We start from the raw sequence: 57,671 nt of genomic DNA, 5'->3' as shown, positions 1-57,671 counted from the left end.
GTTAGATTCTATCAATTTCTCAATACGTTCAATATCGCTCATATTTTTCTGAAACTCATATAATAATTATGTCTATATATGACATTATAGACAATCACTATCAAAAATCATCAGACTAAATTAAGCGTATTCTCGGCTCATAATAAGCAGATAATTTTGCGGTAGATTTTTATTTTTTCTGGCTTAAACTCCATTGCATAATGCTCACCAATATTCAAGGATTGCATTGATTAATTGGCAATGTATCAATCCTAAATCATTCGTCAAATAAATATATTGCTTATTACTAGTCGCCAAGAGAAGGTTCACCAGGTTTATAGCAAGGCTTTGCCGGACTGACTCAACAGTTTAGGAGTAGCCGCATCTTTTAGCTGAGACCTGCCTTCCGCCATCTGCTTTGCGCTGTCTGCCTTTCTATAAGAATTATTAGTAAAAAACGACCAAGCTCAGAGAACAAATGAATTTAAGCTATATTTTAATTGTTAATAAAATGACAGCGACAATTATATGATCTGCTGCCTAAATCCCGATTGTCCAAATCCCTTAAATCCTGACGGTTCAAATTTTTGCCTCAGTTGTGGAACAGGGTTAGTATCGCTACTAAGAAATCGTTATCGCATTATCCAACCGCTGGGTAGAGGGGGATTTGCGCGTACTTATCTGGCAGATGATGTAGACAAGCTAAATGAACAATGCGTTGTTAAACAGCTAGTTCGCGGTCAATTTTATGGTGGTGGCGGTAGTGAAGCCCAGAAAAAAGCCACTGAGTTGTTTGAACGAGAAGCAAAACGTCTGCAAGAACTCGGAAAGCATGACCAAATTCCTACACTATTTGCTTATTTTAAAGAATACGACTACTTATATTTAGTACAAGAATTAATAGAAGGGCAAAATTTATTGCAGGAGCTAAAACAGCAGGGTTTATTTGATGAAATTAAAATTCGACAATTATTAAGTGATTTGTTACCTGTGCTGGAATTAATACATCAGCAACAAGTAATTCACCGAGATATTAAGCCAGAAAATATTATTCGTCGTCAACGTGATTGTAAGTTAGTGCTGATTGATTTTGGTGTATCTAAACAAAAGACAGAAACAATCAACACTGCACCAGGGACAATTATTGGTTCTTTAGGATATGCAGCAATTGAACAAATTCAGTTTGGCGAAGCTTATCCTGCTAGCGATCTCTACAGTTTGGGAATAGCTTGTTTTCATCTACTGACTAATATTTCGCCATCTCAACTGTGGATGAAACAAGGTTTTAGCTGGACTAATAATTGGCGCAGCCAAATACCGCAGCCGATCAGTCAAGAATTAGAGCTAGTTCTTGATAAGTTATTAAAAGAAAACCATGAACAGCGTTATCAGTCAGCTAGAGAAGTTTTACAAGACTTGAATTCTCAGATGGCTCCACATTGGACTGTGCCTCATACTATCATCTCACCGCAGCAAGTAATATCACCACAGCTGCCAATCCCACAACCTACTCCCTCTCCCTCTGCTTCCCCCTCACAATTCTCTATCAGCAAATTATTACCAGGCGGTGTGATTGTAGGTTCAGGTAGTTCGTTTTTAGCTATTACTCTCCTAAGTTTTTTAGGAACTACTTTAATTAGTTCTGGAATATGGGTGATAATTTTAGCAGCTTTAATCTTTACTCAATCTCGCTCTTTATTTGAAAAGACGTATTTATTTATTATTGCTGTGATTACAAATTTATTCATTTTCTATATATTCCAGAGTTGGCAAATCAATAATCCTTTACAATCTGGAACTAATGGATTGATAGTTGTAGTCTTATTAATCATACTTGGTGGTTTATTGGCATTTATTCTCATGGGAATATCCCAGATTATGGACAGATTAATTACTAAACATTTTTGATTTTGTAATTAATTTTACCTTTTGTTAGACCGTATTTAGATAAATTTATCTAATTAATAGGGGTAGTTATTTATGACAGTTAAGGACGAGAATATACGGTTACTGGTCTCTCTGGGAATTGCGGGTGTGATGGTAGCAGGTATTTTATGGTTAGTCAGCAAAGTTGCTTCTAAACCAATCGCAACACCCTCAACACCCTCAATGGTAAATTCGCCTACATTACCGATCGCCTCTTCTCCAGAGTGGATGAGTATAGGTGATAAAATTTTGGTAACAGCAGATAATACAGATGAGAAAGCGGCTGGCGTAAATGCTTTTAAAGCAGGAGATTTTGGCACTGCTATTATCAAATTTCAAGCATCCCTGCAAAGCAAGCGCAATGACCCAGAGACATTAATTTATTTGAATAATGCTAAAATTGGTAGATCAAAAGCCTTAAAGGTAGCCGTAATTGCCCCAATTGGTAGTAGCTTGAATGAGGCAAAAGAGACTTTACGTGGAGTAGCACAAGCTCAAGAAGAAGTTAATAGCAGTGGAGGTATTAATGGAGTGCCATTGCAGCTGCAAATTGCCAATTTAAATAGCTTTGGTCAGCTTGAAACGATAGATAATGAGTTGGCGAGAGACTCTAATCTTCTGGCAGTAGTAGGCTTTGGGCGCAACGAAAAGCTTTATAAACAGAGTGGTTTGGTGAGAGTCTCTCCAGGTAGTGGTAGAAATCAGCCTGGACAAAATCAGGCACAGTTTTTTGGGGATACCAGATATGTCTTCAATGTCAGCCCCAATCGTAATATTTTCAATCAAGCTCTTGCTGAATATATTGTTAAAAAAGAACGCCGTACTAATATATCTATTTGCCGAGATTCATCATTTAGAACAACTCAAGACACATCTAGTCAAGAAAAAGCAAATCAAGAACTTGTCAAAGAATATAGTGATTTAATCAGTAAAGCAGGGGGAAAAGTTACTGGTACAGATTGCGATTTAGGGGCAGCAAATTTTAGAGCTAGCGATTTTATTGCTAAGGCCACCAGCGATGGGGCAGAAGCTATACTTCTTATCCCCAGACCAGATAATATCAATCCTGCTCTTGATGTCGCAAAAGAGAATAAAGGCAGATTAGCACTTTTTGGTTCTCAACAGCTTTATGGTGAAAAGGTTTTAAAGTTTGGGCAAGGGGATATTAAAGGGATGGTGGTATCTGTACCTTGGCATCGGGATGCTAACCGTAATATGAGTAAAGGTAATTCCTTTGCTGATAAAGCTGCTAAACTTTGGGGTGGAGATGTAAGTCCGCGAACGGCGACAGCTTACGATGCACTTCAGGTAATTATCGCTGGTTTAAAAGAAGATAGTACTCGCCAAGGCTTGCAAAAGGTGCTAGCAAATTCTAATTTTTCAGCGATGGGAGCAACTGGTAAAATTCAGTTTTCATCATCAGGCGATCGCCAAGGTGGAGTCTTTTTAGTCAAAATTGAGCCTTGTCAGTCAGGTAAGCCTTGCGCTTCTAGTACTGGCTACGATTTTGTACTATTGCAATAAAATATTGTTTCTATTTATACTAAAAATTCTTGAATTTTTCGCAGGTGTTCAATTCGATTGGCACCTATTTTTTTTATACATTAATAGTTGCTAAGTATATATCTTTTAGGGGATGAAAAATCTTTGATTTTCTAATATACACATCTAGCTAGTTGCTGTATATATAATAATTCAAAAACTTAAGGAATATACTTCTGCTCAATTAAGCACTAATATACTAAATACACAAAAGTATAAATTCGGTGCATCAGATCTCTAAAAACAGGCAAAAAGTCTCAAGAGTGAAAATAACGCGATCTAAGGTTTTGAGAGCAATTTGTAACAGTCTGACAAAACTCTAGTAGACCTCAATTTGTAGTAAATACTCTCCTAAGCCGAAGTCTCATATATAACCCTAGCAAATTTGGGCTTTCTGGCTCGACTTTAGACAAAGCCGCGATCGCAACAAGTGCACTACCCTAGCAGCTAAGTTGATGAAATGAATCTGGCGATTTTCTTGAATAATTTCTGTAGAATTATCTGACTTTATTTATGACTAAGTCTTCTCCTCAAAAGCAAGCTGGGCAAAAAAAAATTGATCGGTTAAAGGGTAGTCAGCAAGACATAGGAAACGTTAGTTCAAAACGGCCAACAATAATTCAGTTTGCTTCTGGTCAACGACTGGAACGGCGAGATTGGAGTTTAAAGGTCAAGGCAACAGTTTGGTCTTGTATCATCAGTATGCTTCCCGTACTGACAGTCGGAGCTACAACCTATTGCATTGGGAACCAGCTAATTAGCGAGCAGATTCCTAATGCGAAACAACTAAGTACTAAAGATTTAACAGAAACTAAACTGGCACTCCAAAAACAGCTATCACTTTTGTTAATTGGGACAGGGGGAACGACTTTGTTGGTAGGTGCGATCGCGGCAAGTTTGGCGAATCGCGCTATTCGTCCACTCGTGAATGCAGCTGCACTCTCTAATAATATTGTACATAGGCTACTTCCAGAAAATGTGAGTACTCGTGCTGCGATCGCTAGCAAAGATGAACTGGTTGTTTTAGAAAAAAACATTAGCTTAATCAAAAAACAGCTTCCAGATTTGCTTTGGAAACAAGAATTTGAAGCTGAACATGTCCAAGTTTTGATGAACATTACTCGCCGCATTCACGAATTCCTCAATGAAGAAGATGTTCTCAAAACCACCGTTGAAGAAGTCCGTACAGCCTTAAGTACTGATCGCGTCACCATCTTTCGCTTCAACCCCAATGGAGAAGGAACCTTTGTCGCCGAATCAGTGGCATTCGGTTTACCAAAAACTTTGTGGGCTACAGTCTCAGACCCCTGTTTTGAGGAAGGATATGTTGAAAAATACCAGAACGGTCGCATCGTTGCTATTGATGATATCTATCAAACCGATCTCACTGATTGTCATATTGCCTTATTAGAAAGATTTGCTGTCAAAGCAAATTTAGTTGCACCCATTCTCAAAAAAGATCAACTATTTGGCTTATTAATTGCCCATGAGTGCTCTAAACCTCGCTTTTGGCAGCAGTCTGAGATTGATTTGTTCGCTCAGATAGCTACACAAGTGGGCTTTGTTCTCAACTACACTAGCCTAATTGACCAGATAGATACGAAAAACGATCAAACTCAGACATTTGTAGATATTATCCGCCGCATTCGAGAGTCACTCAATGAAGAGGATGTGCTCAAAACTACTGTTGAAGAAGTCCGTAAAGCAATTAGCGCTGACCGAGTGCTAGTTTATGACTTTGATGCCGACTGGTATGGCACTGTGATTGCAGAATCAGTGCTTCCAGGTTTTCCCAAAGCGTTGCGAGCCAAAATCAAAGACCCCTGTTTTGTAGAAGGCTATGTAGAAAGGTATCAAGCTGGTAGAGTCCAAGCTACTAACAATATTTATGAAGCGGGTTTGACCGAGTGTCACATTAACCAACTCGAACCTTTTGCAGTCAAAGCAAATTTGGTCGCACCAATTCTCAAAGACGACCAACTATTTGGCTTATTAATTGCGCATCAATGTTCCGCTCCTCGTAATTGGCGACAATCCGAGATTGATTTGTTCGCTCAGATCGCCATGCAAGCCGGATTTGCTCTTGACCATGCAAGGTTGCTTCAGCGAATTGATGCTGAAAGTGTGCGAACTCATTTGCAGGCAGACTTGACGCGCCGTATTCGAGAATCCCTCAATGAAGAGGATGTGCTCAAAACTACTGTTGAAGAAGTCCGCAAAGCGATTAGTACTGACCGAGTGCTAGTTTATGGTTTTGATGCCGACTGGTATGGCACTGTGATTGCAGAATCAGTGCTTCCAGGTTTTCCCAAAGCGTTGTGGGCCAAAATCAAAGATCCCTGTTTTGTAGAAGGCTATGTAGAAAAGTACCAAGCTGGCAGAGTCGAAGCTACTAACAATATTTATGAAGCAGGTTTGACCAGGTGTCATATTAACCAACTCGAACCTTTTGCAGTCAAAGCAAATTTGGTCGCACCAATTCTTAAAGACGACCAACTATTTGGCTTATTAATTGCACATCAATGTTCTGCTCCCCGTGATTGGCAGCAGTCTGAGATTGATTTGTTCGCTCAGATCGCCATGCAAGTCGGATTTGCTCTCGACCATGCGAGACTCCTCAACCAAGTAGATCAAGCATACCAAGCTGCGGAAGCATCATCTGTTCAACAGTCTCAAAAACAAGAACAGATCCGGATTCAAGTCTCAGAACTGCTCAAAAGTAGCAATACAGTTGTGCAAACCTTTTCTACAGGAGTTGCTCTTGAGCAGATGCAATGCATTAATTCCATCTACAATCAAATTCAACTGTTGGGTGATTCAGCTCAGGAAATGATTATCTCTGCCCAACGAATAGAACTCCAAGAACAGCAGCTTAGTCAAAGAGTACAAGATGAAAATGTGTCGATAAATCGGATTTTAAATAGCATCTGTACTATCCAACAAACAGTTGTAGAAGCTGCCGCCAAAGTTAACTGTATAGAAAAACCTTCTCAAAAGCTCTCTGAAATAGTAAGTCTCATGAGTAATGTTGTCTCGCAGATGAAGCTGCAAGCCATGCACACGGCACTTGAAGCATCTCGTGCTGGAGAAGCGAGTCAACCATTTGCTGAGATCGCACAAAAAATGCTTTCTTTAGTACAACAGTTAGATTCTGATATTGCAGAAGTTCAACCACTCGTTGCACAAATTCAGACAGAAAGCCACGAAATCATTGCTGCTATTGAGTCCAAAGCCGAATATGCAAAAAGCAGTACTGAATTGATAGAAGAAACTCAGCAGCAATTAAATGAGATGATTGCTATTAGTAACCAAATGAAAACGCTAGTGGCAGAGATTGCCCAAGCTGCGGCTGTTCAAGCCCAAACTTCTACCTCTGCAAATGAATCTATTTTGGGAGTTGCTACTATTGCCAATCAGACTTCAGAGCAAGCCCTAGCAATGGCAGAGTCATTAGCCCAGTTAGCAATATTTGCACAAGACTTTTAGGAAAAGTGTGAATTATACAATTTTAGATTGCATTTAAATTTCCAATTGTTGCAATCATTTTTCAAATTGGTATAAGCTCAACACCCCAATGTTAGAGAATTTTGTCTTACTTATTTCAACATTTGTTTCCTCTTACATAAATATAGGAACATAGCTATGGTCCTTGACTTTGGTATCCAAGAAAATATTGACCAGTACTTTGTTCAAGAAGCCTCAGGACTTCTACAGCAAATTCACAATGGACTACTAGAGCTTCCATATAACTATACTTCTTCCAAGATTCGTAACCTGGTGCGAGCTGCTCATACTATTAAAAGTGCAGCAACCCAGGTTAATTTAACTGACACCCAAATCCTAGCTCATCGTTTGGAGAAGATCTTTCGGTTTGTGTCGCTGGAAAAGACTCAAATTGACTCTGAGCTAGCGGCTTTGCTCCTACAAGCTAATGAGTGTCTACGGTTACTTTTAATAGCTCAAATTCAAGCAAAACCTGATGATACAGCTAGTATCTTAGCTAAAGCAGAACCAGTTTTTGCGCATTTAGAGGCTAGACTACTCAGCCATAAACTACCAGCAGTAGCCACTCCTGCTCACACCTCAAATCTAGAAACAGATGTATCCCAGTTGATTCGGATTACAGAGGTGTCCCAGGCTTTAGAAAAGCTAGAAATGATTCTGGCTGAATCGGCAGCTGATAAGTTAGCAAAGCAACTGATAAGACAGGCAGAGGAGTTTTTAGGCTTTGGTGAATTATTAAAACTCTCTGAGTTTGTCGCGATCGCTCAAATGACGATCGCTACCCTAAAAGTAAGCCCGCACGCTGCTCAAACTATTGGACACATCGCCTTGGTAGGCTGGCGTGCAGCTTACGAGGTCATCTTGAAAAAAGATTTTTCTCAACAGAGAAAGCAAGTCCATAGTTCGGTTGTCGCTGTCACCCAAGACACCCATAATACTGCATTGCCACGGCGAGTAAAAACTTCTCAGTTATTTGTCTGGGTGGCGAATGGTAATATTTTTACCATCAATTCCAACAGCGTTGAAGAAATTTTAGTTGCCAAAGCCGACCAAATTATCTATTCCCAACAACAATGGTTTTTGCATTGGCAAGGAAAAATCATCCCAACTTATCAACTGTCACAACTACTAAGCTACGGCAATCTACTGCCAGAGAAAACTGCTGAACAAACTTTAATCGCAGTTCAGTATCGGAATCATCAGCCTGAGCCAATATTAGTACTTAGCCTAGGTCAGCAAATTTTTGCCTTACAGCCAGAGATTGAGTCTCTAATTGCAGAGCCAGAGCTAGTTATCCAACCTTTGGAAGCACAAAGTAAACTGCCTAGTTATGTTTATGGTTGTACCAGTTGGAAAGATAGCTTGCTGCCAGTAATTGATGTTGCGGCGCTGTTGCAGCAGAAGATTGACCAAAGTCAAGAGGTTAGCGTCACTGCTAAATTGCTTGATTCTCCAAACGCAGCAATCGTGAGCCAAGAACCTACTGTTCTGGTCGTAGATGATTCTAATAGTGTGCGACATATTGTATCTCTGGCTTTGCAAAAAGTAGGTTACAAAGTTTTACAGGCAGAAGATGGACAGAAGGCAATCGCACAGTTGCAGCAAAATTCTCACATCCAACTGATAATCTGTGATGTTGAAATGCCTAATATGAATGGCTTTGAGTTTCTCAGCTATCGTCTTAAAAATCCACAATTAACAAAAATACCAGTGGTAATGCTCAGTTCTTGCAGTACTAATAAGCACCGCCTGTTAGCAATGCAATTAGGAGCCACTACCTATTTCACAAAACCTTACGTTGAGCAAGAATTTTTGGCGGCGCTGAAGTTAATCGTTGAACAGAAAAGCTATTGCTAAAGGGATAGAAATAAAAGGAACCACAGATGCACACAGCGAAAAGTCGGAGCGCCGGCTTCCGGCGCTCAGAACTTTTCAAGACAGATAAACATCGGTGTGCATCGGTGTTTATTTGTGGTTCGATATCCAAAACATCAACTTCCACAGGTGCATCTGCAATTTAGGTCAAAACTAAATTATCTCGGTGGACTACAGTTTCCGCACCCCCATAGCCCAAAATTGCGGGAATTTCTCGTGAATGACACCCGCGAATTTTTTGCAAATCTTCGCTGTTATAGTTCACCAGTCCTCTAGCAATTTCGTTACCAGTGCTATCACACAATTGCACGGCTTCTTGAGTATCAAACTCTCCTTCTACTGCTTTAATACCAGCTGCCAATAACGATTTTCCCGCTTGGGAAATTGCCGCGATCGCACCAGCATCTAAATACAATTTCCCAGCAGGTATAAGGCCATAAGCTATCCAGCGTTTGCGCGCTGAGGTTGGTTCTGGTTGCGGCTCAAAGTGTGTACCAATGGGTTCGCCTGCGATGATTTTTTCGATATTGCGGGGAAATCGCCCTTGGGTAATAACAGTACGCACGCCAGCCGCGATCGCGATTCTCGCCGCCGAAATTTTAGTCACCATCCCACCAGTACCCCATTGAGAACCTTGCGAGCCTGTTTGTACCTGTAATTCAGCTAATTCTTTAATGCTACTCACCAAAGCGATCGGTTGCGCATCCGGAACGGAACGGGGATCGGCTGAGTACAATCTATCAACATCAGTCAGCAAAAATAGCCAATCTGCTTCTATGAGACTGGCAACTAATGCGGAAAGGGTGTCATTATCGCCAAATTTTAGCTCATCAACCGCTACCGTATCGTTTTCATTAACTACCGGAATCACTCCCAATCCCAGCAGTTCCCGAAAGGTGTTGTAGATGTTGAGATAGCGGCTGCGCTGTACTAAATCGCTACGAGTTAACAAAACTTGCGCGATCGGCTGTTGCAGGGTAGTAAATAAATCGTCGTAAACCCGCATTAACCGCCCTTGCCCAATGGCTGCTACCGCCTGTTTGAGAGCGATCGCTTTGGGACGTTCCGTTAAGCCCAAGCGCGCACAACCTACTCCCACAGCACCAGAGGAAACCAAAATCACTCGATGACCTTGGCGTCTTAAATCAGAAAGTGTTTCAGCTAAGGTAGCAATAGTGGAAAGTGCCAGTTGTCCGGTTTCTGGTTGAGTCAGGCTAGAAGTGCCGATTTTGACGACGATTGTTTTAGTCATTAGTCATTGGTCAAGAGTCATTAGTCAAGAGTCATTGGTCATTAGCTATCAGACAAAGAACAACTCACAAAGGACTAAAAAAATTGTAAAGCGCCAGGTCTTCTATAAGTGAAGGCTGACGCTCTACGGTTTTATATTTATTTGTTATAGGCTAGGGTCTTTTTTGGCTGACCCCATCTTATTAATACCTATGATCCCAGATTTTTTTCATTGCGAAAGATTCCTTAATGATTTTTTTAGATTTATTTTCCTGACTTATTATCAATCTTTGTGAATTTTTGTGTACTTTGGAGCGATCGAAGCTCCCAAGGCTTCTGATATCCAGACTTCAAAGTTTCTGATGGGGTGAGAGCGTAGAGCTACTTCTGGGTGAATTATAGGTTCAACCAAGATGGTAAACATTCCCAAACGATTACCAGCTAAGACATCAGTAAACAAGCGATCGCCTACCATCCCCACTTGGTGAACTGGTAAATTCATCGCTCTCAGCGCTGCTCTAATTTTGCGTCGTGAAGGTTTGGCTGCACCTAGGTAATAAGGTAGGTTAAGAGAGCGGGCAATTCCACCAATCCGCATTTCACTCAAGTTATTGCTCACCAAGCAAAGTACAGTACAGGCGCGGATTTGCTCTACCCACTGTTGTAATTCTAATGAAGCCGCCCCTACTTTCATCGGTACCAATGTTTCATCCACATCTAATACCAATCCCTTTAATCCATATTGCTGGATAATTTCTGGTGTCAGGTTTAGAATTGAACCTTCTAAAATCAAGTCAGGCTGCAAGAGGTTGTTCCAGGTCATATTTAAAAGTCAATGGATGAGGCAATTTACTGAGAATTAGTGAATATTGTTTTGCTTTGTGAATTTTGACAACAAATTTTTAGTATTTTGTTAAATTTAAAAAAGCACATATATGCTATGATTTACGTCCACAAAATACAAATACTTTAGTTTTTTTAGGATAAAGCTTGGCTTGTGAACTTGCCAACCTAGTAGGTTACTGAGAAAAGCCGTTTTGAGTTTATAAAACAAATTTTTTTGACTTCCGAAGTAGCGGTACTAAGAGCAACAAACAGTTTAGATATATAAAATAAAGTTTGTGAATAAAGGTTAAATTATTGGGTAAGCAGTTGTTCGACAGCTACCCTATCAAGCAAATAACTCAGACCCGATATTAATTCCTTATGCAAAGCAAAGCTAGCTGAACGTTAGATATTGCTAACCAGCTAAAACGTCTTCCTTTCCTTTTGCAAAAAATTGAGCTTTTTTGCAATTATAGTTAAAGAATCCGAATTAAAAGTCTAAAAGCGTACATTTTAACTAACTTTTGATGTTATTCAACTTCGTTAAAAAGATGCTCTTCTAACAATGGTTGGACTTTGCGAAACTCTTCTGGAGACAATAGTTCTGGCTGACCTGTTTTTGATATCCGAGCAAAAAACAGCAGTGGATCAAGAGGTGTATAAATTGCATATTCCTGCTCTTCATCGTAGAAGCTAGCAAGTAGCTGTAATTGCTCTGGCTCTAAATCTGTTTCATCATCTTCGATTTCTAAGGTGAAGAGTTCAGATTCTTCTACAGGAGGTAATTCACCCGCAACTGTGAGAGCATAGGCAGTATTCTTTAATATCAGATTCTGCTCAGATAAGACAGCTTGGGCAGTGCCAAAAATTTTTTCAATAGTCGAATCATCTTCTACTAGAACAGCTTCTTCTTCCTCGTCTTCACCTTGCCAAGCAAAAATTTCTACAGGTGAATCAACAGGTAGAAGTAAAACATATTCCTGCCCATCTACTGAGAGAGAATGCTCAATATAACAGTCGAGGGTGCGCCCTTTGTCATCAGTCAAACTGATGGAGCCAGCGTGAGCGTTATCATTTTCGTCGGGAAATTGAGAAGAAAACATAGCCGAGGTGTGGAACTTTATAAATACCAGCAAATTTGAAATTTGAAAATCTTACAACTATTTAATGACAAGATGTCTCCTAAATAGCTTGAGTCATATATACAAATGCCGGGTAACAGTTTTCAGAATATCATGTTAAAAGGTATCAATACTCAATAGCTAATGCCGAACTATGAGATTTAGCTCGCCGCGCATCTAGCCATTGTTGCAAAATTAAGGCTGCTGCTTTCCGGTCAATCAAAGCTTTGTGGCGTGATGGAGAGCGATTCTCCGCTTTTAGCAGTTGTTCTGCTTGAAATGAAGTTAGCCGCTCATCCACATATTCCATTGGCAGTTTTAGAGCTTTAGATAGCCTTGTAGCCAACTTTTGCACGTGACGTGCCTGAAATCCTAAGGAGCCATCCATTGAATAAGGTAAGCCAATGACTAGCAATTGTACCTGGCGCTCCTGAACTATTTGTCTTAATAGCTCAACATCTTGCGCAAAAGATGTGCGCTCAATCGTAGTGATACCTGTAGCTATTAAGCCCGTACCATCACAACCTGCTACCCCAATACGCTTGCTTCCTAAATCTAATCCTAATGCTGAAATCAATGGCTGTGGTTGCTCCTAGAGTGTCACACTACTTCTCTGGCTGTGCATCTGCTGACTCAGACTGGCAAGATACATCTAAACTAGAGGGTTTACTGCCGAAAGCCGCAGGTTCTGATTTCGTGGGTATCGATCTATCTTGCGATCGCTTTTGAACTTGTTGGGTCCATGACATACCCCCTGGTATTGGTTTACGAGCAGGTTGCAGCCCTTGTAAAACTTCAGGCCACTGAATTCCTTCTAAAGAGACAAATTTAGACTCCCGTAACTTATGCCAAACTGAGCGAGACATAATCAGGGTATGTTCTGTCCGTTTGGCTCCAATTCTTTCTAAATACTCTTCTCGCTCTGGCTGATAATCTGAGGAAGCTAGTCGCAACCCTTGCTGGGGAAAATCTTGGACAATGCGAGCTAGTTGGGACAGCAACTCTGGATAAAGCCAAGTATAGGCGGGGTGAACTGTCAGCGTTGCTACGTGAGGGGTCATACCCTTGCGATCTAGTTGTACCTGAAAATGTCCAATGGCTGCTTTGCGTTGGGGTTCAAACACGTAGCCACTCACTACTTCTGTTTTAGTGACCCATTGTTTGACAGCATCGCTTAAGGCCCCAAATAAACTAGTTTTGAAGTCACGGGTGTTGCGATCGAAGACCTGACGCACCAAAGGCGGCATTGATGCCGTATCTAATTGATATAACAATTGGGCATCAGCATTACTTATAGGCAAAAGGTTAGGCAAGTCTGGCTCTGCTTGTGCCAACTCAGTCAACAATTCGGGTTCGATTTCCCAGTAGGTCATCTCAGCCAAACGTTGGAATCCATTTTGCCGATATAGTGCTAGGGCCTCTAAATCGTTGACATTTACTTCCAGTATCCAAGTACGCGCTTCTACTACCGACTCAAAGCAATGGCGTAAAAGTTGAGAACCAGTTACTTGCTTATCGGTAGCACGGTCTAGCATAACCCGATCAACTCGCCAAGTACTGCGCGTGCGGTTGAACGGAGACACTTGAATCATTCCTAGAAGCATCCGCCCCTGCTCTGCTACATAGGAACAGAAGAGGTACTGTAACGGGTTAGGAAACCAACTCAAAAATTTCAAAAAGCCATACCAGCTTCGCAGCCATTGCATCTGGCGTGTGGCAAAACCAACTCCTTTTGGGGTTTGGGCTGCGAATGACTCTTGAGTTAGGCGTTCAATTCCGTCCAGATCCCGGTATTGGACTGGTCGGATAACAACGCTGAGATTTCGAGGAAGTAATGAAGTCATTTTAATTCGAGCCGCCATTAAGCCTTAATTAACTGCTCTTGCTGAGTAAGTGCTGCAATAATAATATTAGCGGCTTTGTGCCACTTGCTATTGATCCAAAAGAGTGATCTTGATAATTAAAATACGCTAATAAATAAAAAAAGCAGATTTGATGATAACACCGTTAGCATTAATCAACCATATCTGCTTCTATTTTATGTGAATTTAGATAAAAATATTGTGTAATTTACAACCCTTGACGAGATGCAAGTTTTTCAAAGTGAGCTTGGGTTTGATGAAGTAATTGCTCTCGACTATCTTCCAAGTTTGGCTTCAGGGGTGGAACCAGGTTGCGAGCTTGTAAAGTCATGTGTAGCTGTAGGTGGGCAACATACTCGCTAAAATCTTCATTTACTACACTTGTGCCCGTTAAGAGATTTGATTCCATTGCCACTGGTATTCTCCTTTAATTAGTCTTGTGCAGTTTTTTCACATGACCAAAACCTATCATGTTGTTTTGCTTAACTTTTTATTTTGCAATGAAGTTTAACGGTTCTTAGTTTGGGCATTGGTCATTTGTTATTTGTGATTCACTCCTCCTCATCTCCTTCATCCCCGCGTCTTGTCATTTCCCTGCTTCCACCGCTCCCAAACTTAACAAATTAGACTTTTGGGGTGCTGTCAAACCTGTAATTCCGTAAATATTCATTTCGTGATAAATTTGTTCTGCCTTAAGGATGTTGACACACTGTTTAGTCTGGAAATCCCAGAATTTAATGGCCGCATCAGCGTCTCCAGCAATCAGGGTGTTACCTGCTGGATTAAAGGCAAGACACATTACCCAGGTATGATGATCTTCCAAAGTAGCAAGACAAGCGCCACTGCTTACATCCCAAAGTTTGATTGTGCCGTCACTGCTGCAACTAGCCAACATCCTACCATCGGGACTAAAAGCGATCGCCCAGAGTAAATCTTGATGTCCTGGGAGAACATGAAGACATTCGCCTGTTTCTATATCCCACAGCCGCGTTATGCCTTCAAAACTGCTACCTGTGGCGAAAGTTCGATTGTCTGGACTAAAGGCGACACTCCAAACCCAATTATGATTACCTGTTAGAGTTTGATAACATTGCCGAGTTTCTAAATCCCAAATTCTCACTGTTTGGTCAAAACTACCTGCTGCTAGCTTTTTGCCATCGGGACTAAAGGCAATTGACATTCCCAGATGTACTGGCAAAGTATCGAGGAGTTGCCCTGTGGCAGCATCCCACAGTCTAATCTGGTTATCGTAGCAGCTACTAGCTAAAAGACGACCATCAGGACTAAAGGCGACTCCTGTTACCATACCTGTATGCCCATGCAAGATTTTAGTACACTGACCAGTTGCGACATCCCACAACCTAATTGTGCGGTCAGCACTGGCACTGGCTATGGTGCGTCCATCAGGAGTAAAGTCAACAGAGAAGATTAAATCTGTGTGTCCATACAGAATCCGACATTGACCATCACTTGTCCATAAACGCACAGTTCGGTCTTCACTGCCAGTGGCAATCATGTCAGGGAAAATGGGATGATAAGCGATCGCTTTAATCCAGTTGTTTCTACCCTTGATAACTCGGAAGCACTCCCCACTCGCCACACCCCACAAGCGCAAGCAAAAGTCATCTGCACCGCTAGCTATTTGGTTTCCTTGAGGGTTAACCGCGATCGCATTTACAGAGTTATTATGCCCTTGCAAAGTCTTGAGGCATTGTTGGGTACTAATATCCCACAGCCGAATTGTACAATCTATGCTACAGCTAGCCAGGATGTTGCTGTCAGCCACAAAGGCGATCGCTAGTATCCCATTCAAATGTCCTTCTAGAACTCCAATACAAACACTGCGCTCAACATCCCAAAGCCGAATTGTTTTGTCTAAGCTACCACTGGCAAGCAGTCCTGAGGAACTAAACTGTAGGGATTTGATCCAATCAGTATGACCATGTAAGGTTTTGATGCACGAGCCAGTAGCTAGATTCCAAAGCTTGATAGTCTGATCCTCGCTACCGCTAGCAAGAATGCCACTTTTTGGACTCAACGCTACAGACCAAACTCGGTTGCTATGTCCTAGTAATGTTCTGGTACATTCCCCACTGCTGTGCTCCCAAAATTTAATGCTAAAGTCGGCGCTGCTGCTAACTAATGTCTTAGCATCACCAGTAAATCTTATACAAAGTACGCCGCGATCATGACCTTGAATAGTTCTAATACACTGGCCAGTTACAACATCCCAAAGCTTGATATTGGCGTCCTCTCCCGCAGTTGCTAAGATTCTACCATCTGGACTGAAAGCTACACTCCAGATAAAACCAATATGCCCCTGATAAGTAATTAATTGTTGACCGCTGTTAACATCCCACAGACGAAAATAGCCGTCAAAGTGTGCTGTAGCTAAAGTCTTGCCATCTGGACTAAATGTAGTGGATATGATTGTGGAAAGGGTTTTGGCAAATACAGAATTTGATAAATCTGCGTAAGCGAAGTTAACTTTTTTTAGCGGCGTGTCTTGAAGATAAGCCTGCCAAATCGTTAGGTGAGAGAAATCATATCCAGTTAAGTCAGTTTCTAGGTGACAGAGTAAATTCAGGATATTACCACCTGTATATGTTGGTTCGAGTTCTGGCGGGAATCTCCCTGTGTTTTGCTTGAGTGATTGGTGTTGTAGCGATCGCAAAATCTCTTGCAGCCGAGTTTCAATAGCTTGTTTAGTTCGTAGCTTTTGCAGCAAGCGATCAATTACAGGTTGCAGAATTAGTTTAGTTTGCGCAACCCGGATGTAATCTTTGGATGTGGCTTTAATTAAAGCATGGCTGTAAAGCAGGGAGTTTGGCGACGATTCCCCCAGAATTTCTGCACATACCTGCTGAATTAATTGCTCTGTCACATATTCCATCACCACAGGTTGCAAGATGAAGCGAACGGGGTTTTGCGGAACTGATTTTTTTTCAATCAGACTGCGCCTGTTGAGAGATTCTAACGCCTCCAACAACTTCATCGAAGCTACAGGTAAAACTAAATCAGCACGTAACTCTGCCAAATTTACTGGTTCGCGATTGATTGCTAGCCAGAAAATCAATTCTTTTTCGAGGTCAGAAAGGCGGTGAAACTGCTGGTTAATTAAGTCGTAAATACTACCAAAAACTGTAGAGCCGTGAGCGAAAAACTCTGCAATATTACCATCAAATAACTCTTGAATCGTGGTGGCAATAATCTTGAGCGCTAGAGGATTACCTGTATAGTGTTGAATTAGATTTTGCCAATCTGCATCTGAGCCACAAAAGAAACTTTTGGTTCTGACTAATTCTAAAGCAGCGATCGCACTTAAACCTGTGAGTTGCCATGAACGAACTGGTAAATTATCGCCTTCTAAAGCAGCTACTTCCTGGGGTTTTTCCCGACTGGTGAGCAAGATACAACTTTGATGAGCTGTTTCTCCCAGTTGTTTGAAGAGTTGTCCGTAGTTTTCATATCCAGATTGATAGCGTCCCGATTGATCTCCACTAGCGAAAATAGATTCTGCATTATCCAGGATTACTAGGCAACGATGCGATCGCAAATGCGTCATGAATCGTGAGCATAAATCCCCCACATTTTCAGATAAATTAACTGGCTGTCCGCAAGCAAAGAACTGAAGCAAGTTTACTAGCAATTCTTCTAGAGGTGGACTGTTGCGTAGACTCCGCCACACTACAAACTCAAACTGTTCTTGAATCTGCTGTGCCAGTTTTACTCCTAGGGAAGTCTTACCAATTCCACCCATTCCTAGGAGTGCTACTAAGCGACAGCGATCGTTTACAATCCAATACTCTAACTTGCTAATTTCATCGGCGCGTCCAAAAAAAATTGAGACATCAACAGCCTCACCCCAATCAACTTTGAGTGCTGAGTTGTGAGTTTTGAGTCCTGAGTACGCAGATGAGGAAGTAATTTCTTCCCCAACCTCCTCTGCTTCCTCTGCTCCTCTGCTCCTCTGCTCCTCAGTTCTCCCTACCCGCTGATAATCGCTTGGTGTTAAATCTAATCCAAAAGCTCTAAAGAAGCATTCTAGGGTTTGCTTATCAACACCTTCGGCTCGCGCCAAGACTTTGGAAACTGTAAAGGGCGCTAATTGGGTGCGGTAACTCAATTCTTCTAGAGTAAATCTAGCGCCATCATTTTCTAGAATTTCTGCCTGATATCTAGCCTCCTGAAGCTTTTGAAATCCTGGGAGACTGAGAATAATTCCACGCCTGCGTCTTTGCTTATGCGATTCCATTGGATTACACCGCTAACGCCAAGTCGAGATTAACTTTATAAGTTTTCAGGCAATATTATGAGTTTTATCAAATTTAATCGAAAGTTAGCGATCGCTTTTTCTGAGTCTAATTTTTCACAATACTAAGTAAGGAAAAGAGACAGAGTATCAACCTTCTGTCTCCTGCCTTTGCGTTATAAATTTCTTAAGGCACAATCAACACCGGACATGGTGAAAGATTTATCACGCGGGTGGTGACGCTATCAGTTGCGCCTTCTTCAGTCAAGCCTAAACCGCGACAACCCATAATGATTAAATCTGCCCCAATTTCATCAGCCACATCACAAATAGTAAAAGCTGGCTTACCTTGCCTTTCCAAGATTTCGGCTTTAATTCCTTGTTGAGAAAATAAAGTTTGGGCACTTTCGAGTAGTTTAGCAACTACCTCTGGTGACACCATTGGATCGGCAACAGGTGCGTCTGCGGGCGGTTCTTCAACTACGGATAGCAGTACCAAACGACTACCATACTTTTGTACAACGTTGCTAACCACGTCAGCGGCTTCTCGCGCTTCCCGACTTTGATCGATGGGAAATAGAACTGTCTTAAACATCTCTCTCACCTCCGTACCCCTGACTCCGGTAAAATCTGGATGGTTCTACTTTCAAAACAATAACAAAAAGGCGATCAGGAGGGTCTGGCTGTGTCCAAAAAAACTTTAGCAAATTTATCTGCAACAGATGTATCTGGTAAACGTGCCTTAGTGCGGGTGGATTTTAATGTGCCTGTAGATGACCAAGGCAACATCACAGACGATACCCGTATTCGTGCAGCTTTGCCAACTATCCAAGATTTAACGCAGAAGGGAGCTAAGGTAATTCTAGCAAGCCATTTTGGTCGTCCCAAGGGCGTGGATGACAAATTGCGTTTGACTCCGGTTGCTAAGAGGCTGTCAGAATTACTGGGGCAAGAAGTCATTAAAACTGATGACTCTATCGGTGATGAAGTTACTGCCAAAGTTGGGGCTTTACAAAACGGCCAAGTGCTTTTGCTCGAAAATGTCCGCTTCTATAAAGAAGAAGAGAAAAATGACCCAGAATTTGCCAAAAAATTGGCAGCCAATGCTGATTTTTATGTAAATGATGCTTTTGGTACTGCACACCGCGCCCATGCTTCTACTGAAGGTGTAACTAAATTCCTCAGTCCTTCTGTGGCTGGATATTTGGTTGAGAAGGAATTGCAGTATCTGCAAAACGCAATTGAAAATCCCCAACGTCCTTTGGCAGCAATTATTGGCGGTTCCAAAGTTTCTAGCAAGATTGGTGTAATTGAAACACTGCTAGAGAAGTGCGACAAGCTAATCATCGGCGGTGGGATGATTTTCACCTTCTACAAAGCCCGTGGTTTGAATGTTGGTAAGTCTCTAGTTGAAGAAGACAAGCTAGAACTAGCGAAATCTTTAGAAGCCAAGGCTAAAGAACGCGGTGTAACCTTACTGTTCCCCACAGATGTGGTAGTGGCAGATAAGTTTGCCCCTGATGCCAATGCTACAACTGTCAGCATTGACAACATTCCCGATGATGGCATGGGTTTGGATATTGGCCCAGACTCAGTAAAAGTATTCCAAGAAGCTCTTGCAGATTGCAAATCAGTAATTTGGAACGGGCCAATGGGTGTGTTCGAGTTTGATAAATTTGCAGTAGGTACAGAAGCGATCGCTCATACCCTCGCTGAAATTGGCAAAACTGGCGCTACCACCATCATTGGCGGTGGCGACTCTGTAGCGGCTGTGGAAAAAGTCGGTTTAGCCGATCAAATGAGCCACATCTCCACCGGCGGCGGCGCTAGCTTGGAGTTACTCGAAGGTAAGGTATTACCTGGTATTGCTGCTTTAGATGATGCTTAAATAATTAGCGTGTCAGCTAATTTTTGACAAATTTTGTAAGGGTGCGATCGTGCCCTTACTCTCTTATTAAGAATAAACTTTAAATCTAAAATCCAAATTAGTATTACCTCTGCCGTAAATTTTCTAATTTTGTTCTTTCTAACGGTACAAGACAAGCAATTCAAACTGGTGCAATCTAAATGTAGTATAAATATCGTAAATTATGGACGCTGCCAAACGCCTTGCTACGCTTAACCGCATCCGCAAACTCAGCCGCCTTATGGATACATCTATACGCATTCCTGGCATCGGTTTTCGTATTGGAATAGACCCAATTATTGGCCTAGTTCCAGGTGCTGGTGATTTAATTAGTACAGCGTTTTCAGCTTACATCATATATTTAGCTACTCGCTTCGGTATACCACGCCAAGACTTAACCAAAATGATATTTAATGTTGGTTTAGAAGCAGTCGTTGGTACTGTGCCTTTAATAGGTGATTTGTTTGATGCTTTCTATAAATCTAATATTCGCAATTTAGAAATTTTAGAGCAACATCTAACGGTAATTGAACCGGAAATAGAGGAAGTTTCTGTTGAATTTTACGCAAGTAAAAAACGGTAATTTTGGAGCAGATGAGCAGAAACAGTCTTTATAAATAAGCTATTTATTTCAAGGCTTTCAAACTCCAGGAGTCTCTACTAATAATGTGGAGGCGAATCAATGGAAACCCTGATATTGGAATGCAGATATCTAAGAATAGGGCGCACCTCAAACGAGACGAGCTTTTTTCACAAATTTTTGATGATGAGTATGAACTTGCGCTTGCTGTGATTCATGCTATTCAAAATAGTGCACACAAAAGTAATTACTCTGTAAAGCGTTTTATATTTAATCATGTCTAGCTACTTAGCTCAGTTGGGATAATTTTAAGATCGGCTGATACAGAGATCGATATCAAAATTTCGTCCGAAGTAAAGCCAAAATGCAAAAACCCAAGGCTGATTAAATTTCATTGTGAGCACTGGAAAACGTAATATTTATAGCTTAAAAAACAACAAAGAGCATTCCATAATTGGGAACGCTCTATTTTAAGATAAATTATTAAGATAATGAGAAGTTTAGTTGAAGATTTGACATGAGCAAGATACCTAATTTATCACAAAATTAGGCATGAAGATTCACTTGTTCTAGTAACCAGGGGTCTACAGGCTGTCCATCTTTACGACGTAATTCAATTTCTACTACCATGACTTCTTTAGAGCCAGGAGGAGCAGGTTTTTTATGGAAAATAATGTTATAGTCCAGTGGCTCGTGATTGCGTTCTTTCAACCAATCCTGCACTTTGGTTGTGGCGAAGAATGATTGCCCTTGCTCAAACATACGAGTAATCTGCATCTGTAGCGTGTAGGGATTTATACGACCCATTTTCTACCACCTTTCTAAAATAATTCGTAGGTTTAGCGTTGCCTACCCTACTGGATACATTTATGTTAGTTGTATCACAAGCAAGATTCCTACTCTACAAGATATTAACTCAAACTTCATAATTTAAAGGCAAGCTACTGTGCATCATACAGTATGGGGAAAAGAAACTTCTTTCCCATCAAATGCCCCAACTACCCTAGAAGAACGACTTTGGCAAATGAGTTCTCCTTTGGAAGGAAAGCTGCACGAACATAAAACTTGCTACTCAGTACATAATCGACCACGAAGCGATCGCTTTCAACTTTACTTTAGTATGGGGTACGGTAAACCTCATAATCTATAGTTGATGCGTACGAGTCAAAGTCAACTTATCTTAAGGGTAAGCGGTACAATACCTTGAGTACGGTAAACTCCAATACTATATCTATTAAGCAACCGTTACAATTAAAGCTATAAAGCAAGTGGAGGAACCAGCAGGATGCAAGTTACATACGATTCTGATAAGCGTAAATTGCTATCCTCTCTATCTCATGGGGCGATTTTCTTTAGTACAACATTGTTATCGATTGGGGTTCCAATTGTAATTAACTTAATTTCTGATGACCCAGTTGTGAAAAGCAATGCCAAAGAATCGATTAATTTTCACTTCAATGTTTGGTTCTGGGCAACTGTAATTGGAGTACCAATTGCGATTTTATCTTGGCTGACCTTTGGTCTTGGTGGAATTTTGTTTTTCCCTGTTGTTGCTTTGGGCTTTGCCCTGCATTGGGGGTTGACAATTTGGGCGCTGTTTCACTGTCTTACTAACCCAGATGAACCATTCCGTTATCCATTTATTTTTAGAGTTTTTTAATCACATTGACTAGAGATATAATTTATGTTTGCAAAAGGGATTGAGAGTATCATCCCTTTTTTTATGAATTATGCGATCGCTCTGTGCACAAAACTCATACAACCATATCATTAAATTTTGATGCTAAATGTGGTAAGGGCAATTGCAAATAATTGATCTCAATTCAATTCGGTTCAATCAACCGGACGTATAATAAGGTACAAATTATCAATAGACAGCCCCATCGTCAGCATCAAGGCAAAATCTCCATCGACACGACTGCCAGATTTTTGGTCTTAGTATGTTCAAATTTGGCTGACAGTTATCTTGGCGGTATATAAATTAAAGAAAGACTTAAAGTAGCTAAAATGTAGAGACATGATCATGATATATTACGTCTCTACGTTACCCTGAGTTTATGGGACTGCCAATTGTTGCTATTATCGGACGCCCAAATGTGGGCAAATCCACCCTGGTTAATCGTCTCGCCGGGGCACAAACGGCGATTGTGCACGATGAACCGGGAGTGACACGCGATCGCACTTATCTGCCATCTTACTGGAGCGATCGTGAGTTTTTGGTTGTGGATACAGGTGGCTTAGTCTTTAATGATGACACCGAATTTTTACCTCTGATTCGTCAACAGGCGATGACAGCACTTACTGAAGCTAGTGCTGCTATTTTTGTTGTGGATGGTCAAACTGGTCCTACACATGCTGATGAAGAAATTGCGGAGTGGTTACGTCAACAACCTGTACCTGTCCTGTTGGCTGTAAATAAATGTGAATCCCCCGACCAAGGCTTGATCCAAGCGGCGGAATTTTGGCAATTAGGATTGGGTGAACCTTACCCTATTTCTGCGATTCATGGCGGCGGTACGGGAGAACTACTTGATGAGTTAATTAAGCACATTCCCCATGTAACTGAAGTACCGGAAACTAACGAAATTAAAGTAGCAATAATCGGACGCCCCAATGTTGGTAAGTCTAGTTTATTAAATGCTTTTGTTGGGGAAGAAAGGGCGATCGTTAGTCCGATCTCAGGCACAACACGCGATGCGATTGATACAGTGGTCGAACGAGATGGACAAACCTATCGCTTGATTGATACCGCTGGCATTCGTAAAAAGAAAAGCATAGATTACGGCACAGAATTCTTTAGTATTAACCGTGCTTTTAAAGCTATTCGCCGCGCCGATGTAGTGTTAATGGTAATAGACGCCTTAGATGGAGTCACCGAACAAGACCAAAAATTAGCAGGGCGGATTCTTGAGGAAGGTCGCGCTTGTATAGTTGTAGTCAATAAGTGGGATGCAGTCGAAAAAGACTCTTACACAATCTACGACTACGAAAAAAATATGCAAGCACGGCTGCATTTTACCGAATGGGCAGACACTATTTTTGTTAGTGCTTTAACAGGACAGCGGGTAGAGAAAATTTTAGAATTGGTAAATCAAGCTGCTGAGTCACACAAACGTCGTGTCAGCACAGCAGTAATTAACGAAGTTCTAGAAGATGCGGTGAGTTGGCATTCCCCACCAACATCACGTGGCGGGCGTCAAGGTAAAATTTATTATGGTACACAAGTCAGTACCCAACCGCCAACGATCGCTCTGTTTGTCAACGATGCCAAACGCTTTAATGAAAACTACCGCCGCTATGTTGAACGGCAATTTCGGCAACAATTAGGATTTAAAGGCTCCCCAATTCGTTTGTTGTGGCGCAGTAAGAAAGTCCGTGATGTCGAAAGTGGTAATCTCAATCGTGCCACTCGTGTTTAATAGTTCTGAGTCCTGAGTAAGAAAAAGTAGAGTGTGCTAAGTCTCTTATGTCAAGGCACAATAGTCAAGAATCAGTAGGTAGAACAAAATCTTGATTTTAGGCTTGCTCTACCCAAACTTTCCATCACTTAGCACTCGAACCTCAGAACTTAGCACTTAGAAATGGATTTACTGCGATCTCTACCACTGGGACTTTACCTAGAAGAACCTCAAACTTGGCTACATAAAATTGATCCCAGGGTCAAGTTTGCTTGGTTGATGAGCTTTCTCACAAGCTACACTTTTGCTAGGAACGAATGGCGTTTACTATTGGTAACGCTATTAATTATTGTGACGTTAATTGCGAGAATTCCCAGGAGAGTATGGCAGCAGCAAATGGGTTGGTTGTTGATCTTAGCCTTTTTTGTCTTTGCAATTGCAGCCATTAGTCCGGATGGATTGGGGATCAATTATCAGCCGCGCTTACCAGCTAACGAACAGGTTTTCAGTCCCCAAGCAACTAAGAATACTGCCAATGTTGATGAACAAGCAGTATTTGGTAATAAAGAATATAGATACGTACTATTTCACAAAGGGCCTGTTAAAGTCAGTCGTCGTTCTTTAGATTTGGCAGTGCGGCTGAGTACGATTTTGTTTACTGTCATTTACAGCACTAACCTTTATCTGCTGACCACAGCACCAGAAGAAATTACAGCCGGGATGGAAAGCTTGATGCAACCATTGCGGCGGCTGAAGTTACCTGTTACAGAAATTGCTCTAACTTTAACTTTATCTTTGCGGTTTATACCTCTAGTCTTAGAAGAAGTACAGAATTTAGTACGATCTGTAATGACTAGGGCAATTAATTGGAAAAAGCTGGGACTTAAAGGAGCAGTTAAAGTTTGGATGATTGTAGCAGAACGACTGTTAGAAAATCTGCTACTAAGAGCAGAACAGATGGCGAGTGCAATGATGGTGCGGGGTTTTACCAGTCCAAATGAGCATCGAGTACCTTGGCATGACTTACGGTTAAAAAGGTGGGACTGGCTGGCTATTGCCACATTAACTCTATTTTGGGGCGTGCGGCTAGCGATCGGCACTGATGTGTGAAGATTTTGGAATTAAGATTTTGAATGAATTATGACCCAAGGTTGGTACTGGCGATCGCTTCCTTTAGAACATCGTACTGGTTCTGAAATTTTCGCTGCTCTATTTCGCCCCACTACCGCATCTGGAATCGCTAGCTTACTGGAAAGCACCTACCCAACGCCAAAAGAACATCCACAACTCAATCGTTATTCTATCTGTGCCGGCGCTCCCCGCATAGTTGATGGTGTTCCTCAGATGTGGACACCAGCATTAGGAACAGTTTTTCCGTTTTTGGAGGAGTTGCTGCGAAGTCGAGGACAGGGGGGAGACACAGACACGGAGACGCGGGGACGCAAAGAGATAGTTGTCCCTGCGTCCCCGTGTCACTCACTCTCCGTGTCATATCCTTCCCACCTTCCTTTCACTGGCGGTTGGTTGGGATGGTTGGGTTATGACGTAGCTTGGGAAATTGAACAACTACCCCAAAATAAATGCGATCGCTTACCGTTTCCTGTAGCTTTTTGGTATGAGCCAGATTGTTTTGCCATTTTAGATCACGTCGAACAAACTCTTTGGCTAGCTGCTGGCGATGAAAGTGGAATTGATGAGTTACAGAAAAAGTTAGAGCCAGGAAAAACAAACAACTCTCTCCCCTTACCCCCCCCTCTCCTTGTCCCCCCCTCCCGCCTCTCTCCTCATTTCTGTACATCCCAAGCAGATTATGAAACAGCCGTTAACCAAGCGAAAAAATACATTCAGGCGGGAGACATTTTTCAGGCGAATCTTTCATTACGATTTGAAGCAACAACAGCAGCTTCCGGCTGGTCAATTTACCAAGCATTGCAAAGTATCAATCCTTCACCTTTTGCTAGCTATTGGCAAACACCTTGGGGAGAAGTGATGAGTTGTTCTCCAGAACGGTTGGTGCTGTTGCAAAATGGTGAAGCTGAAACTAGACCAATCGCTGGGACGCGATCGCGTGGGATCACGCCAGAACAAGACATTCAGCTAGCACAAGATTTACTCAGCAATAGCAAAGAACGCGCCGAACACATCATGCTGGTGGATCTAGAACGCAATGATTTAGGGCGAGTTTGTGAATGGGGTACGGTTCGTGTTGATGAATTATTGACAATTGAGCGATATAGTCACGTTATGCACCTTGTCAGCAACGTTAAAGGTCGCTTAAGATGCGACCGCACTGCCATTGATTTAATTCGTGCTCTCTTCCCTGGTGGCACAATTACAGGGTGTCCCAAAGTTCGCTGCATGGAAATTATTGAAAAGCTAGAACCTGTGCGACGCAGTTTATTCTATGGTTCCTGTGGGTATTTGGATTGGCGAGGTAACTTAGATTTAAATATCTTAATTCGTACCTTGTTACTCGCTCCCCTTGAAGAAAAACAGGAAAAAAAGGGAAACTACTCACTCCTGACTTCTGACTCAGCACTCCGAACCGTTTGGGGACAAGTTGGCGCGGGTATTGTCGCAGACAGCGATCCTGAGAGAGAATGGTATGAATCTCTGCATAAAGCTCAAGCCCAACTTATCGCACTCAACACGCTAAATTATGAATAGTCTACCTTTGACTATTGTGTGCCGACCGACGAAAATTATGGCAGCATAGAGAGAGGTTTATGCCAACAAAAGTCTAAGGGCTGACCTTTACCTTGAGAAACATCGCACGGCGCATCTCCTAGACCTTCTCAACGGCAGATAGATGGCAGAAACTTTTCTGAACTTAGTTCTGCATAGCAGATGAGTGTACCTTCCCTACGACAAATCGCCATTATCGTTCTCTGTCTACTATTAGCTTCATCTGTCCATGAGGAACTAGATCAAGGTCTTCACAACCGCCACTACACAGCAAACATTATTGAATTTCGCATAAGTTTGCACAAATATTCTGACGAAAGGGAGTTATCATCGTCTGAATGTTGGTACTAAAACTGCGAAAAAATATATTACAGACGCCAACCTTGACTCCTAAATGAATCCAGAAAACGCAGAAACTTACATTAATCATCCAACTTGGGGCTTACTTTACAGGATCTGTATGGTTGATGAGACCCAGGATATGTTCACTACACTTTATGCCCAACGCTTATTTTTTTTAGTAACAAATGACATTAAAGGTATAAAATTTCAGCCCATAGGTCGTACTGAAGCAAGAATGATGTTGGAAAATCGCTTGCGTACTCTGCGTCGTACAGGGCAGTCACAGGAGTACGATCAGCTTCAGAGTGTTTTCCAACGCACCTTCCAATGAGTAGTTCGATTAGCGAACGTATTGATCAAATTCGCTCCTCCATACCATCTTCAGTCCGGCTGATTGCAGTCAGCAAAACGGTTCCTGCGGAAATCATCCGTTCTGCGTATGCCGCAGGAATACGTGATTTTGGCGAAAGCCGGATTCAAGAAGCTGCCAGTAAACAAGCAGAGTTAAAAGATTTATCAGATATTACCTGGCACTTTATTGGACATTTACAAAGCAATAAAGCCAAAAAAGCCTTAGAACAATTTCAATGGATTCACTCCGTAGACAATTTACAGTTGGCACAGCGCTTAGATAACTTAGCGTCACAGTTGGGAGTGAGTCCCCACATTTGCCTACAGGTCAAGATTCTCCCCGATCCCAGCAAGTCAGGGTGGACTGTACCCGAACTTTTAGCTGATTTACCTGCAATCAATCAATATAAAAATTTACAAATTCAGGGTTTGATGACAATTCCGCCTTTAGGATTAAATGAAGCGGAAAATTTGGATGTATTTAATGCTACTGCTAAATTAGCAAAAACCATTAGAGATCAAAACTGGTCGCATATCAAAATGGATCACCTATCGATGGGGATGTCAAGTGACTATAAACTAGCAGTACAAGCAGGTACAACTATGGTCAGGTTGGGAACCATCTTGTTCGGGGATCGCCCTTAAAAAATTGGTCAATGCTTTTGTAAGTTCATCCCCTAGGGCTTCATCTGGGGGATTTTTTGTATAGCTTTCATTGGGCATCAGTTTTCTTGCTGATGCCCTATACCCATTTGTAAGCTAGGTATCATAAGCTTTCACGTGCTTTTGAGAAGAATTCTCAAAGTAATTATTGCGATAAGTAACAAAAAATCTGGTGTTTCTAAATGCAATACTTAATAAAATTAGTGTTACAAAACTTTCATTCGCAGAAACATTAGTATATAATCTTGACTCATTATCGCTGCTAGGTAATGTTCAGATAGCTTTAAAAGCGTCTGTTCCTCACTTAAACAAGTAATAGAAGCTACAGCTAGTAATAAAATTGCTGAATAAACCCCTTGTGTAGCGATAAAAGTCGGCTACACTGATTTATCGCCAGGTAAACATAGAAGTAATTTGCACCAGGAGCGAACAAAATGAACAATATATTTTCTAAACTCAGAGACTTTGTAGGACTCAATGAGCAAGTAGAATACGAATACTACGAAGAAGAACCAGAAGCCGAAAGCTACCAAAATCTATATCAAGAAGAGAACATCCAACCAGCGCCACCAGAACCTGCAACTCAGAATCGACGTTGGCGGGAACCCATGCCTACAATGGGTAATGATGTAGCAACAGGGTCAAAGTCAATGGGGAATGTGATAGGTATGCCAGGAGCAATTAACGGAATTTCTGAAGTATTAGTACTTGAACCACGCACCTTTGAAGAAATGCCCCAGGCAATTCAAGCTTTGCGTGAGCGCAAGTCTGTAGTATTAAATTTAACTATTATGGACCCGGATCAAGCTCAACGGGCAGTAGATTTTGTAGCAGGTGGTACTTACGCATTAGATGGACATCAAGAGCGCATTGGAGAAAGCATCTTTTTGTTTACACCAAGCTGTGTGCAAGTTAGCACCCACGGTGGAGTCATTCATGAAGTACCCCAACCACCAGCACGTCCATCACGTACACCAGGTGCAACTCCAACATGGGGCACCGAAGTTAACCGGATGGCAGCACAATAAAGTTAAATTAGTCATTAGTCTATAGTTAATAGTCCTGATTACCTTAACGAATGACTATTGACCATTGACAAATGACCCTTATGGGTTCGCCAGTCACTCATGGGGGAAACCCCGAAGACCGCGCTGGCTCACCTAGACTAATGGCTAATGACTAATTAATGACTAATAAATTTGGCTTAATCGGTGGTGGGGTAATGGGAGAAGCGCTGTTATCCCGCCTTATTGCGCGTGGAATTTATCACCCATCAGAAGTCATAGTCAGCGAACCGCAACCTTCGCGGCAAAATTTTTTAAAGCAGCAATACGACGTGAGCGTGACTACAGATAACCGCCTGATTTTGGCGGAAAGTCAGGAAGTTGTATTGTTAGCAGTAAAACCCCAGGTGTTCAGTGCGATCGCCCAAGAATTGGCAGAGATCATCGAGATTACAGTGAAAGGACATTCACCCGTAGTAATCTCTATTTTGGCAGGTGTGACTTTAAGCCAGCTAGAAGCTGCGTTTCCGCAATTACCAGTAATTAGAGCCATGCCTAATACACCCGCCACAGTAGGAGCAGGAATTACGGCAATTTGCTTGGGTGCTTACACTAATGCCAAACACCACCAAATAGCACAGCAAGTTTTTTCGGCTGTTGGGGAAGTTGTAGAAGTTGCCGAAACCCTGATGGATGCAGTTACAGGACTATCTGGGAGTGGGCCTGCTTACGTGGCACTGATGGTAGAAGCACTCGCCGATGGGGGAGTAGCAGCAGGTTTACCTAGAGTGATCGCCAACCAACTCGCCCTGCAAACTGTCCTAGGAACAGCCACGCTGTTGCATGAAAGCAAAATGCACCCAGCAGAACTTAAAGACCGTGTAACAAGCCCAGGAGGTACGACAATTGCTGGTATTGCCCAGCTAGAAAAAGCAGCATTTCGCTCAGCTTTAATTCAAGCAGTTAAAGCAGCTACAGAGCGATCGCAAGAACTTGGTAAATAGTCCAAAGTCCAAAGTCCAAAGTTCAAAGTCAAATAACCCTTGACTCTTGACCCTTTGACCCTTGACTATTGACTAAATGACGAAGTTGACAATATAGCCGTTAATATAGTAAACAGTCTGGTTGCAAATGTGATTGAGTGAATTATCCCGCATCGTCCCCAGAACTTGACCTAGGGTCAATATTTCCGTTTCATTTGGATCAATTCCAAAAAGACGCGATCGCCTCCCTCAATGCTGGGCGATCTGTAGTCGTCTGTGCGCCCACAGGTTCGGGCAAAACATTAGTAGGCGAATACGCTATTTATCGTGCTCTGGCGCGAGGGAAACGTGTTTTTTACACTACTCCTTTAAAAGCGCTGTCGAATCAAAAATTACGTGACTTTCGCGAGAAATTCGGGTTTGATCTCGTCGGACTGTTAACTGGAGATGCCTCCATTAACAGAGAAGCACCAATTCTTGTGATGACGACAGAAATTTTCCGCAATATGCTTTATGGCACACCCATAGGGCAAATCGGCATTTCTCTGGTAGATGTAGAAGCTGTGGTACTAGATGAGTGCCACTATATGAATGATCGCCAACGGGGAACTGTTTGGGAAGAATCAATCATTTATTGCCCCCGTGAAGTTCAATTAGTAGCGCTTTCGGCAACAGTTGCTAACAGCGATCAACTTACCGATTGGCTAAATCGTGTTCACGGGCCAACTGACCTAATTTACTCCGATTTTCGCCCTGTACCTCTAGAATTTCACTTTTGCAATCCTAAAGGGCTGTTTCCCCTACTCAACGACAACAAAACTAAAATTAATCCTCGCCTTGCTAATCGGGGAAAAAGAAGACCAGGAGACAAAGGCAGAGGTGGTAGACCAGAAGCTCCTGGTATCATTTATACTTTGAGCCAGCTACAGCAAAGGGATATGCTACCAGCGATTTACTTTATCTTTAGCCGCCGCGGATGTGATAAAGCGGTAGCAGAGGTGGGTGATTTGTGGCTGGTAAATAATGATGAATCCCAGGTGTTGCGCCGCCAAATTGATGACTTTTTAACCCGCAATCCAGAGGCCGGACGTTCTGGACAAATTGCCCCCCTTTATCGAGGAATTGCTGCTCACCATGCCGGGATTTTACCTGCATGGAAAGTGTTAGTAGAAGAACTATTTCAGCAGGGGCTAATTAAGGTAGTCTTTGCCACCGAAACACTGGCAGCAGGAATTAATATGCCTGCCCGTACAACTGTCATATCTACCCTTTCCAAGCGCACCGACACCGGACACCGCCTGTTGAACGCTTCCGAATTCCTGCAAATGGCAGGACGGGCTGGCCGTCGAGGCATGGATCTACAAGGTCATGTGGTCACAGTACAAACTCCCTTTGAAGGCTCCAAAGAAGCTGCATATTTAGCAACATCCAAACCAGATCCTTTAGTTAGCCAGTTTACCCCCAGTTACGGAATGGTACTGAACCTGCTGCAAACTCACACCTTGGAGCAAACTAGAGAGCTAATAGAACGTAGTTTTGGGCAGTATATGGCGACCTTGCATTTACGACCAAATTACGATGAGATTGCCGAACTGCAAGCCCAACTAGAGCAACTTCAGGAGCAAATCGCCGCAGTTGATGAAAATGAAATTGCTATTTATGAGAAACTGCGACAACGCCTGAAAGTAGAACGCCAAATATTGAAGACTCTGCAACAACAAGCACAGGAAGACCGAAAAGAGCAATTGGGAATGATGTTGGGCTTTGCTGTATCTGGGACACTGTTGAGTCTCAAGGGCAAAAACATCACAGTTCCTTCACCAGTACCAGCCGTGTTAATCGGAAAAAGTTCTGATTCTGAGCAAACACCTTACTTAGTATGCTTGGGACGGGATAACCGCTGGTATGTAGCAACAATTGAAGATATAGTCGATTTGTATGCAGAACTACCACGTATTGATGTACCGCCTGAGATCGTACCGCCACCCGATTTGATTTTTAAACCAGGACAAATCCGTCGTGGTGACGAACAAACAGCAACCGTTGCCCAACAGATTCCCGAATCAGGGGAGTCTCTATACATGGCTCCGGAAGTAGCAGAACAGCTCAGTCGGATGACTGCTGTCCAAGAGCAATTAGAAGCTCATCCGATTCATAAATCGGGCAATGCCGCAGCTATTTTCAAACGTAAGGCACGTTACGTTGAATTAGAAGCCGAACTCCAACTGTTGCAAGAACACGTAGAGCAACAATCCCAACATCATTGGGAAGAGTTTCTCAATTTAATTGAAATTTTACAGCACTTTGGCTGCTTAGATAATTTAGTACCAACAGCATTAGGACAAGTTGCCGCAGCCATCCGCGGAGAAAATGAATTGTGGTTAGGTTTGGTACTCGCCAGTGGTGAATTGAATAATTTAGATCCGCACCACTTAGCAGCAGCAATTGCAGCTTTAGTGACAGAAACTCCGCGTCCAGATAGCAAGGTGCGCTTCGATTTGAGCAATCAAGTTGTAGATGCTTTGGCAAAATTGCGGGGAATTCGCCGCCAGATGTTCCAAATGCAACGGCGGTATAATGTGGCGCTGCCTATATGGTTAGAATTTGAGTTAATTGCTCTAGTTGAAAAATGGGCGCTAGGAATAGAGTGGACAGAACTATGTGAAAATACCACCCTAGATGAAGGCGATGTAGTGAGAATATTACGTCGGACTTTAGATTTATTATCCCAAATCCCCCACGTGCCTAATTTACCGGACTCACTGCAACGCAATGCTTATCGTGCTATGCAGCTAATTGATAGATTCCCCGTGAATGAGGTAGTTGAATAAACTGGCTAAACTTTCGTTTTTATCTGCTGTTGCGGAATCATAATCGCAAATTCTGTATGGCCGGGAGTGGAGTAACATTCTAGTTGCCCTTGATGTCTTTCAACAATAATTTGGTAACTAATAGACAGGCCTAATCCTGTGCCTTTACCAATACTTTTGGTAGTAAAAAATGGATCAAATAAACGATTGCAGACTGCTTCGGTAATACCAGGGCCATTGTCTATAATCCGAATCACAATAGAAGATGCAGAGTTAGGTGTGTAGGATTCCTCTCCACTCTGAATTTCTTTCTCTCCCTCTCTAAATTCAGTACAGATGGTGATCTGGCTAGGATTTTCTATTATTTCCTGTGGCGATCGCTTTTGATCATGTTCTTCTAAAGCGTCTATAGCATTGACAAGAATGTTCATAAACACTTGGTTAAGTTGTCCTGCATAGCACTCTACTAAGGGTAGCTGTCCGTATTTTTGAATGACTTGAATCTGCGCATACCCAGTTTTAGGTTTGAGGCGGTTTTGCAGAATCATCAAAGTACTGTCTATACCATCGTGAATATTCACCTCTTTGACTTCAGCTTCATCTAGGCGAGAGAAAGTGCGAAGAGATAGAACAATTTCCCGAATGCGGTTAGCTCCAACCTTCATAGAAGATAGCAGCCGAGGTAGATCATCAATGATGAAATCGAGATCTATCTCTTCAATTTCTGCTTGTAGTGTCGAGGTGGGGTTGGGGTAATGTTGCTGATAGCATTGCAACAAATAAAGTAAATCTTCAACATATTCAGTTGCAGGGTTGAGATTGCCATAGATGAAGTTAACCGGATTATTAATTTCATGGGCAACACCAGCCACAAGTTGTCCTAAGCTGGACATTTTTTCGCTCTGAATTAGTTGGCTTTGGGCTTGCTGCAATTGCTGTAAAGTTTTTTCTAGTTTTTCTTTTTCTTTACTTAAAGCAATAGTACGTTGATGTACCCGCGTTTCCAAATCCTGATTTGCTTGTTCTAATTTACTTAAAGCTTCTTGCAAAGAGAGTTCTATTTGTTTGCGTTGCGCAGCTTGCCGATAGGCATCGCTAATATCAATAATAAAACCAAGTAATTGTGTTATCTCTTTTTGAGTACGCACAACATTCACAATATCTTTTACCCAAACCCACTTGCCATCAGCAGTCAATAACCGATACTCGACTATGTAATCATCTTGTTCTGTTGATGTGACTTGGTGATACTTAAGAACTTGAAGCAAATCTTCTGGATGAATGTGTGAATACCAGAATTCAGGTTCATACCATTCTTCTAACTCATAACCAAATAAATCTATTGCCTGTGGTCCTACATAAGTAAACTGGTGAGTAATAGCATCCGCTTCCCAAGGCACTAACTTGACACTCTCTACCAGGCGCTTCAACCGCTGCCGAGTTTGCTCTAAATCTTTTTCTGCAAGCTTACGTAAAGTAATATCATTAGCCATAATAGCGTATTGGCTAGTTATGCCTTCTGCATTATGGATAGGCTGCCCATCTACTAATAAGCAATGCTCTTTCTGCTGCTGTGATAAATAAAAAAGCTCAAATTTAAAGCTTTCTCCTTTCAATAGTTGTTCACGGATATAAGCTTGTTGAATATTGATTTGAGCATTAGAAGTAAGTACATAAAAAAACTTTTTTCCAATTAACAGTTCGGCGGTGATACCTGCACGTTTAGCTAATGCTCCATTTACCCATTGAATACGTCCAGATCTATCCGTCAATGCCATCAATAAATCCGCGCGATTTGCCAAGGCAGTAAACATAGTTAAGGGTAAACTAAGTGAATTAACTACCATGCTCATAACTCCTGTGACAAGAATTAGAGAGCATCACGTCTCCCTGCTACATATGCTAAAAGCAGCTTACTAATATCATCACGAACCTGTCGAAATACTTGCAGCTTTTCTGTTTCAGTTCCTATGGCTTCAGCAGGATCGGGAAAACTAAAGTGATGACGTTTAATCGATGATGGTAATGTCGGGCAACTTTGGTCTGCATGATCGCACACAGTAATTACCGTATCAATTTTCTGGTCAAGAAATTGGTTGATATGCTTACAAGAGTTTGTAGAGATGTCTATTCCTATCTCTTGCATCACCTTAATAGCTAAAGGATGCACTTCTTTGGCTGGGTTCATTCCTGCACTTTGGCTTGTGAATAAATCATCAGCTAATTCCCTCAAAAACCCTTCTGCCATTTGGCTGCGACAGGAATTACCAGTACAAAGAATTAAGAGAATCGGTAGTTCCATTTTATATATTTAATAATAAATATTTACCAAAAGTTTAACTTCGCATTCTTCTTTTGCCGTCAGGGAAAATACACAAACTTATAGGTCAATACGGTTCAGTTAAGGTGATAAGAGTTCTCATCTGTCGGACAAAACCAAGATTTGGGGGAGAATCCCCCAAGCCCCCTCCAAAATAATTGTTCGGTTTTTTGTTTAGTAATTATTTGTGAGCTTTGTTGTCAATGAATTTTCTTAACTGAACTGTATTGACTTATAGGTAGAATCGTCAGCAGCAGAAATTAACCCTATATTAAGTATTTGATAGTTGCGATCGCAATACTTTTACGCCCCTGAATAACGCAAAAAGGAGAGGCTTGTAACCTCCCCTTTGTAAGTTTTAAATGTTACTCAACATTTATTAATAGCGATCGCGATAGTTGCGTCGTTCCTCCAAGCGATTTTGTCGTTGGCGTTGACGCTCAATTTCTAGCCTACGTTGGCGATCGCGTTCCAGTTCCAATCTACGTTGGCGTTGGCGTTCCAGTTCCAAGCGATGTTGGCGATCGCGCTCAAGTTGTAATCTATATTGGCGATCGCGTTCTAATTGTTGTTCACGCCAATCATGTCGCTGATTTCCGCCAAGAATTACTTGGATTTGAGCAGAGGCTGGTTGTGCTAAAGCACTAGAAGCTAGCACAACACCTAATAAACAAGTTGACAGAATTCTTTTCATAAAGACAATCCGTTGATGAAATATATTGTTAGAAATGGAAGAAAAAGAAGCCACTATCAAGTAGCTTCTAAGAGCATAAGGAACGGTAAAAGTAATTGCTGGTTGACTTATCTATAGCTGTAATTTTGTAAGCTATTGTCGCGAAGGAAATTAAGCAGATAGCACCTTTAAAATTGACCTAGCCAATTGACAGTTACTATTGGTTTATGACTCTTATAAGTTAGTAACAGCTTCAATTTCAAATGGTAGATGCAAGTTATATTAAAGCGCTTTTAGCAAAAAATTAATTCAGACAAAAGTCACGAATAAAGCCATGACTTTTGTCACAAAGATAAATCTAACTAAAGAGGCTGGAAGGACAGTAAAGAAGACAAAATGGCAAGAAATTATCTTGGAAAAAACTTCTTCCTCTGTTAAATTCTGCCATCTGCCTGTTTTTTAAAAGAAAAGTTTTAAGCAACTATCAACTCAGAATCGGTTTCTGATGGCGCACCATCTTGGACTAAAGAACGAGTTTCGCTGTTGCGTTGGAGAATACCACCTACCATTGCTAATAAGGCGTTTACTTTGCGGGTGCGCCACTCATCTACTAATTTCTGCACTTGGTTAGCAGACATTCTGCGTGTCATTGCTTCGTAGAGGTAAGCTGCATGACCGGTTTCATCTTGAGCAATGCTCAACATACCAATTTTTAGGTTGCGTGTCTTGGGATCTGTATCAGGTAGGACATTCGCCATGCGTGCAAAGTCTTTGCTGGCATCTAATTCTAGAATGTAAGTGCTAGCCATAAATACATCCCAGTCAATCACAGCAGGTTTTAGCTGTTCTGGAGTGTAGCCTTCAAAGAATGTCGCAAAGAAGGGACTGCGTTGTTGTGGTGATTTGCGTTCGGATGTGCTTGGCGGTTGACTCTTAAAATCTATAACTTGTTTATTTAGCTGTTTTAAAGCCTGGGCAAAAATCTTACCGTGTCTTGTTTCGTCTGCTGCGTGTTTTGCTAATTTTTCTGCTAGCCATGTATCGCCTTCAGCAGCGGCGCGATCGCTTAGTGCAGAGAGAAACGGAACGGAACCAGATTCAGCTAATTGAAATCTGGCAAGAATGTCGGGACGAGTTTTGGAATCGCGGATCTGGACGGCGGAGTAATAAGCACTAGCACCCGAACCAGCTAGGTGCATGAGGTAAGTCAAGAAGTTCATCGGAGATTCCCGCTGATTAATGGGAGATTACATTTCTTATACTAATCTTGCAAAACCAAGGATAGCCCTGGCGTTTTGCTAGTATCATCCTCCAGAGGTAATTTGGTGCATAGGAATGCGGAATTTAAATAAACAAGCACTGATTTGGCTGTGTGCAGGAATCATTATTTTGGGTTTGATGGGATGCGATCGCCTGCCCTTTTTTGCTCCTTCTGGAGATGTGGTTGAGCGAGTCAGTGATGGCGATACCTTAGCAGTGAAAGACTCCAAAGGCGATAAATTCAGCGTCCGCTTTGCCTGCATGGATGCACCAGAAGTCCCACATACCAATAAAGAAAGGCAAAGTAAACGCGCCAGCGATCGCAATCAATTTACTTGGGGTGCGAAAGCGCAAGAACGGGTGCAGGAGTTAGTCAAACAAGCAGGCGATCGCGTAACTTTGAATATTACTGATAGCGATCGCTATGGCAGAAAAGTTGCTGAAGTTCGCTTAAAAGATGGCACATTTGTGCAACAAGTTTTACTTCGAGAAGGACTTGCAAAAGTGTATCGTCCTTATTTAAATAAATGTCCTAGTAAAGACTTAGTACAACAAGCCGAAGCTGAAGCGCAGCAACAAAAGCGCGGAATTTGGGGTGATGCTAAGTTTGTTAATCCTTGGGAGTATCGGACTTTAAGTAAGCTGTAATTCGTAATTCGTAATTCGTGTTCAGTAGGGTGTGTTATGCCGAAGGCTAACGCACCTTTAATAGCGATCGCACAACAGTTAAGCCAAAGGAAACCCTTTCACATCTACGTTTTTTGCTCCCCGGCTACATTTCTAATCACTTCCACGTCTAACTCTAATATCTCAGCCACTTCTTGCACACTCATTCCACGTTGCAGAAGTTTTGCAATCATTTCTGTTTTGACTTCTTCTTTGAGTTCTTGCTTAACTTCTTGTTTGACTTCTTCTCTAAGTTCTTCTTTAACTTCTTGTCTAGCTTCTTCTTTTAACTCTTCATATACTTTTGTACCCTTGATTAATTCCATACTTAACATTGCTTTTACCTCCTCCCTGCTCAAATTAGGAAACTTGTTTACCAGAATCGCCTCTATTAATTCTATTAGCCTACTGAAGAAAGGAAATGTGATTACTTTTAACTTAGATTTCTGCAACTAATCATTTTCAATAATCCTGCCCATATCTGAGTTAGTTTATTCCATCCCAATTTTTGTTGCATACTAGCAATAAGTTGCTTCATCTGAGCCTCAGCAAAGTCAGGGTTAATTTCAACAGCTTTATTGCTACTAGCAATTCCTTCTTTCCAACGACCTAATTTTATTAATGCTCCACCACGGTTGTACCAAGCTAAGTGGTAATCAGGTTGAATTTCTAAGGCTTTATCATAGGATGCGATCGCTTCTTCATAGCGTCCTAATTTCCCTAGCACAATCCCTCGGTTGTACCAAGCTTCTTGGTAATCAGGTTGAATTGCGAGTGCTTTGTCATAGGATGCGATCGCTTCTTCGTAGCGTTCTAAATTATCTAGCGCAATCCCCCGGTTGTACCAAGCTTCGTGTTCATCAGGCTGAATTGCGAGTGCTTTTTCATAGGATGCGATCGCTTCTTCATAGCGTCCGAATTTCCTTAGCGCAATCCCCCGGTTGTTCCAAGTTTCGTGTTTATCAGGTTGAATTGCGACTGCTTTATCATAGGATGCAATCGCTTCTTCGTAGCGTTCTAAATTATCTAGCGCATTCCCCTGGTTGTTCCAAGCATCTTGGTTATCAGGTTGAATTGCGAGTGCTTTGTCATAGGATGCGATCGCTTCTTCATAGCGTTCTAAATTATTTAGCGCATTCCCCCGGTTGTACCAAGCTTCGTGTTTATCAGGCTGAATTGCGAGTACTTTGTCATAGGATGCGATCGCTTCTTCATAGCGTTCTAAATTAAATAGCGCTATCCCCCGGTTGTACCAAGCTTCGTGTTTATCCGGTTTAATGGATAGCGCTTTGTCATAGGATGCGATCGCTTCTTCATTGTGTCCTAAATTAAATAATGTATTTCCCCGATTGTTCCAAGCTTCGTGTTTATCAGGTTTAATGGATAGCGCTTTGTCATAGGATGCGATTGCTTCTTCATAGCATCCTAAATTCCCTAGCGCATTCCCCCGATTGTACCAAGCATCGTGTAAATCAGGTTGAATCGATACTGCTTTGTCATAGGAGGCTATTACTTCTTCATAGCATCCTAAATTCCCTAGCACAATCCCTCGGTTATACCAAGCATCGTATAAATCAAGTTTAATTTTCACTGCTTTGTTATAGGAGGTAATCGCTTCTTCATCACGACCTAAATTAAATAGCGCATTCCCTCGATTGTTCCAAGCTTGGTGTTTATCAGGTTGAATTGACACTGCTTTGTCATAGGAGGTGATCGCAGCTTCGTATTCTTTTGCCGAATACAGCAAATTCGCCAGTTCAAGTAGTAAACTTACCTTACTTTCTTCTGTCTGATATTTTTCTGCTAACAAGTCTTGGAATTCCAATACTTTTTCAATTTTTTGTTCTTGTCCAAGTTTTAAATACTCTTCATAATCTCCTTCCAATATCAGACGAGTTGATTCTTTTTCTACCAATTCAGGTGTAGTAGGTAATTCAAATACTCCCGAACGCCAATCAAAAAAATCTGGGGCGCGGTTGATAAAATAGTTGAGCGAAAATGATCGCAAAAGAAAAACAATGCAAAACGTAAAATCATCTCTAAACCTTTCTCGTTGTTGGTTTAAGTGATTTAGAATATGTGGTACGCTTGTTAAATTGCTGAATTGTCCTTCAGTAATTTGGCCAAAAGTCCTTTTCTCATATTTATATAAAGAATATTCCAGTCCTTTAATCAATAAAATATCAACTTGCTTGTGTTTAACAAACTCAGCCACTCGCTGATATAAATTATCAATCGCTTCAACCAAGCGCAAAACTTCTATATGCTTCTGGGGAATATCCTGTGGAAGTTTGGTAATAAACTTGTCTGCTTCCACAGGTGTACATTGTACAAAAAACAATCCAAATCCTGATTTTCGCTTCAGTGCGCGAACTAAATCTTGATAAACTTCTTCTGGTTCAGGGAGTAAATCATCATCCCAATCAGTTAAATTTGGGTTCATGGAAGTTTCGCTACAGCTTCTTTAAATTCGGCAATTCCTTGAATTAATGGATGAATATCATACCAGCGCTGCATCTCTCCCTCATCATCAAAATATTTGTATTCTAAAAGACACCGATTATACATCAAACTTCGATACAGGTCATCACCAGGAAGCTTTTTAGAGCGGGACACTTCAGCTAACAAACTCCATTGAGAGTTTTCTACAGTGCGGCGATAGGTATCTCTAGCTTGAGTAATTGCACGTCGCACAGCATTTTCTGTAATTGGTAACTCTTCAGTACGTCCAATAGCATCTTGAGTTAACAATAGCAAATTCCTCACATGACCTCCACTCATCAAACAAAGCCTTTCTAAGGTGTTAGAACTATCAAAAATGTCCTTTTCTAGCGATAACTCTGGTGCAATCTGCCGAACTCGCTTGCTAATTACTTCTTTAACTTTCTTCAACCCAGGCTGGTGAATTTCTCCATCGAGAGTTTTCACCATAATCATCGGTAAAATTAGGCATTCACCATAGATATCCCGAATATCTGTGCCTCGTTTAGAATACAGTAAAGAAATAGGTGCAGTGTAAATCAAATGGCAATCCAACGCTTGTAGTTGTCCGCTGCGGTCTACAAAAACCTCCTCATAGTTGGTGCTATCTCCGTCTTTTACTAACACCATCCGGTCTAAGTTATCGACAATTACCGCCAGTTTAGTGTAGCCATTAGGTAAATTCTTTTTGGCATCTATCAGAAATTCATTCAACGCCTGAATTAGAGTTACAGTGTGAGGATCAATTTTTTGGCGAATCTGTTGACGTAACTGCGGAACGGCTCTTAAATTTGCTGTCAGTTTGGCAAACTGAGCAATTTGCGCTTCTACTGTTAGCTTTTCAAACTCAATAGGAGTCTGCGCCAAATCTTTCAACTCTCCCCAAAGGCTTTTTAACCAGTTGAGTATAGGATCGGGTTTAGCAATTTTCTGTAAATCTTTAAGCAAGCGGCGTGTACAGGCGAGGAGAATGTCTGTATATTGAGCATCTTCTGAATCAATATCTTCTTCATCAGCTGCAAAATACACAACATAGAATTGCCGATTTTCTAAGTATTTCTTTAATTTGAGTAATTCTGTAGATTTCCCCGCACCCCGATGTCCAGAATATAATTGGCAGGTATTAGTGTTTGCCAATCGCATCCGATTTCCCAACTCTTGCACAATATCCGCATCTCCGCGCACATCCTGACAATCTACATACCTTGTATCATCGGCGGGTAAGGGTTCAAAGGGGTTAAAGGCGTTGTAGAGTTCAGTAAGTAAGTCAGGATGATTAAGCATAAGTATTAAATATGGCAATTTTGCCCATTATACTGTCGGTAATAGCCTCGAACACTCGTTAATGGAGTTCAGAGCCTCATTTACGGAGCTAATACCAATTCAAAAAATGTTTGCGACAGATAGGGCATTCAAAATGAAATCATAGCCAGTTAGGGAAGCAGCAATCTGTGGGGTAAGTTGTGCAAGAAGCTGACTTTTCCCCTTAAGTCTCTTTTGCAAGCTGCCAACCTTCACAGAGGTCATGTAATTTTAACCAACCTCGCCACAGTACCTGAATACCAATCATTCATGGTGTAATTATCCTCTGCTCTACACCATTTACACCATTTTTATGTCCAAAGGTGTCCAAAAACGCCCAAAATTCATCTCAGAATTAGAATATTTGTTCTTACTAAGCAAATACTTAGAAACTAGAAACCCCTTAAAATTGTTGAATTCCAAGGGGTTTTTGTAAATGCCAGGAACCAGACTTGAACTGGTGACACGAGGATTTTCAGTCCTCTGCTCTACCGACTGAGCTATCCCGGCTGGGACTTTTCTTAGCCACGATTAATAAATGTAGCAAACCTAGAATGATTGTGCAAGTACATGAACGAAAAAATTTTATGCTGCTTTCATGGTCAACTTCATCCAAATGAATACAGCTACGAATACGAGAAACTGAACCAAAACGATACTAGGGCCAGAGGCTAAGTTAAAGATGCCCGAAACCATCATACCTACAACGCTGCTGCTAGAACCGATAATCACTGATAAGATTAGGAAACGCGTAAAATGGTGACTTATTAATTTGGCAGTAGAAGCAGGAATTACTAAAAAGGCGTTGACCAGTAAAACGCCGACAGCCTTAATAGCCACAGCCACAGCTAATGACAGCAATATCACAAACCCATAGCGATACAGCTGGACGGGAATACCTTGTACCTGGGCTACATCTGCGTTGAGGGTCAACAAAATTTGCTGTCTGAGGGTTGAGAGCAAGAATATACTGCTGGCTACCAAGACAAGCAGTGTCAATATTAAATCTGTGGCATCAATAGCAAGAATATCCCCAAACAGCACTCCCATTAAGTTGCCGCGATATCCTTTGATCAGGCTAGTAAGAATCACGCCGATCGCTAATGCTCCTGAAAGAACTATGCTGAGTACGCTATCGCTCGCTAAATCGGTTTTATCGATAAAGTAGAGGACAATCATCCCAAAAATTAAGGTAAATGGCAGCAACATCGCCGTAGGATTTAACTGTAGTATTACACCTAAAGCCACACCTACTAATGCTGCATGACCGACAGCATGGCTAAAAAAAGATAACTGGCGTAAGGTGACAAAACAACCTAACAAACCGCCAAGTATTCCCATCAAAATAGCACCCGCGATCGCACGCTGCATAAAAGGGAATTGCAACAAACTCACCAAATCCTGGCTATTGGTGATACCGAGCCAAGTTATCTGGCAATCAGTGAATAAATTCATTTGTAAGGTTTTTAACTGATTAGCCTTTTATTTATCACAGATTAATCGCTAATTTTCTATAAATTACTAATTAAAGTTTACTGAGTTCTTCTGTAACTACTTTTATTGACTAAAGCTAAACAGCTAAAGGAAAAAGATGAAGTAATTTATTTTGAATTTCTTAGTGGTGATGCTGGTAGCGACTAAACCCAGGACCATAAGTTGCTAATAAATTTTGTGGTGAAAGGGCAATTTCTGGTTTACCAGTACAAACAACTGTTTGGTTAAGGCAAAGTACGCGATCGCAATGGCGGTTAACCATATCAATATCATGGGAAACCTGTAATATTGTCCAACCTTCCTCACGCTTTAACTCGTTGAGCAAGAGATAAAAATCTGCTGCACCTTGTACATCTACTCCTGCAAATGCTTCATCTAATATCAAAAGTTTCCGAGGCGTCACCAAACAGTAAGCCAATAATATCCGCTTGAGTTGACCACCGCTAAGAGTACCAATAGCCTGATGTCGCAGATGGTAAGCATCAGTTCGCTGTAAAGCTTGCGCTATTGCTGCTGATTTTTCCTGATCTTTTCTCCACAAGCTTTTCCAGAATGAACTTTTGGGCTGGTTTTGTCTGGCAATTCTCGCCCATCCCAGCCCTACTAACTCGCTGACAGAAATTGGAAAGTTGCGGTCAAAAATGAAATTTTGCGGCATATAGCCCAATAAATGACGTGAATTCCCTAAATTTTTAATTCGGCGACCAAATATTTCAATTCTCCCGGTATTGTGCGGAATTAATTCTAAAAGTGCTTTTACTAATGTACTTTTACCTGCACCATTAGGGCCAACAATGGCTGTATCTGTCCCTGGCAATAATTCAAAAGAAACATCCCGCAGAGCTAGATAATTGCCTTGATATACAGTTAATCCTTCTACTTTTAAAATAGGTAATGCCATTTGCCGTTGGTCATTGTTCATGAGTAATTAGAATTGGTAAATGCTTAAGAATCAAGGCTAAAAAATGCATTATCGCTCTTAGCACTAAATTAACTTATTTACAAGATGTTTCCAAAGTTTGTAAATTAGCTTTCATTGCTCTAAAATATTGTTGCGGATCTGTCTCGCCATTTTCTAAAGAATCTAGCGTTTGCAAATTTAACTTCAAGTCTTGGGAGAGACTTTTCAGCAATTTATTATCTATCCCTGGTTCGCTAAATAAAGCTTTAACTTTATATTGCTTCACAGCGTTGATTGCATTTTGTACATCTGCTGGTGAGAGTTGATCTTCAGGAATTTCTACCACTGCAACTTGCTTGAGGTTATAGCGTTGGGCTAAATATGGATAGGCGTCATGAAAGGTGACAAAGGTGCAGTTAGGATGTTTCTGCAAAGTCTGCTGAAATTCACTATTTAAACTTTCTAATTCTTGAATATAAGCTGCTGCATTAGCTTCATAAGTCCCTTTATTCCGAGAATCGGCTGCAATCAACCCATCCCGAATATTGGTCACTTGTTGTTTTGCTAAAACAGGATCTAGCCAAATGTGAGGATTACCCTCAGTATGTTCGTGGTCGTGGTCTTTTTCCTCTTTAGCAGTGTTTACGATGGGTGAAATCGCACCTATTGATTTAATACTTTTACTGGTGTCGATTTCAATTAATTTGGAATTTTGGGCATTTTTTACTGTTTGTTCAAGAAAAGTCTCTAATCCCAAACCGTTTTTAACCAGTACATTAGCAGTAGCGATCGCTCTGACATTTTCTGGTTTTGCTTGATACTCATGTACTTCCGTACCTGGTGGTACTAAAATTTCTACCTCTGCTGTGTCCCCAGCTACCGCTTTAGTAAACCAATATATAGGTAAAAATGTTGTTACTATTTTGGTTTTTCCCGTAGATGGTAACTCTTGGGAAACTGCTTTCCGATCTGTAGGCGATTGGTTGCAACCAGCAATTGATAATATCAGCAAAACAATTAGGAGCAGAATAGCGCTTGTTGTTCTGCCTTTTTTGGGTTCTATAAGAGTGCGAACCACAGTTTTTCCCCTCCGAAAACTAGCTGGCGCTGTCTTCGTTAAAATGCCTATTGACAATGAGATTGATTCTAAATCCCATATTATAATAATTCTCATTCTCATGCAATTGGGGTGTAAGCCATCACCTCAAAATTTTTGTTATTTGATTAATGATGATTTCCTGACTGAATTTTATTCAAAAAAAATCTCGGCTCCTGATAAGATATTGAGAATAGTTTTTAATAACTCCGACTTCAAAGCAGGGTAGTGTAGCCATTTACTGTCAATAGGTGTGAGGAAAAAAATGCGGAAAGTATGCAAGTCTCTGCTGGTTAGTTCAGCAGTTGGCGGCGCAATGCTATTTTTGAGTGCAGCGGCAGTCGCGGGGGAAATTAGTGAGCCGCTTGTTGCAGCTGATTTAGAACAAGAGGCTGAGAATTCCCCGCAAGAACAGGTAATGTCTCAAGTAACATCGGTTTCCCAATTTTCTGATGTTCAACCAACTGACTGGGCTTTCCAAGCATTGCAGTCATTGGTTGAGCGCTATGGCTGTATCGCAGGTTATCCCAATGGAACCTATCGCGGTAACCGTGCTTTAACCCGTTACGAATTTGCCGCTGGTTTAAATGCTTGTTTGGACCGAGTTAACGAATTGATTGCTACAGCAACAGCTGATTTGGTAACGAAACAAGATTTGGCAACCTTGCAACGGTTGCAAGAAGAGTTTTCCGCAGAACTGGCAACATTACGGGGTCGTGTGGATGCGTTGGAAGCCAAGACTGCGGAGTTAGAAGCAAATCAATTTTCTACTACTACCAAACTGCAAGGAGAAGTTGTTGCTGTAGTTAGTGATGTTTTATCAGGTAACCAAGTTAACGGTGGAGAAATTACAGACAAGAATACAAGTCTTGGGGCACGGGCACGAGTTGAATTTGTTACCAGCTTCACGGGTAAAGATACACTCTTTACCAGAATTCAAATGAACAATATTCTTAGCCCCAATATCGGTACACCAGAGGGTAACTTGTTTTTTGCTGGGGATGGTACGAATGATGCTTTTATTGATGCGCTATATTACCAATTTCCGATTGGTGAAAAACTACAAGTGATCGCGCTTGCTAATGCCGCCGCCGCAGATGATATTACCGATACCATAAATCTTTTTGATGGAGATGGTGGGTTGGGCGCTTTGTCTAGCTTTGGTACACGCAACCCAATTTATTATCAGATGAATGGTGCAGGGTTGGGAGTAAACTATGATTTTAGCGAGCAATTAGCACTTAGTTTAGGGTATTTGACTGGTGCGGCTAATGACCCTACTCCAGGAAATGGTTTATTTAATGGTGGGTACGGCGCTTTAGCACAGCTCACTTTTAAACCAAGCGATCGCTTGAAAGTTGGCTTCACCTACATTAATGCCTACAATCAAGAATTGGCAACTGGTAGTAATCGGGCAAACGTCGGCTCGTTTCTGGGTGGGGTAGTTCAAAATTTAACAGGAAGTGAAGAAGCTTTTCCCGTACCGACTTCTAGTAATTCTTACGGTTTAGAAGCATCTTTCGCCATTAGTGAAAAATTTGTGCTTGGTGGTTGGGTAGGATATACCAATACTCGTAACTTATCCACAGCCGGAGATACAATTAACCGAGGCAGCGTTGATATTTGGAACTGGGCTGTGACTTTAGGATTACCCGATCTTGGTCAAAAAGGTAACTTAGCTGGTTTCATCTTCGGTATGGAACCACAAGTTACAAGTTCCAACATTAATGGACTGGACAGAGACCAAGATACTTCTTATCACATTGAAGCTTTCTATCAGTACAAAGTGAGCGACAATATCACTATTACTCCTGGGGTAATCTGGCTGACAGCACCAGATCACAATGAGCAAAATGATGATATTGTGATTGGTGCTTTAAGAACTACATTCAGTTTCTAACTAGCTGATTAAAGTGAAAACCCAGCATTTCTGCTGGGTTAGATCTTTTACACCAAATAACCGTTGTTTCTCTTTGGATCTCAGGCAATTATCTTACCTAATGTTTGCCCCAATTTTGTTGCATTTAAAGAATGTAGGGATTGGATTAATTTTGCAAGTTGCCTATCCATACCTTCGCATACAAAAGATTCGACTGTATAGATTAAAGCAATTTTTTTTACAAAAAAAAGATTTATCTTGCCTGAGCCTAAAGATGCAATCAAGCACTTATTTATAAATAGGTATAAAACTATATTTTTGAGAAATTTTTAAGTATTTATCTCCAGGATAAAAAGCTTAAATGTATCATTAATCAAGATTCACGGCTGATTATTAAGTAAATCTACTATTACTAGAGTCTGTAAACAGAATAAGCCAAAAAATCTATAGCAAATTTAACTTAGATGCAAGAAAAAACATGTGGAAATTACTGGAATTTGGAATCTGATTAGTATTCCAAGCTAGCTAAAAATTTTAGTTTTGCCTTGTGATGTAATAGTTAGAGAGCTAGTTTTTGTAGAGATATCAGGAAGAATACCTGAAAGCAACCAATCACAACTGCACTTTTACTTAAGTAGCTAGTCACCTCTCTACCAATGGAGAAAAATAAGAAAATTCCAAATAAGAAGTCAGTTGGCATAAATCTCAAAAAAATGACCAGCCTCCCACAGCTGGTCTAAAAAATATTTTCCGCGTTGTCTTCTCAATAGAGTTAAAACCGAGTTGCGCGTTCCCAAAATGCAACGGGCAACTTTTCTTAACAATATTGTAGCAGTCAACACAGTTTTTTCGTAAAAATTTACCAAAAAAAGATTGTGTAAAAGGTTAATAACCTCTATCTTTGTGGAGAATTCAACATATTCCTCTCAACATAAAGAACACAGCAGACAGCGAATAACTATTTACTATTGACCATTGATTGTGGTTTTCCCCAAAGAATACGCTCTTGCTTATAAATAGCAATTCCCGGTTTAGCTCCCTTGGGTTTATAGACGTGCTTTGGCTGAGTATACACTACTGGTACTTGTTCACTTTGGCGAGCGCGGCTGTAGTAAGAAGCAAGGTTAGCAGTAAATTGTAAATCAGTTTCTTCAGGGACAGAGCCTGGTTCCAAACGAAGTAACACATGGCTACCGGGAATTTCTTGCGCGTGGAACCACAGGTCATAATCTCCAGCGACTCGAAAGGTCAATTGGTCATTCTGACGATTATTGCGACCGATTAATACTTCAAAACCACTGGGGGTACGGTAACGATGAAAGTTGCAGCTAGCTTCATTGCTACTGCGGTTGCGGTATTCTGGATCTTCTAGATAGCCTTGTCCAATTAGTTCATCGCGGATTTCTTCAAGTGCTTGCAAATCCTCTGGTATTTGGTATTGGTCTATTTGGGCGATCGCAGCTTCTACTTGTTCTAAATATTCAATTTCCGCCTTAACTTCTGCCAGTAAAGGTTCTACCGCAGCACGAGCACGTTTGAGCTTTTGGTGCTGTTTATAAAGACCTTGGGCATTTTGTACAGCATTTTTATCTGGTTGCAGAGCGATCGCAACTGGTAAGCCAGTCTCAAAATCCAGGAGGGTAATTTCCTTCATCCCTGCTTCCCAGTTTTGCAGGTGAGCCATCAACAAATCAGCTTTTTGGCGATATTCATCAGCTCGATCTGATTGCTGCAAGCGTTCACTAAAGGTGTTAGCCTTAAGCCGTAATTTTGCCAAAATATTATTCAATTTTTGACTCAGCTGATGGCGCAGTTGGGAAAATAATTGTTCATTTAGCTGATCGGTATAGTAACGATTGAGTAACTCTTGAATATCTTTTGCTGGTTTAACTCCGCCCCAACCCATGACCGTATAGCCTTCAGAACTCCAAGCTGGGTGATATTTTTCATCTTTTAAAGCTTGTAGCCATTCTTGCCATTGCTCAAATAATTGATGCCAATCCTCGGATGTGAGACTATCGGTAGTTGCATCTGGTGCAATGTTTGCCGATCGCACCATTAACTCTACCAGTGCAGCACTCAAGCCGCTATAACTTTTGAGCAACTGACGCTTGATCGCTCCTGGTACTAAACTAACTCGTTCTTGCCAACGTTCTTGAGATTCGCTCAAACTAGGAACTGGGCCAGTAAGTTTTGGTGGTGTTTCATAGGGTTGTCCGGTTTGAATCGGACGGACACTAGATTGTTGCTGGCTGACTTGATGAGCTGCGGTGATAATCAAATTGCTGGCATCGGTGAGAATGACATTGCTATACTTGCCCATGATTTCCGCGTAGACATGGTAAAGAGGACTTTCTCCTGGACGACGCGCAAATTGTAAATCAATAACACGCTCCCAAGGAGCGATCGCTTCAATACCTATCAGTGCCAAACCACCTAACTGGTGTATGAGTTGTTGGCTAAAAGTAAAGGTATCTGGTGTTCGCGGTGGCGGATCGCCAATGCAAATGCGTGCAGCTTGGGGATGCCAGGAAATCTCTAGCCAACCCCGCTGTTTTAAGGTACGTAATGCTACAGAAATAGTATAGCGATCGCGCTGGAAAACCTGTTCTGTCCGGGATGGTAGCCAGTGAGCGCGTAGTTCGCTACAAGCAGCTGTGAGGGTGGTAAAGTCAACTGGTTGCACAACAGTTAGCCATTGGCTTTAAACGTCGATGCTAAGTATAGTGCCAAAATGTATAGACAAGTATCTTATAGTCTACGTTTGCCAAGGATGAAAAATTAAAAGGAAAAGGTAAAACCACATATTTGTGCGAAATACCTTCTCCTTTTTGATTTTAACGATTGCTTAGGCACAAAAATAGTTGTAGCTCAATTAGCTCAGTAAAGCTGGTTGTTTGGTAGGTTCTACGGCAGTTTTTACAGTAGGTTTTACTAAGGTTTGCTTTAATGTTTGTACTACAGGGGGTGTTACAGGCTGTTCTAATAGTTGGGTGTAAAGTTCACTAAGCTGAGATGCCACACCATCCCAACTAAACTTGCCGATCACACGTTCCCTAGCAGCTTTACCCAATTCATCGCGCCATTCTTGATTCATCAGAATTCGGTCAATGGCATCTGTAAAAGCGGGTACATCTTGTGGCGGTGCTAATAAACCAGTTTCTTCTGGAACTACAGTAAACTGAAGCCCACCAACATCACTTGCTACTACTGGTGTACCACTAGCCATTGCTTCAATCGCCACAAGTCCAAAGGGTTCGTAGTGGCTGGGAACAACGCATACATCAGCAGCAGCGTAGTAAGTAGGCAGAACTTTCTGGCAAAGACGACCAGGTAAGGTGGTAATGTCGTTCATGCCCAATTCATTAATAATACCTTCGATGCGATCGCGCTCGATACCGTCGCTATTACCTGGAGTGCTACCACCACCAATAATTAACTGAAGTTTTTGAGACTCACGCAACTTTGAAGCTCCCACGGCTCGAACTACAGTTTCTATACCTTTGCGCGGGTCAAAACGTCCTACGTACAATACAACTTTAGCATCTGGCTCGATACCCAATTTAGCCCGTGCTGCTTGGCGATCAATAGAGCCAAACTGCTGAATATCTGTACCGCAGGGAATAATATCAATATTACCTTTAGTAGAAACGAGCGATCGCATATGTTGCTTTTCTTGCGGACTCGTCGCCACAATTGTTTCTGCTGTCTCCAACACTTGTTTTTCTACTGCTAATCGCTTACTGGCAATTACAGGAATTGTTTCTATCGTGTTGTACTTGACTGCTCCTAAAGAGTGGTATGTGTGAACCTGCTTACATCCTTGAATTTTCTTCAATTGCATCCCTACCCAGCTTGAGAGCCAGTAGTTAGTGTGAACCAACTCATAGGTAATGCCATTTTCTCGTTGAAATTGCAAAAACTTATCTATAAATTCTGGTAAATACTCAAAAAGATTGTCTCGCGGTACAAACTCTAAAGAACCTGCTTGGAAACGGATAGTTCGACAATTTTCACTGTGCTGAACAATCGTTTCTTGCTCTGCACTCACTTTGCGGGTAAACATATCAACTTGCCATCCTAACCGCGCTAGTGCTTCACCCACTTGTCGAACGTAAACATTTTGTCCTCCGGCTTCTTCTTTACCAATTTCAATCGCCGGGTCTCCGTGAACTGAAATCAAAGCGATGCGTTTTTCAGTGGTAGCGTTCATAGTTTGTTGTTGCTGATTGTAAAAAAAAGTTGCAAAAGCAGCTCCAAATTTGCGACTTAGCACTTTTACCGGAAACATTTAAGAACTTTAATTAAACTTTATTTTAATTTAATAGATCAAATATTTTAATGTATCTACTGAGGGGAATAAACTTTTTAACTCCGTATTTATATTTAATTACTTTATATATATGCTGTTATATTTAGATTTAATGCTTTTGATAGACAAACTCCGACTGAATATATAGTTTGAGTTTCAGCAGTCCAATTGACATATATATTCAGAAATATACGCCTGCTCTGCTTATGTAATCTCTAAATACTAAGTATTATATTACACTTAATTATTGTGAGAATAGAATCACTTATTGGTTAAAAAGCTGTATGGAAAGAAATTAAAGGTTAATTTTGTTACAAAAGCCATTTTTTAGATAAGTTACTTATACTTAAAATCTAAGATTAATTTTTTGTTCTATAAGATACAGATTTTATAAAAGTCCATATTTGGAAATCAAGTTACATAGTTTACTTTGCTAATTGTTAAGCTAATTTAAAAGTCTAATGCAATACATAAATTTTAGTAATGAATTAAATATCAAAAGTGCATGGGTGACATTCAAAATATAAAAAACTGATGACGTAAAATAATCTTTTAATTTTGCCTGGCTGTACTAACTACCAGAACTATATAGAACAGGCTGAGAATTACTAACTACCTTGAGGCTTAGTTATTCTCTACTTGAGTTATTCTGAAATTTTCTAAATGTCGATCTGAGATCAAATAGCCTCATCCTGTTTTACACCGACACTTAGCTGTACTCAAAATACCTCAAGTATTATGCTGCCATCATCCCAAGCTCAACTCATGCAAAAATGTGCGACAACACTATCGCCAGATATATCTGTTGAGTGTGCAGTTCAAGTGATGAGCCAGCTAAGAACAGGCTATGTCTTGGTCTTAGAGCAAGATAAGTTAGTGGGAATTTTTACTGAAAGAGATTTGGTAAAGGCGATCGCATCAGGGAAAAACTTGAGTGTTGCTACCCTATCAGATGTAATGGCTGATAACGTCATTACTATCAAAGAATCAGAGTTAGGCGATTTGTTTAGTATGATCCGCCTGCTGCACCAGCACCAAATTTCCTACCTCCCAGTTTTGGATGAGCAGGGACAACTATTAGGTGTCATCACACCTCAAAGTATTCAGCAAGCATTGTCACAGGAAATGGATCGCTGCGAGTATCTTGCACAAACGCAAGAAAAGTCTCAGGCTCAGGTTGATGCAATTCTCCGCAATACAAGCACAATTGTGAGCAGAATTAGACTGCGATCGCATCAAGAGTTCGAGTATGAATATATTTCTTCTAGTTGTCAAAAGATTTTAGGCTACTCTCCAGAAGAATTCATAGCAGATCATAACCTCTGGAGTTCTCGACTTTTAGCAGAAGACAGGACTTTGTACTTTAAACATCTTCAGGATGCCGTTGCTGTTGAGCAAACAGTTACTGTTGAGTATCGGTTTCACCATCAAAATGGGTCAATATGCTGGATTTGTGATACTTTCAGTGCAGAGTGGGAGGAAACGACCCAATGTTGGGTGGTAATGAGTGTGAAAGCCAACATCACAGAGCGTAAACAAACACAAGCAGCCTTACGCGAGAGTGAAGAACGATTGCAGTTGGCATTGGAAGCGTCTGGAGATGGACTGTGGGACTGGAATATCTCTACAGGAGAAGTTTATCTTAATCCTCGCTGGTATGAAATGCTAGGCTATGCTGCTGGTGAGCTGACAAGTGCGTTGAGTACTTGGGCGAAATTGATTTATCCAGAAGATAAACCTTGGGTAATGGATATTTTGCAGTTTCACCTCAAGGATAGTTCTGTTCCCTACACTTTTGAATACCGAATGCAAACCAAATCAGGTGATTGCAAATGGATTGCTAACCACGGCAAAGTTGTAGCAAGAGATAAGAATGGTCAGCCATTACGCATGATCGGCATCCATCGAGATATCAACGATCGCAAATTAGCGGAACAAGCTTTACGAGAGCGAAAAGCTTTTCTGCGAGCGATTGGAGATCGCATTCCTAATGGCTACATCTACCAGATGGTTCGGGAATTAGATGGTAGCAATCGCTTTTACTACATTAGTGCTGGTGTTGAACGAACGAATGGATTAAAAGCTGAAGCAATCTTGGCTGATGCAAGTCTGCTGTTTAATAACGTTGTAGCAGAAGATATACCTTACCTCCTCCAGAAACAGGAGGAGTCAATACAAAATATGTCAGTATTTGACGTTCAGCTACGGGAGTATTCTCCTAGAGGAGATATCCGTTGGGTGCGCCTCAGCTCAACCCCTCGCCGCATGGACGATGGACGTATTTGTTGGGAAGGTATCCGACTCGACATTACTGACTTCAAACATACTGAAGAAACTCTACGTAAGAGCAAAGCTTTACTCACAGAAGCTCAGCGCATTGCCAAGATTGGTAACTGGGACTTTGATTTAGCTACCCAAAAAATCACTTGGACAGAGGAACTTTTTCACATCATGAACCGAGAGCCAGCTTTGGGAGAACCTACTTATGCAGAGAACCTGCAAATGTATTACCCAGAAGATGCAGAGAAATTGTACAAAGCTGTTGAGCGAGCAATTACTACTGGTGAATCTTACAAACTGATACTACGAGTAAATACTCACCCAGATGATTCTCCCCGCTACAATGAAGCCATCGGAAATGCAGAATTTAATGCAGATGGGCGGGTGATTCGTCTCTACGGAACTGCCCAGGATATTACAGAACGGTTCTTAGCAGAGAAGGCTTTGCAAGAGAAAGAAAAGTTTTTACGTAGTATTTATAACGGTGTTGAACAATGTATTTTTGTGGTCGATATTCGCGAAGATAATGAATTTTACTTCGTGGGGCTGAATCCTGTTGCGGAACGCTTTACAGGTATGCGTTCTGTGGATATACAAGGCAAAACTCCAGAAGAACTGTTTCCTCCAGAAATGGCATTATCAGTTCGACAGCATTATCAAGCCTGTGTAACCGCAAGAGAAACTATTCTTTATGAAGAATACTTACCTTTAAAAGGACAAGATACATGGTGGATCACCAGCTTGACTCCTTTGTGTAATGAACATTCGCGTATTTATCGCCTTGTCGGTAGCAGTATAGAAATTAGCGATCGCAAACAAGCAGAAGAAAAGCTCAGACAAGCGGAATTGCGATATCGAACATTGGTTGAACAAATCCCCGGAATTTTCTATACTGCACCCATTACTGCTACTACTGAATTCGCTTACATTAGTCCCCAAATTTACCAGTTTCTCAACATTCCTGCCCAAGAATGGACTGCTGGTCACTTAAATACTTGGGCTAAATATGTACATCCTGACGATCGCGATCGCATCACTGAAAGTGTTCAAAATGCTATTCAGACTGGAGAATCTTTAATTACGGAATATCGCATGTTCACTGGTGACGGTAGAATCATTTGGGTTCGCGATCAATCCAGCCTTGTACTAGCGCCAGATGGGAAAACTCAGATTCTTCAAGGGCTAGCTTTTGATATTAGCGATCGCAAACAGATTGAAGATGCGTTACGTCGTAGCGAACGCAACCTGTTGGAAGCTCAAAGAGTGGGTCATATTGGCAGCTGGGAATGGGATATTACCACCCAGACAGGTATCTGGAGCGAAGAACTATTCCGGATTCAAGGAATTGACCCTAGCCAACCTGTACCAAAAGCAGAGGCAATTTCTCAACTAGTTCATCCTGATGATTGGGTACTTTATCAACAGAAGATTAGGGAACCAGTACAAGCAGGCTTACCATTTGAAACTGATTTGCGGATTATACGCCCTAATGGAGAAGTCCGCTATGTTGAAGTTCGCGGAGAACCAATTTTAGGAAGCCAAGGAGAAATCACTCGTATTGTTGGCACAACCTTGGATATTACCGATCGCAAACGAGCTGAAGAAGCTTTGCGAGAAAGCGAAGCTTTGTTTCGGACTCTTAGCGAGTCTGCACCAATAGGCATTTTTAGAAGCGATACCCAAGGAACAAATATTTATACTAATCCTCGCTTTCAAGCAATTTGCGGATTGAGCATTGAAGAGTCATTTGGCAATTACTGGATGCAATTTATTCATCCAGATGATTTAGCAGTATTTTTGCCACAATGGCAGGCATTAGCAACAGCTAACCAAGAATTCTGCTCTGAAGTACGTTACATTCCTCCTAATTCAACCTTGCGTTTTTGTCGCATCATAATCGTTCCGATTCTGTCTGGCAAAAATGAGCTAATGGGGTACGTGGGTACAATCGAAGATATTACTGAAAGTCGGGCAATCGAGAAGATGAAGAATGAATTTATCTCGATTGTCAGCCATGAGTTAAGAACACCCTTAGCTTCTATTCGTGGTGCTTTAGGATTGCTGGCGGCTGGAGTGCTGCAAGCACAACCCGAAACCGCTCAACAAATGTTAAATATTGCTTACAGTGATACGGAACGTTTAGTACGCTTGGTCAATGACATTTTAGATTTAGAACATTTAGAATCAAACAAATTTACTTTAGTTAGGCAGTGGTGTGATGCTGCTACACTCATCCGCCAATCTGTAGAAGCAGTGAAGGTTCTAGCAACAGAAAATAATATTTCTTTAGTTATGTTGCTAAATTCTGTGCAGATATGGGTAGATTTCGATCGAATTATGCAAACTTTAGTCAACTTAATTGGTAATGCCATCAAATTTTCTACACCAAATAGCACAGTGACAGTGAGTGTAGAAAATTTCAGCGATCACGTTTTATTTAAAGTGCAAGACCAGGGGAGGGGGATACCTAACCAGATGTTAGAAAGTATTTTTGGACGATTTCAACAGGTTGATGCTAGCGATTCACGGCAAAAAGGCGGAACAGGTTTAGGGCTGGCTATCTGTCGTGGCATTATTCAACAGCATGGTGGTGCAATTTGGGCAGAAAGTGTTTTAGGAAAAGGTAGTGTTTTTTATTTTACAATTCCTAAAATTTTAGAAAAGTGATATAAAACTTATTTGCCAATTTTGATAATAATTTTTTAGTGGCTTTTTCAATCAAATTCATGTTCTTCGTTGAAAGCAAAATCGTTAATTTTAACTAGAGGAACTCCACTTTTGCGCCATAATTATGAATGTTGAATTGGTATTCTAAGTAGAACGGTGTGGAAAAACAAAACTATGTTTTGAAAAATCAAATAGGCTTAAACCCTCTTCCCTCCTGCCCTTCGGGTTCGCCAGTCGCTCATGGGGGAAACCCCCAAGACCGCGCTGGCTCACCTTCTGCCTCCTGCCTCATCCCAACGATAAATATTCACGCCGACCTACTTAGCTTATTATTCTGCATAAGTTTCAGTCTCTCCCAAGCCGTAAAAATTCTTTCACTTGCCTGTAATTCACAGATATCACCAGAGTTATATAATCTCCAAACGTATGCTGCATGTCGACAAAAAGCATATAAATATGCTTGGAAAATTGCATTTTCTGCTTGTTTTTCATCATATTTATAGCTTTGATAATGAATAAAATAATCTTCCATAACTAATATTTTTTACTTATAATAAATTATTGACTTACTAATACCATGTGTACTTTAGCTTTGAGTGCACATTTCTGAAATATAATTATTTCCAACCCATCATAGCTGCTACTTGTTCCGCCAACTTCAAAGGATCAAAAGGTTTATTAATTACACCCATAATTCCCAACTCAGTATATTTGTTATGTTTGGTAGGTTCGACTTTGGCAGTGATTAACATTACTGGAATACTTTGAGTCACAGGATTATTTTTTAACTCTTGTAATACTGTAAATCCATCTATATCTGGCATCATTACATCAAGCAAAATGGCATTTAGCCTTTCAGTTTGGGCTTTGAGTAACCCTTCTCTACCAGATTCAGCCTTCAGCACTGTCCAATCAGCTAAGTTTTCCAAACAGGCCTGAATTACTGTGGATAAAGATTTTTCGTCATCAATCAAAAGAATACGCTTGCTGGACATATCAAAATGTCAATTTTAAAGATCGAAATACCAGAGAGTCAACAGTTCTTAATTGAGTACAAGACAGTTTTTTCTGTCGGAGTAAGCGTTTTGCTCTCCTAGAACAAGCAAAATACATATCCTTCAAAATATGCCCTGTGTTTAATGTAATTAAGAACCACTATATTGTTTTTTGCCGAGAAAAGAGATAAAATAGTCAGCCAAACTATTTCGTTGTCTCTTGTTTGTTACTGTGTCCCAACTAACTGGTTATAAATGTAAAGGTTAATTATGAGGAAATTCTGAGTATTTCTGGCTAACACCTCAAAAACATAATTTACATAACCGTCAATCACAGGAAAATCCTGTTCCCTATATTCAAGTTAGATAATCGATAATTTATCCTAGGCTCGCTTTACAACTGCCATCCCAGTTTTTATTTTGCAACTAGAGAATAACTGTCATTGCGTAAAGCCTACGGCATAGCTTCGCTTAGCGCGTAGCGTCTCGTAGAGAGGAGGAACGACG

At 41.2% G+C, this 57,671-nt stretch carries 43 protein-coding genes, 1 tRNA gene and 1 pseudogene (1 of these 45 running past the window's edge); 19 read left to right on the top strand and 26 right to left on the bottom strand.

The features are described from left to right. Window positions 1-42: the beginning of a hypothetical protein gene (locus tag BV375_RS35210; protein WP_086769243.1), read on the bottom strand. Its footprint begins 198 nt before the window's first position; only the first 42 of its 240 coding nucleotides appear in the window; the start codon lies at window positions 40-42; the stop codon falls past the left edge of the window. A gap of 465 nt (window positions 43-507) precedes the next feature. Between BV375_RS35210 and BV375_RS35205 the strand changes: the two genes are divergently transcribed. The 4 genes from BV375_RS35205 (at window position 508) to BV375_RS35190 (ending at window position 8,808) form a co-directional block, all read left to right on the top strand. After that, the gene (locus tag BV375_RS35205) at window positions 508-1,887 is read left to right on the top strand and encodes a serine/threonine-protein kinase (RefSeq protein WP_086769242.1); all 1,380 of its coding nucleotides are present in this window, start codon (window positions 508-510) and stop codon (window positions 1,885-1,887) included. A 72-nt stretch (window positions 1,888-1,959) separates the two neighbouring features. Beyond that, window positions 1,960-3,429, top strand: a complete 1,470-nt coding sequence (locus BV375_RS35200) for an ABC transporter substrate-binding protein (protein ID WP_086769240.1) — start codon at window positions 1,960-1,962, stop codon at window positions 3,427-3,429. 531 nt (window positions 3,430-3,960) lie between these two features. Then, on the top strand, window positions 3,961-6,933 hold the full coding sequence (locus BV375_RS35195) for a GAF domain-containing protein (protein ID WP_086769238.1): 2,973 nt from the start codon (window positions 3,961-3,963) through the stop codon (window positions 6,931-6,933). 156 nt (window positions 6,934-7,089) lie between these two features. After that, window positions 7,090-8,808: a response regulator gene (locus BV375_RS35190; RefSeq protein ID WP_086769236.1), complete on the top strand. Its 1,719-nt coding sequence runs from the start codon at window positions 7,090-7,092 to the stop codon at window positions 8,806-8,808. 160 nt (window positions 8,809-8,968) lie between these two features. Here BV375_RS35190 and proB read toward each other — a convergent pair whose 3' ends face one another. From proB to BV375_RS35150, 8 genes are all read right to left on the bottom strand, one after another. Continuing rightward, window positions 8,969-10,078 carry a glutamate 5-kinase gene (gene proB / locus BV375_RS35185; protein WP_086769234.1) on the bottom strand — a complete coding sequence of 370 codons (1,110 nt, stop codon included), beginning with the start codon at window positions 10,076-10,078 and terminating at the stop codon, window positions 8,969-8,971. A gap of 261 nt (window positions 10,079-10,339) precedes the next feature. Further along, entirely contained in the window at window positions 10,340-10,879 is a 540-nt protein-coding gene (locus tag BV375_RS35180) for a YqeG family HAD IIIA-type phosphatase (protein ID WP_086769232.1), read from the bottom strand. Window positions 10,880-11,411: 532 nt separating this feature from the next. Then, the gene (locus tag BV375_RS35175; RefSeq protein ID WP_086769230.1) at window positions 11,412-11,984 is read right to left on the bottom strand and encodes a DUF3727 domain-containing protein; all 573 of its coding nucleotides are present in this window, start codon (window positions 11,982-11,984) and stop codon (window positions 11,412-11,414) included. A gap of 145 nt (window positions 11,985-12,129) precedes the next feature. Then, window positions 12,130-12,579 (bottom strand): Holliday junction resolvase RuvX, encoded by a 450-nt coding sequence (gene ruvX / locus BV375_RS35170; protein ID WP_166507594.1) that lies wholly within the window; start codon window positions 12,577-12,579, stop codon window positions 12,130-12,132. Between the two features lie 28 nt (window positions 12,580-12,607). After that, entirely contained in the window at window positions 12,608-13,864 is a 1,257-nt protein-coding gene (locus BV375_RS35165; RefSeq protein ID WP_086769227.1) for a GNAT family N-acetyltransferase, read from the bottom strand. Window positions 13,865-14,072: 208 nt separating this feature from the next. Then, window positions 14,073-14,273, bottom strand: coding sequence for a hypothetical protein (locus tag BV375_RS35160; RefSeq protein WP_086769225.1), 201 nt, complete (start codon window positions 14,271-14,273; stop codon window positions 14,073-14,075). 177 nt (window positions 14,274-14,450) lie between these two features. Beyond that, window positions 14,451-18,119 (bottom strand): NB-ARC domain-containing protein, encoded by a 3,669-nt coding sequence (locus tag BV375_RS35155; protein ID WP_086769223.1) that lies wholly within the window; start codon window positions 18,117-18,119, stop codon window positions 14,451-14,453. Between the two features lie 184 nt (window positions 18,120-18,303). Next, entirely contained in the window at window positions 18,304-18,711 is a 408-nt protein-coding gene (locus BV375_RS35150) for a universal stress protein (protein ID WP_086769221.1), read from the bottom strand. A 90-nt stretch (window positions 18,712-18,801) separates the two neighbouring features. On the opposite strand from BV375_RS35150, the gene BV375_RS35145 reads away from it, so the two are divergent. Beyond that, window positions 18,802-20,004 carry a phosphoglycerate kinase gene (locus tag BV375_RS35145; protein ID WP_086769219.1) on the top strand — a complete coding sequence of 401 codons (1,203 nt, stop codon included), beginning with the start codon at window positions 18,802-18,804 and terminating at the stop codon, window positions 20,002-20,004. A 202-nt stretch (window positions 20,005-20,206) separates the two neighbouring features. Then, window positions 20,207-20,605 carry a DUF4112 domain-containing protein gene (locus BV375_RS35140; protein ID WP_086769217.1) on the top strand — a complete coding sequence of 133 codons (399 nt, stop codon included), beginning with the start codon at window positions 20,207-20,209 and terminating at the stop codon, window positions 20,603-20,605. 543 nt (window positions 20,606-21,148) lie between these two features. Here the strand turns inward: BV375_RS35140 and BV375_RS35130 are convergent. After that, a complete protein-coding gene (locus BV375_RS35130; RefSeq protein ID WP_086769212.1) occupies window positions 21,149-21,409 on the bottom strand; it encodes a hypothetical protein in 261 nt (86 codons plus the stop codon). A 139-nt stretch (window positions 21,410-21,548) separates the two neighbouring features. Here BV375_RS35130 and BV375_RS36415 point away from each other — a divergent pair, with 139 nt between their 5' ends. The 10 genes from BV375_RS36415 (at window position 21,549) to BV375_RS35085 (ending at window position 32,859) form a co-directional block, all read left to right on the top strand. Continuing rightward, window positions 21,549-21,752: a hypothetical protein gene (locus BV375_RS36415; protein WP_143842303.1), complete on the top strand. Its 204-nt coding sequence runs from the start codon at window positions 21,549-21,551 to the stop codon at window positions 21,750-21,752. Between the two features lie 135 nt (window positions 21,753-21,887). Beyond that, window positions 21,888-22,262 carry a DUF4870 domain-containing protein gene (locus BV375_RS35125; protein WP_086769211.1) on the top strand — a complete coding sequence of 125 codons (375 nt, stop codon included), beginning with the start codon at window positions 21,888-21,890 and terminating at the stop codon, window positions 22,260-22,262. A gap of 397 nt (window positions 22,263-22,659) precedes the next feature. Continuing rightward, window positions 22,660-24,021, top strand: a complete 1,362-nt coding sequence (gene der, locus BV375_RS35120; protein ID WP_086769209.1) for a ribosome biogenesis GTPase Der — start codon at window positions 22,660-22,662, stop codon at window positions 24,019-24,021. A 162-nt stretch (window positions 24,022-24,183) separates the two neighbouring features. After that, entirely contained in the window at window positions 24,184-25,110 is a 927-nt protein-coding gene (locus BV375_RS35115; RefSeq protein WP_086769207.1) for an energy-coupling factor transporter transmembrane protein EcfT, read from the top strand. A 30-nt stretch (window positions 25,111-25,140) separates the two neighbouring features. Beyond that, window positions 25,141-26,667: an anthranilate synthase component I gene (locus tag BV375_RS35110; RefSeq protein WP_086769205.1), complete on the top strand. Its 1,527-nt coding sequence runs from the start codon at window positions 25,141-25,143 to the stop codon at window positions 26,665-26,667. A gap of 412 nt (window positions 26,668-27,079) precedes the next feature. Further along, window positions 27,080-27,358 (top strand): transcriptional coactivator PipX, encoded by a 279-nt coding sequence (pipX, locus tag BV375_RS35105; RefSeq protein WP_086769203.1) that lies wholly within the window; start codon window positions 27,080-27,082, stop codon window positions 27,356-27,358. Next, window positions 27,355-28,023, top strand: a complete 669-nt coding sequence (locus BV375_RS35100) for a YggS family pyridoxal phosphate-dependent enzyme (protein ID WP_086769201.1) — start codon at window positions 27,355-27,357, stop codon at window positions 28,021-28,023. Before pipX ends, BV375_RS35100 begins: the two co-directional genes overlap by 4 nt. 452 nt (window positions 28,024-28,475) lie before the next feature. After that, the gene (locus BV375_RS35095) at window positions 28,476-29,069 is read left to right on the top strand and encodes a cell division protein SepF (RefSeq protein ID WP_086769199.1); all 594 of its coding nucleotides are present in this window, start codon (window positions 28,476-28,478) and stop codon (window positions 29,067-29,069) included. A gap of 158 nt (window positions 29,070-29,227) precedes the next feature. Then, window positions 29,228-30,049, top strand: coding sequence for a pyrroline-5-carboxylate reductase (proC, locus tag BV375_RS35090; protein WP_086769197.1), 822 nt, complete (start codon window positions 29,228-29,230; stop codon window positions 30,047-30,049). Window positions 30,050-30,186: 137 nt separating this feature from the next. Next, window positions 30,187-32,859 carry an RNA helicase gene (locus BV375_RS35085; protein ID WP_086769194.1) on the top strand — a complete coding sequence of 891 codons (2,673 nt, stop codon included), beginning with the start codon at window positions 30,187-30,189 and terminating at the stop codon, window positions 32,857-32,859. A 5-nt stretch (window positions 32,860-32,864) separates the two neighbouring features. On the opposite strand, the gene BV375_RS35080 is transcribed toward BV375_RS35085, so the two are convergent. The 4 genes from BV375_RS35080 to BV375_RS35065 all read right to left on the bottom strand — a co-directional run bounded on the left by BV375_RS35080 (window position 32,865) and on the right by BV375_RS35065 (window position 37,051). Next, window positions 32,865-34,685, bottom strand: coding sequence for a PAS domain S-box protein (locus BV375_RS35080; RefSeq protein ID WP_086769191.1), 1,821 nt, complete (start codon window positions 34,683-34,685; stop codon window positions 32,865-32,867). A gap of 23 nt (window positions 34,686-34,708) precedes the next feature. Continuing rightward, window positions 34,709-35,140 (bottom strand): arsenate reductase ArsC, encoded by a 432-nt coding sequence (locus BV375_RS35075; protein WP_086769189.1) that lies wholly within the window; start codon window positions 35,138-35,140, stop codon window positions 34,709-34,711. A gap of 397 nt (window positions 35,141-35,537) precedes the next feature. Then, window positions 35,538-35,852, bottom strand: a complete 315-nt coding sequence (locus BV375_RS35070) for a hypothetical protein (protein ID WP_086769187.1) — start codon at window positions 35,850-35,852, stop codon at window positions 35,538-35,540. A 452-nt stretch (window positions 35,853-36,304) separates the two neighbouring features. Continuing rightward, on the bottom strand, window positions 36,305-37,051 hold the full coding sequence (locus BV375_RS35065; RefSeq protein ID WP_086769185.1) for a ferritin-like domain-containing protein: 747 nt from the start codon (window positions 37,049-37,051) through the stop codon (window positions 36,305-36,307). A gap of 115 nt (window positions 37,052-37,166) precedes the next feature. On the opposite strand from BV375_RS35065, the gene BV375_RS35060 reads away from it, so the two are divergent. Continuing rightward, window positions 37,167-37,739 (top strand): thermonuclease family protein, encoded by a 573-nt coding sequence (locus tag BV375_RS35060; RefSeq protein WP_086769183.1) that lies wholly within the window; start codon window positions 37,167-37,169, stop codon window positions 37,737-37,739. A gap of 104 nt (window positions 37,740-37,843) precedes the next feature. Here the strand turns inward: BV375_RS35060 and BV375_RS35055 are convergent, their stop codons facing one another. The 8 genes and pseudogenes from BV375_RS35055 to BV375_RS35025 all read right to left on the bottom strand — a co-directional run bounded on the left by BV375_RS35055 (window position 37,844) and on the right by BV375_RS35025 (window position 45,013). After that, on the bottom strand, window positions 37,844-38,092 hold the full coding sequence (locus BV375_RS35055) for a hypothetical protein (RefSeq protein ID WP_243714149.1): 249 nt from the start codon (window positions 38,090-38,092) through the stop codon (window positions 37,844-37,846). Between the two features lie 6 nt (window positions 38,093-38,098). Then, a pseudogene (locus BV375_RS38530) lies at window positions 38,099-38,209 on the bottom strand (hypothetical protein); the annotation flags it as partial. Beyond that, window positions 38,191-40,200, bottom strand: a complete 2,010-nt coding sequence (locus tag BV375_RS35050; protein WP_086769181.1) for a tetratricopeptide repeat protein — start codon at window positions 40,198-40,200, stop codon at window positions 38,191-38,193. The pseudogene BV375_RS38530 and the gene BV375_RS35050, both read right to left, overlap by 19 nt. Then, window positions 40,197-41,522 (bottom strand): AAA family ATPase, encoded by a 1,326-nt coding sequence (locus tag BV375_RS35045; RefSeq protein ID WP_086769180.1) that lies wholly within the window; start codon window positions 41,520-41,522, stop codon window positions 40,197-40,199. Before BV375_RS35045 ends, BV375_RS35050 begins: the two co-directional genes overlap by 4 nt. Before the next feature lie 455 nt (window positions 41,523-41,977). Then, window positions 41,978-42,050 (bottom strand) — tRNA-Phe (locus BV375_RS35040). 75 nt (window positions 42,051-42,125) lie between these two features. Further along, the gene (locus BV375_RS35035; RefSeq protein ID WP_086769179.1) at window positions 42,126-42,995 is read right to left on the bottom strand and encodes a metal ABC transporter permease; all 870 of its coding nucleotides are present in this window, start codon (window positions 42,993-42,995) and stop codon (window positions 42,126-42,128) included. Between the two features lie 160 nt (window positions 42,996-43,155). Next, window positions 43,156-43,935: a metal ABC transporter ATP-binding protein gene (locus BV375_RS35030; protein ID WP_086769289.1), complete on the bottom strand. Its 780-nt coding sequence runs from the start codon at window positions 43,933-43,935 to the stop codon at window positions 43,156-43,158. 94 nt (window positions 43,936-44,029) lie between these two features. After that, window positions 44,030-45,013, bottom strand: a complete 984-nt coding sequence (locus BV375_RS35025) for a metal ABC transporter substrate-binding protein (RefSeq protein WP_243714147.1) — start codon at window positions 45,011-45,013, stop codon at window positions 44,030-44,032. 283 nt (window positions 45,014-45,296) lie between these two features. Between BV375_RS35025 and BV375_RS35020 the strand changes: the two genes are divergently transcribed. Beyond that, complete coding sequence (locus BV375_RS35020; protein WP_086769177.1) at window positions 45,297-46,931, top strand: iron uptake porin; 1,635 nt, start codon at window positions 45,297-45,299, stop codon at window positions 46,929-46,931. A 937-nt stretch (window positions 46,932-47,868) separates the two neighbouring features. Here BV375_RS35020 and BV375_RS35010 read toward each other — a convergent pair. Then, entirely contained in the window at window positions 47,869-49,596 is a 1,728-nt protein-coding gene (locus tag BV375_RS35010; protein ID WP_086769175.1) for an NFACT family protein, read from the bottom strand. A 189-nt stretch (window positions 49,597-49,785) separates the two neighbouring features. Next, complete coding sequence (locus BV375_RS35005; RefSeq protein ID WP_086769287.1) at window positions 49,786-51,123, bottom strand: glycosyltransferase family 1 protein; 1,338 nt, start codon at window positions 51,121-51,123, stop codon at window positions 49,786-49,788. 837 nt (window positions 51,124-51,960) lie between these two features. On the opposite strand from BV375_RS35005, the gene BV375_RS35000 reads away from it, so the two are divergent. Beyond that, window positions 51,961-56,169, top strand: coding sequence for a PAS domain-containing protein (locus tag BV375_RS35000; RefSeq protein ID WP_086769173.1), 4,209 nt, complete (start codon window positions 51,961-51,963; stop codon window positions 56,167-56,169). A gap of 307 nt (window positions 56,170-56,476) precedes the next feature. Here the strand turns inward: BV375_RS35000 and BV375_RS34995 are convergent, their stop codons facing one another. Continuing rightward, window positions 56,477-56,701 carry a hypothetical protein gene (locus BV375_RS34995; RefSeq protein WP_086769171.1) on the bottom strand — a complete coding sequence of 75 codons (225 nt, stop codon included), beginning with the start codon at window positions 56,699-56,701 and terminating at the stop codon, window positions 56,477-56,479. 85 nt (window positions 56,702-56,786) lie between these two features. Further along, window positions 56,787-57,164, bottom strand: coding sequence for a response regulator (locus tag BV375_RS34990; RefSeq protein ID WP_086769169.1), 378 nt, complete (start codon window positions 57,162-57,164; stop codon window positions 56,787-56,789). Window positions 57,165-57,671: the final 507 nt, after the last annotated feature.

The sequence above is a fragment of the Nostoc sp. 106C genome, assembly GCF_002154725.1.
Classification (GTDB): Bacteria; Cyanobacteriota; Cyanobacteriia; order Cyanobacteriales; family Nostocaceae; genus Aulosira.
The sequence above is the reverse complement of the archived record's forward strand: the minus strand, read 5'-3'. Positions and strand labels throughout refer to the sequence as shown.

Bases quoted from the DNA above. Each gene is read 5' to 3' on its own strand.
- BV375_RS35045 (WP_086769180.1), bottom strand. From the start codon at position 41,522: ATGCTTAATCATCCTGACTTACTTACTGAACTCTACAACGCCTTTAAC.
- BV375_RS35100 (WP_086769201.1), top strand. From the start codon at position 27,355: ATGAGTAGTTCGATTAGCGAACGTATTGATCAAATTCGCTCCTCCATA.
- BV375_RS35205 (WP_086769242.1), top strand. From the start codon at position 508: ATGATCTGCTGCCTAAATCCCGATTGTCCAAATCCCTTAAATCCTGAC.
- BV375_RS35140 (WP_086769217.1), top strand. From the start codon at position 20,207: ATGGACGCTGCCAAACGCCTTGCTACGCTTAACCGCATCCGCAAACTC.
- BV375_RS35075 (WP_086769189.1), bottom strand. From the start codon at position 35,140: ATGGAACTACCGATTCTCTTAATTCTTTGTACTGGTAATTCCTGTCGC.
- BV375_RS35130 (WP_086769212.1), bottom strand. From the start codon at position 21,409: ATGGGTCGTATAAATCCCTACACGCTACAGATGCAGATTACTCGTATG.
- BV375_RS35190 (WP_086769236.1), top strand. From the start codon at position 7,090: ATGGTCCTTGACTTTGGTATCCAAGAAAATATTGACCAGTACTTTGTT.
- BV375_RS34990 (WP_086769169.1), bottom strand. From the start codon at position 57,164: ATGTCCAGCAAGCGTATTCTTTTGATTGATGACGAAAAATCTTTATCC.
- BV375_RS35150 (WP_086769221.1), bottom strand. From the start codon at position 18,711: ATGTTTAAGACAGTTCTATTTCCCATCGATCAAAGTCGGGAAGCGCGA.
- BV375_RS35035 (WP_086769179.1), bottom strand. From the start codon at position 42,995: ATGAATTTATTCACTGATTGCCAGATAACTTGGCTCGGTATCACCAAT.
- der (WP_086769209.1), top strand. From the start codon at position 22,660: ATGGGACTGCCAATTGTTGCTATTATCGGACGCCCAAATGTGGGCAAA.
- BV375_RS35000 (WP_086769173.1), top strand. From the start codon at position 51,961: ATGCTGCCATCATCCCAAGCTCAACTCATGCAAAAATGTGCGACAACA.
- proC (WP_086769197.1), top strand. From the start codon at position 29,228: ATGACTAATAAATTTGGCTTAATCGGTGGTGGGGTAATGGGAGAAGCG.
- BV375_RS35055 (WP_243714149.1), bottom strand. From the start codon at position 38,092: ATGTTAAGTATGGAATTAATCAAGGGTACAAAAGTATATGAAGAGTTA.
- BV375_RS35080 (WP_086769191.1), bottom strand. From the start codon at position 34,685: ATGGTAGTTAATTCACTTAGTTTACCCTTAACTATGTTTACTGCCTTG.
- BV375_RS35060 (WP_086769183.1), top strand. From the start codon at position 37,167: ATGCGGAATTTAAATAAACAAGCACTGATTTGGCTGTGTGCAGGAATC.
- BV375_RS35125 (WP_086769211.1), top strand. From the start codon at position 21,888: ATGCAAGTTACATACGATTCTGATAAGCGTAAATTGCTATCCTCTCTA.
- BV375_RS35175 (WP_086769230.1), bottom strand. From the start codon at position 11,984: ATGTTTTCTTCTCAATTTCCCGACGAAAATGATAACGCTCACGCTGGC.
- BV375_RS35030 (WP_086769289.1), bottom strand. From the start codon at position 43,935: ATGGCATTACCTATTTTAAAAGTAGAAGGATTAACTGTATATCAAGGC.
- BV375_RS35155 (WP_086769223.1), bottom strand. From the start codon at position 18,119: ATGGAATCGCATAAGCAAAGACGCAGGCGTGGAATTATTCTCAGTCTC.
- BV375_RS35115 (WP_086769207.1), top strand. From the start codon at position 24,184: ATGGATTTACTGCGATCTCTACCACTGGGACTTTACCTAGAAGAACCT.
- BV375_RS35065 (WP_086769185.1), bottom strand. From the start codon at position 37,051: ATGAACTTCTTGACTTACCTCATGCACCTAGCTGGTTCGGGTGCTAGT.
- pipX (WP_086769203.1), top strand. From the start codon at position 27,080: ATGAATCCAGAAAACGCAGAAACTTACATTAATCATCCAACTTGGGGC.
- BV375_RS35110 (WP_086769205.1), top strand. From the start codon at position 25,141: ATGACCCAAGGTTGGTACTGGCGATCGCTTCCTTTAGAACATCGTACT.
- BV375_RS35195 (WP_086769238.1), top strand. From the start codon at position 3,961: ATGACTAAGTCTTCTCCTCAAAAGCAAGCTGGGCAAAAAAAAATTGAT.
- BV375_RS35020 (WP_086769177.1), top strand. From the start codon at position 45,297: ATGCGGAAAGTATGCAAGTCTCTGCTGGTTAGTTCAGCAGTTGGCGGC.
- BV375_RS35200 (WP_086769240.1), top strand. From the start codon at position 1,960: ATGACAGTTAAGGACGAGAATATACGGTTACTGGTCTCTCTGGGAATT.
- proB (WP_086769234.1), bottom strand. From the start codon at position 10,078: ATGACTAAAACAATCGTCGTCAAAATCGGCACTTCTAGCCTGACTCAA.
- BV375_RS35165 (WP_086769227.1), bottom strand. From the start codon at position 13,864: ATGGCGGCTCGAATTAAAATGACTTCATTACTTCCTCGAAATCTCAGC.
- BV375_RS35095 (WP_086769199.1), top strand. From the start codon at position 28,476: ATGAACAATATATTTTCTAAACTCAGAGACTTTGTAGGACTCAATGAG.
- BV375_RS34995 (WP_086769171.1), bottom strand. From the start codon at position 56,701: ATGGAAGATTATTTTATTCATTATCAAAGCTATAAATATGATGAAAAA.
- BV375_RS35070 (WP_086769187.1), bottom strand. From the start codon at position 35,852: ATGAAAAGAATTCTGTCAACTTGTTTATTAGGTGTTGTGCTAGCTTCT.
- BV375_RS35180 (WP_086769232.1), bottom strand. From the start codon at position 10,879: ATGACCTGGAACAACCTCTTGCAGCCTGACTTGATTTTAGAAGGTTCA.
- BV375_RS35005 (WP_086769287.1), bottom strand. From the start codon at position 51,123: ATGAACGCTACCACTGAAAAACGCATCGCTTTGATTTCAGTTCACGGA.
- BV375_RS35050 (WP_086769181.1), bottom strand. From the start codon at position 40,200: ATGAACCCAAATTTAACTGATTGGGATGATGATTTACTCCCTGAACCA.
- BV375_RS35160 (WP_086769225.1), bottom strand. From the start codon at position 14,273: ATGGAATCAAATCTCTTAACGGGCACAAGTGTAGTAAATGAAGATTTT.